Origin of the sequence: Kitasatospora sp. NPDC059577 (assembly GCF_042735475.1) — a bacterium.
In the GTDB taxonomy this organism is placed as follows: Bacteria; Actinomycetota; Actinomycetes; order Streptomycetales; family Streptomycetaceae; genus Kitasatospora.
This window is the reverse complement of record NZ_JBHWBZ010000003.1, coordinates 77,730-135,400: the sequence shown is the minus strand read 5'-3', so window position 1 is coordinate 135,400 and position 57,671 is coordinate 77,730. Positions and strand designations below refer to the sequence as shown.

Genomic DNA, 57,671 nt, shown 5'->3' with positions numbered 1-57,671 from the left:
CGGGTCCGGGCACGACCTGGTGCCGCTGCCGGTACGGCGGGAAGTCGTTCCGTGGCGGCCGGACGGCCAAACCCCGCGTCACCCGGGTGGGCGTGCCACCCGACCGAAAAGGTAAAGGTTTAACCAAGTGCGCAAGTATGGGTCGCCGGCGGGGATAGGCTCTGACGAGTTGGGGTGAACCGGTGGTCGCATCGCGCGGACCGGTGAACTCCTTGCCGCGTCGATGACTCGCACCACGGGGTGCGCCGGCCGGGAGGAGGCGAGAGACATGGAATGCAGTAGTCCGGGCCACAGTTGCCCCTACCCCCGCTTGCCCTCGCACACCTCCGGCACGCGGTAACGACCTTCCCTGCACGTCGCTCTGACGACGCGTCGATCCGGCACGCGGCTACGCCATGCCTGTTCGCGCCATGAGGCGCGCTCATGGTCGAGCTCATGAGACTTGCTCATGGGTTGGCCCATGAGACGCGCTCATGTCCGAACTCCCCCTCGCTCATGAGACCTCCTCATGAGCGGCGGACCGCCGCGCGCCGATGCGTCATGCCCACCTGCAGGGAGGTACCGCCGCGTGCCTCCGACCCGCCCCGTCCGCACGGGGCCCACGGGAGGAACTCATGACCACGCACGCCACCCTCGACCCCAAGGCGCCGACGACGCCCCGCCCGGCGGTCCTCGACGACGCCCACATCGGCGACATCAAGGGCGCGTTCGGCACCGTCCGCCTCGATGACACCGCACCGCGGCAGGGACTGTCGGCCCGGCTGAAGACCCTGCTCGCGATCGTCGGGCCCGGATTGATCGTGATGGTCGGCGACAACGACGCCGGCGCCTTCTCGACGTACGGGCAGGCCGGGCAGAACTACGGCACCCAACTACTGTGGACGCTGCTGATGCTGGTCCCGGTGCTGTACGTCAACCAGGAGATGGTGCTGCGCCTGGGCGCGGTCACCGGGGTCGGGCACGCCCGGCTGATCCTGGAGCGGTTCGGCAGGTTCTGGGGCGCGTTCAGCGTCGTCGACCTGTTCCTGCTGAACGCGCTGACGCTCGTGACGGAGTTCATCGGGGTGACGCTCGCGGCGGGCTACCTGGGACTGCCGAAGGCGGCCTCGGTGGTGCTGGCGGCGGCGATCATCATCGCCTCCGCGTTCACCGGCTCGTTCCGGCGCTTCGAGCGGGTCGCGGTGACGCTGTGCGTCGGCTCGCTGCTGCTGGTGCCGATCTACTTCCTGGTGCACCCGAGGACCTCGCAGATGGCGCACGACTTCGTGACGCCCACCGTGCCCGGCGGCTCGGGGCAGCTCGCCGCCGTGATGCTGGTGATCATCTCGATCGTCGGCACCACCGTCGCCCCCTGGCAGCTGTTCTTCCAGCAGTCGTACGTCATCGACAAGCGGATCACCCCGCGCTTCATGACCTACGAGAAGGCCGACCTGTGGATCGGCATCGTGATCGTGATCGTCGGCGCGGCCGCCATGATGGGCTTCACCGCCGCCGCGTTCGCCGGCACCGACGGGTTCGGACAGTTCTCCGACGCGGGCGCCGTCGCCCGGGGCATCGAGGCCAAGGCGGGCCACCTCGCCGGGGTGCTGTTCGCGATCGCGCTGCTGGACGCCTCCATCATCGGCGCGTTCGCCGTCTCGCTCTCCACCGCGTACGCGATCGGCGACGTGTTCGGCATCAAGCACTCGCTGCACCGCGGCGTGAAGGGCGCCAAGGGCTTCTACGGGATCTACGCGGGCCTGGTGGTAGCGGCAGCGGCGATCACCCTGCTGTCCACCGACTACACGCAGGGCCTGATGACGCAGTTCGTGCAGGTGCTGGCCGGGGTACTGCTGCCCTCCGCGACCGTCTTCCTGCTGCTGCTCTGCAACGACAGGGCGGTGCTCGGCCCCTGGGTGAACGGGCCCAGGACCAACGCCTTCACCTCCGCCGTGGTCGGCGTCCTGGTGACGCTCTCGATGATCCTCACCGCGGCCGTGGTCTGGCCGGACATCAGCTCCGGCGCGATCCTGTGGATCATGGCCGGCTGCGGCGTCGCCGGCGTCCTGGTCGCCGGGTACTCGTTCACCTTCGGCCGGACGGCCACCAAGGAGGACCCCGTCGACCGCACCGGCCGCGAGGACTGGCGGATGCCCCCGTTGGAGACCCTCGACAAGCCGGTGATGTCCACCGCCCGCAAGGTCGGCATGGGCGCCCTGCGGGCCTACCTGCTCGTGGCGATGGTGATGGTCATCGTCAAGATCGTCCAGACCGCGCTGAGCCACTGAGCCCGAGCCGTCGGACCCCCGACCCCGTCCACCGCTCGGCACTCACGGCACAAGGCTCACGGCTGACGGCTGACGGCTGACGGCCGACGGCTGACGGCTGACGGCTGACGGCTGACGGCTGACCGCCGACCGACCACCGACCCGTCACGGAGGTGACCTGCCATGACCATCGTCGCCGCTTTCCGACCCGCCCGTCCGTCCACCGACCGGGGCCGGACCCGCGCCGCCCTCGCCGCCCTCGCCGCCGTCGGCCGACGGCTGGCAGCGAGCCCGCTGGACCACGCCGTCCTGCAGGCCGCCGCCGCGTCGGCCGTCGTCCCGGCCGCCACACCGGCGGGCGACCGCACGAGCGGGATGCGCGCCCGTTGGCGGACCGCCACCGCCCCGGACGGCACCACCCGGCTGGAGGCCACCTGGCACCTCGCCCGCTGACCGACCCTCCTGTCCCCTACCCTCCGAGGGAGCATCCGCCATGGTCGTGCGCCGCCCCAGGCTCGACGCCGTCTTCTCCGATCACGCCCCCGCCCCGCCCCGACGCGCCGCAGCCGGCTCCGGACCCGGCTCCACCGCCGCCGGCCTCGTGGTGGACACCGAGCAGCGGACCGTCACCGTCGACGGCCACCGGCTCACCCCGCTGCCCTACCTGGAGTTCGAGCTGCTCGCGCACCTGGTCGGCAACCCGCTGCGGGTCCACTCCCGCCGCCAGCTGATGGAGGCGGTCTGGGGCCGCCCGGACACCGGCGAGAGCCGCACCGTCGCCACCCACATCGCCAGGATCCGCCGCAAGCTCGGCCCCGGGCACCGGGAGGCGATCGCCACCGTCCGCCAGATCGGCTACAAGTACGACCCCCGGCTGGCCCGCGTCGCCTGAGCACACCCACTCCCGGCACCGCCGAAGGAGGACCCGCCATGACCCGCACCGCTCTGTTCCACCGCTCCGCCTCGTTCCCCCGGAGCTCCCCGTTCACCCGGAACGGTCCATTCACCCGGAACGGTCCGTCCTCCCGGAACGGCAGGTCTCCCCGGAGCCGCGGAGCGACCGCGTTGTCCGGCGTCCTGCTCGTGCTCGCCCTCCAGGGCCTCGCCGTCGGCCTCGCGCCGGGCCCGCTGCGCCTCTTCCTGTCCGGTGTGCTCATCGGCGCCTCGGTCGCGGGCCTGCTGCTCGCCCTGCTGCTGGCCACCGGCCGGCGGCGGGCGGGCACGGCCCGGACGGCGGACCCGCAGAACCCGGCGGACCTGGCGGACCTGGCGGACCTGGCGCGCCGACGGAGCGCACGGAGCGCGCAGGCCGGGACGAACGCACCGGGCGACGACGACACCCAGTGGTTCACGGCCCGCTCCCTGGAGGGCTTTCCGATGGAGCAGGTCCGGCCGCTCCTACTCGCCCCCGGCACTCCCGGCCTGAACCGGCTCTACACCGCCTGGATGTTCGCCACCCACGGCCAGGACCCGCAGTGGATCGCCCACCACCTGGACCTTCCCACCCCGACCGCCCGCCTCCTGGTCACTGCCGCCCGGAACCGTCCCTCCCCCAAGACCCCACCCGGAACCTCCCCCCGAACCTCCCCCGAGACCCCATCCGGAACCTGATCCGGGACGCAATCCACGAGGTGACCCGCGGCCTGGCCCGGGACGCACCCCGGAAACACTCCGGGGTGCACCCCATGCGCAAAGGTCCATTTGCACACAGACGTACGAACGGAGCAGACTGCCGGGGTTTGCGCCGGAGGTACCGCCATGACCCTGCCGAAGCCCGCCCCGGGCACGAGTCCGGCCACGAATCCGGCCACGGACCCGGGCACGACCCCGGGTACGACCCCGGTCCGGCCTGCGGGCAGGTCCCCGGACACGGCCCCGGTCCTGTCCCGGATCCTGTCCCGGGGGCCGCTGCCCACCCCCCGCACGACCGGCCGCCTCGGCCGGGGCGTGTGGGTGGACCTGGTCGTCGCGGCCGCCGTCCTGGTCCTGCTGTACACCGGGCTGCGGCTCGGCGGGGACACCACCGTCCGGTTCGCCACCGCCCGGGACGCCGTCGTCGACACCGACCCGGCCCGGCTGCCGTACGACGCGGCCCGCACACTGCTGCGGATGTTCGCCGCACTCGCCGTCTCGGTCGTCTTCACCTTCGGCTACGCCTACGCCGCCGCCCGCAGCCGCCGCCTGGAACGCGTGCTGATCCCCGCCCTGGACATCCTCCAGTCGGTGCCGGTGCTCGCCTTCCTGACCGTCGCGGTGACCGGCTTCCTCGCCCTGTTCCCCGGCTCGATGGTGGGCCTCGAATGCGCCGCCGTGTTCGCCATCTTCACGTCCCAGGCGTGGAACATGACCTTCGCCTTCTACCACTCGCTGGTCTCCCTGCCGCGTGAACTCGACGAGCTGTCGCGCTCGTTCGGGTTCAGCCGGTGGATGCGGTTCTGGCGGGTCGAGCTGCCCTCGGGCATGATCGGCCTGGTCTGGAACGGCATGCTGAGCTTCGGCGGCGGCTGGTTCTTCCTGGTCGCATCGGAGGCGATCAGCGTCGACGACCAGCGGTACGCGCTGCCCGGGGTCGGCTCGTACGCGGGCGCGGCGATCGCCGCCGGGGACCTCGGCCGGGTCGGCTGGGCGATCGCCACCATGGTCGTGCTGGTGGTGGGCGTCAACTTCCTCTTCTGGCGGCCGCTGACCGCCTGGGCCGAACGGTTCCGCAACGAGCAGTCCGAAGCCTCCTCGGTCCAGCGCTCCGTCGTCCTCGACCTGCTGCGCCGATCGCACCTGCCCGCCCTGCTCGGCCGGGTGCTGCGCCCGGTCGGGCGGGCGCTCGGCCGGGCCGGCCGGCTGTCCGGCACCGGCCGCGGGCCGCGGTCGGGCCGACCCGCACACCCCGCCCGCCCCGGCGTTCCCGGCCACAACGGCCACCCAGGCCACCCAGGCCACCGCCCCCGTCACCTCCCCCACCCCGCGCGACAGCGGGCCGGCGACGTGGTCTTCGCCGTCGTCGCGGGCGGCATCGTGCTCTGGGGCCTGGTCGACCTCGGCCGCTACCTCGCCGACCGCACCGGCCTCGGCGTGTTCGGCGAACCGCTGCTGCTCGGTCTGGCCACCCTGGCCCGGGTCGTCGTCCTGGTCGCGGTGGCCACCGTCGTCTGGGTGCCGGTCGGAGTGCGGATCGGCTTCTCGCCACGGCTGACCAGGATCGCCCAGCCCGTCGTCCAGGTGCTGGCGAGCTTCCCGGCCAACCTCCTCTTCCCGCTGGCGGTCTGGCTGCTGCTGCGCACCGGTCTGTCGATCGACGTCGGCGGCATCCTGCTGATGGCGCTCGGCGCCCAGTGGTACGTCCTGTTCAACGCCATCGCCGGTGCCATGGCCATCCCCACCGACCTGCGCGAGGCCATGGACGACCTCGGCGTGCACGGCTGGCAGCGCTGGCGTCGGCTGATCATCCCCGGTGTCTTCCCGGCATACGTCACCGGCGGCATCACCGCCTCCGGCGGCGCCTGGAACGCCTCCATCGTCTCCGAGGTGGTCACCTTCGGCGGCACCACGCTCACCGCCACCGGCCTCGGCGCGTACATCGCCCGGGCCACCGAACGCGGCGACCACCCGCACCTGCTCGCCGGCGTAGCGGTGATGAGCCTCTACGTCGTCGCCCTCAACCGCCTGTTCTGGCGCCGGCTGTACCGGCTGGCCGAGCGCCGCTACTCGCTCTAGTCCCGGAGACCCCGCCGATGCGCCTCCCCTTCTTCCGCGCCGCCGCCTCGACGGCCCGCCGGGCCGTTCCCGCCCCGCCCCCCGGGCGGGACGAGGTCCTGCTGGAGACCGTCGGGCTGACCAAGGCCTACGCCGGGGCCGACGGTGAGTTGCCCGTGCTCTCCGGCATCGACCTCACCGTCCGGTCCGGCGAGATCGTCGCGCTGCTCGGCCGCTCCGGCTCCGGGAAGTCCACTCTGCTGCGCTGCCTGGCCGGGCTCCTCCCGCCCGGCACCGGCACCGTCCGTTACCGCGGCACCCCGCTCACCGGGGCCAACCCCGGCACCGCGCTGGTTTTCCAGACCTTCGCCCTGCTGCCCTGGCTGACCGTCCGGCAGAACGTCGAGCTCGGCCTGGAGGCGCGCGGGGTGGCACCCCGCGAACGCGCCCGGGCCGCCGCCCAGGCCATCGACCTGATCGGCCTGACCGGCTTCGAGTCCGCCTACCCCCGCGAGCTCTCCGGCGGCATGCGCCAACGGGTGGGCTTCGCCCGGGCGCTGGTCGTCGAACCCGACGTGCTGCTGATGGACGAGCCGTTCTCCGCGCTCGACGTCCTCACCGCCGAGCACCTGCGCGGCGAGCTGCTGGAACTGTGGGACTCCGGCCAGTTCCCGACCCGGGCCGTCGTCCTGGTCACCCACGACATCGAGGAGGCGGTGCTGATGGCCGACCGCGTCGTCGTCCTCGGCACCCGCCCGCACGGCACCATCCGGGAGACCGTCGAGGTCGGTCTGGAACGGCCGCGCGACCGCGACTGCGCCGCCTTCGACGACCTGGTCGACCGGGTCTACCGGATCATGACCGGCCGCCCCAAGGACCCCCGTCCGAACGGCCGTTCCGGGCCCGTCGGGTGGAACGACGGCGCACCGGAGGGGGCCCGGCCCGACGACGGCGCACCGGACGGAGCCCGACCCGACGACGGCGCACCGGACGGAGCCCGACCCGACGACAACGTCCTCCGCCCTGAGCGCCCGACGGTCGCCACCACCCCGCTTCCCACGGCCACGGTCGACGGTCTCTCCGGACTCGCCGCGACGATCGCCCACCGGGGCGGGCGCTGCGACCTCGTCGACCTCGCCGACGAACTCGGCCTCGACATCGACGACCTGCTCCCCCAGGTCGACGCCCTCGACCTGCTCGGCCTGGCCGCCCTCCACGGCGACGACCTGGTCCTCACCCCGGACGGTGCCGCGTTCGCCGGCGCCGACGCCCAGGACGCCCGCGCGGTCTTCGCCGGCGCCGCCCTCGGCGTCCCGTTGATCAGACTGATCGTCAACAGCCTCGGCGACCGGCCCGGCGCGACCGTCCGCGCGGGCTTCCTCCGCGACCTGCTCGCCCGCCACTACACCGGTGACCGGACCGACCGGCAGCTGGAGACCGCGACCGACTGGGGACGCTACGCCGGACTCTTCACGTACGACTCGGACCGGCAGGAGTACCGGTCGGAGCACCGGCAGGAGTACAGGTCGGAGCACCGGTCGGACCCGCCGCCCCCGGCCCGCTGAGGGCTCACCCGGCCTGGCCGGTCGCCGGGCGGCGACGCACCGCCCGGACGGCGCGGGCGAAGGGCTGCGGGGCGGTCGCCCCGGCCGGGGCCGCGCCGCCGTCGCCGCCGTCGCGGCGGGAGGGCAGGTCGTTGGCGATCAGGGCGGCCTCGGTGAGCAGGCCGCGCACCTCGGTGGCGCGGTAGAAGATCCGCGTCCCCTCCCGGCGCGCCACCACCAGCCCGGCCGCCCGCAGCTTCGCCAGGTGCTGCGAGGTCGCCGCCACGTGCGCGCCCAGCAGTTCGGCCAGCTCGCTCACCGGCGCCTCCCGCCGGCTCAACGCCCACAACAGCCGGTACCGGGACGGATCGGCGACCGCCTTCAGCACCGCCACCGCCCGCTCCGTCGCCTCGGAGTCCCAGGCTTCTTCGTCCGCACCACCCATACACCGATCGTACCGACGCCACCCCGTCCTCATCCCGGCCCCCGTCGTACGCGGGCCGTCGGCCCCGCCGGCTTCCGGCTTCCGGCGCGCACACCGCCCGCGCACACCCCGCACTCGCCCGCACACGGCCCGTTCCGCACGCCCCGTCACCCCCACCGGACGCCCGTTCCCCCGCGCTGCGCGCCCCGTCGCCCCCACGTCCCACCCCTGGTCGAGCCCCACCGCGCCGTCCCGGCGGCACAGGATCGACAGTAGGCGGGCGGGGACGCCCGGATAGTCCACCTGAACCCCCGGCCGGGGCGGGTCTGAACCACCCCGGCCGGGGGGTGCGGGCTGCACGGCGGTCACTCCCGGACGCGCTCCCTCCGGGCCCCCTACCGCCGGCCGGGTGCCTCGGTCTCCCCCGCGCCCGCTCAGCGCACGTCGACCGTGAAGCGCCGCTCGTCCTGGTCGGAACTCCCGGGGCGGCCGACGTGGTTGGGGTTGTGCAGGGTGATGGTGGTGCGGCCCGGATCGGGGCCGGCGCGGAAGACGAAGTAGTAGCGGCCGCCGGAGCCCGCCGAGCCGGTGGCGCCGACCAGGTCCCCGAGACCGACGTTCTTGACGTACTCGTCGCCCACGGCCCGCACGGAGGCACCTCCCGTCGACGCACCGGCGGACGAGCCGGCGGACGAACCGGCCGACGCACCGACCGACGCACCGACCGACGCACCGACCGACGCACCGACGGACGAGCCGGCCGACGGGTCCGGTTCGGCCACGGTCCAGACCTGCCCGGTCACCCGGTGGGCGCTGACCTCGACGGAGAACAACTCGCCCGGCCTGACGCTCAGTTCACCGGAGGTCTGGGCGAAGACCGTGCCGTGGTCGAGCGTGCCGGTGGTCATCCGGTGCACCACCACCGCGCCCGCCACGCCCGCGACGGCCAGCACGGCGACCGACGCGATCAGGATCCGGCGCCACGGCACGCGCTCGCCTCCCGGTGGGTGACCCGCAGCGCCAGGACGGCGGCGACCGCGTCCAGCCATCGGGCGACCAGCAGGTCCCCGGTCACGTCCCCGGCGACCATCGAGGCCGCCTCCAGCCAGCCGCGCGCCACGGCGGCCGCCGGGCCGGGCAGCGGTTCGGGGAGCGCGGCGGCATGGCGGGTGCCGCCGGAGCGGACCACCTCACCGAGGAAGACCAGGGCGCGCGGCAGGGCGCCGAGCCGGTCGACGTCGTCGGCGGAGGCCTTGACGACCTCGGCCGCCTTCTCCCCGACCTGTCCGGCCCAGGCGTCCGGCAGGTGCTCGGCGCCGACCCGCGCCACCTTCATCTGGATGATGTCCAGCTGACTGTTCGCCGTGTTGTACGCGGCGGCGAACTCGCCGAGCTTGCCCGGGTCCCCCTTGGGCGCTGGCAGCTGCAGGGCGTCGTGGACGGCGTACTTGAGGTCTCCGGCGCCCCACATGCCGTGGGACTCGTCGATGGTCTTCTTGAGCCGCTCGGCCTGCTCCCGCTGGTTGCCCAGGTCGATGCCGAACGGGCCGAGCGGGTTCGGGCTGTGGTCGGGCACCGTCACGCCCCCTGCTGCCGGCACTGCTCACCGACGACGTGGTCGGTGCCGGTGTAGTTGGCCGCGGTGGTGTGCACCCGGCCGCCGAGGTCCTTCAGCGCGTCGACGTTCACGCCCAACTCGTCCTGCCAGGCCTGCCAGAACGCCTTCGCCGCGTCCCCCGCGCCGTACTCGCCGAAGGTGTCCTCGCCGGACATGCCCAGCGTGCCGAGCGTGTCCTTGACCGATCCCACGTCGGTGCTCGCCGTCACCAGCTGGTCGCCCGCGTCCCCGAGCTTGTCCGGATGGGCGCTGAACCCCGCCCCGGCACCGCTGCCGCCACTTCCACTGCCGTTGCCACTGCCGTTGCCGCTCATGCGTCTCCCCCGATTCCCGGTCGTCGCCCGGTCGTTGGTCGGTCGTCCGTCTCCGGCCGCCCGGTCGCCGGTCGGCCCCCGGCCGTTCCTCCGTGGAGCGGCGGTCAGCCCAGCGGCAGTTCTGCCGCCCGCCCCGGCCTGAACACCCGCTTGGAAGGGTGGTCGCACAACCCGCCCGATCCACCCGGAACGATCACAGGATCGAGGGGATCCCTTGGGGAACCGCCGCGTCCTCCGTCGGCCGCTCGGCACGGCACGGCGGCGTCCACCCCGTCCATCTCCAGCGTCAGGCGCTCCTCGGCCGCCGCGCCGTCCCGCCGGACCGCCACCCGGTACTCGTCCTGGAGGCTCCGCGGTACGGCGACCGTGCGGACGGTGCGGGGCACGCCCTCGACCTCGATCGCGCACCCCTTCACGACCGGGAAGTCCCGCCCCTGCCAGGAGAGGTGATCCACCCGCCACCGCTACGGGGGGAACCTCCGTGTCCGTTCGCCGTGCCCGGTTCGTCCCGGCCGCCTCGCCCCCGCCCTCGCCCTCGGCGTCGCCCTCGGCGTCACCCTCGGTGTTCACGCTCGGCGTCACGCTCACCGCGACCGGAACGGGCCCGGGCGCAGCCCCAGGGGACCCCCACGTCCCGTATCCCGTCCGGCTGATGGCCGTTAGCATGACGGGCGAGGCGTCGGCAACCGGCGCCCGATCGGGCAGATTCCGCTTCGGTGCTGAGGAGTTGACGATGCGTCCCGCATTCCCGCTGGTCCGGACGACCACCCCCGTACCGGAGGCGGAGCGACGCGCCGTCCTCGCCGAGCCGGGCTTCGGCAAGCACTTCACCGACCACATGGCCACCGCCGCCTGGACGACGGGCGAGGGCTGGCACGACCGCCGGGTCGGGCCGCTGGCGCCGTTCTCGCTGCACCCGAGCGCGTCGGTGCTGCACTACGCGCAGGAGATCTTCGAGGGCCTGAAGGCCTACCGGCACGCCGACGGCGGCGTCCGGCTGTTCCGGCCCGAGTTCAACGCCCGCCGCTTCGCCCGCTCCGCGGAGCGGCTCGCGCTGCCCGTGCTGCCGGAGGAGGACTTCCTCGCGAGCGTCGAGGAACTGGTCCGCGCGGACGAGGCGTGGGTGCCGGGCGCCGGGGGCGAGGCGAGCCTCTACCTGCGGCCGTACATGTTCGCCTCGGAGGCCTTCCTCGGGGTGCGGCCCGCCGAGGAGGTCGTCTACTCGGTCATCGCGAGCCCGGCCGGGCCGTACTTCCCCGGCGGGGTCACCGGCATCACGCTGTGGGTCAGCAGCCGGTACACCCGCGCCGGGCGGGGCGGCACGGGCGCGGCCAAGTGCGGCGGCAACTACGCCTCCAGCCTGGCCGCGCAGATCGAGGCGCGGGAGCACGGCTGCGACCAGGTGCTGTTCCTGGACGACACCGGCGGCGAGGGCGACCTGGAGGAGTCCGGCACGATGAACCTGTGCCTGGTCACCTCGGGCGGCGAGCTGGTCACCCCCGGGCTCGGCACCATCCTCGACGGCGTCACCCGGGACTCGATCCTGGCCCTCGCCGCCGAGTTCGGCCTGACACCGGTCGAACGCGCCGTCACCTTCGCCGAGTTGCGCGCAGGCGCCGCCGACGGCAGCGTCACCGAGGTGTTCGCGGCCGGCACCGCGGCGGTGATCACCCCGATCGTCGCGCTGGAGGGCGAGGGCTTCGAGTTCACCGTCGGCGGCGGTGCGCCCGGCAAGTACACCCTCGACATCCGCGGGCACCTGCTGGACATCCAGTACGGACGCGCCGAGGACCGGTACGGCTGGCTGCGGCGGGTGGTCTGACCGAGTCCCGGCCCGCCGCACTCCGCACCCCACCCCACGCCGCCCCGGACCACTTCGTCCCGCCTCGCCCCTTCTCTCCGTCAACGCCGTTGACATAGCCTGCGGGCATGACCGACCGCGTGATCCCCGAACCGCAGCGGAGGCGCCGGCGCCCCACCAAACAGGGCGTCGTCCTCTCCGCCGAGCTGATCGTCGACACCGCGATCCGGCTGATCGGACAGCACGGCGCCGACGCGCTCACCGTACGGCGCCTCGGCGCCGCGCTCGGCGCCGACCCGAGCGCGGTCTACCGCTACTTCCACAGCACCGACGACCTGCTGCTCGCCGTCGCCGACGACCTCATCGGCCAGGCCCAGCACGGCTGGCAGCCCACCGGTGACTGGCGCGCCGACCTGCGCGCCATCGGCCTGCGCATCCACGCCGCCTACCAGGCCCACCCGCAGGCCGCCCTGCTCGCCGCCCACCGCACCACCGGCCGCGCCCACGAGATCGCCGCCGTCGAGACCATCCTCGGCATCCTGCGCACCGCCGGCTTCCCGGACCCGGAGGCCGTCCGCGTCTACCACGCCTTCGTCGACCAGAGCCTGGGCTTCGCCGCCCTGGACGCCGCCGCGCTCGCCCTCCCGGCACCCGCCGCGGCCGCCGACCTCCGGGTCTGGCAGGCCTCCTACGCCCGGCTCGACGCCACCACCCACCCGCACATCGCCGCGACCGCCGAACTGCTCACCGGCGACATGCGCCGCAGCGGCTACCCGTACGCCCTGGACCTGCTCCTCGACGCGGCCGAGGCCCGTCTCCGGGCGGCCTCGCACGACGCGGCGGGAAGGAGCCACGCGGCGGGCGGGGGCGACTCGGCGGGCGACGTTGACGACGGCTGACCGCCGGCCCTCGGACACGGCACCGCCGGTGGTGCGCCCCCGTGCGCTCACCACCGGCGGCCGGCCCGCCCCGGGCCTCCTGCCCGCACCCCGGGGGCTCGGACCGGCACCCCCGGGCCTCGGAGCCGCGGCCCGGCCCCGGATCCCCGGCCGGGCTCACTCCGCCGCGTGCACCAGCTCCCCGCCCACGTAGGTCCGCAGCACCCGGGCCTGCGCGATCTCCCCGGCCGGCCCGGTGAGGACGTCCCGGTCGAGCACGACCAGGTCCGCGAGCCGGCCGGCCGCCAGCACACCCGCGTCGTCGTGCCCGTTCACGTACGCGGACCCGGCCGTGTACGCGGCGATGGCGGAGCCCAGGTCGAGCCGCTGCTCGGGCAGGAAGACCCGGCCGTCGGTGGCCTCCGGCTCCATCCGGTTGACCGCCACGTGCAGGCCCGCGAGCGGGTCCGGGCTGCTCACCGGCCAGTCGCTGCCCGCCGCCAGGGTGGCGCCCGCGCGCTGGAGGTCGCCGAACGGGTACTGCCAGGCGGCGCGTTCCGGGCCGAGGAAGGGGATGGTCAGCTCGTCCATCTGCGGTTCGTGGGCGGCCCAGAGCGGCTGGATGTTGGCGATCGCGCCGAGCCGGGCGAAGCGGGCCAGGTCGTCCGGGTGGACCACCTGGAGGTGGGCGAGGTGGTGCCGGGCGCCGCGCCACCCGTTGGCGGTCCGGGCGGCCTCGACGGCGTCCAGCGCCTCACGGACGGCCCGGTCGCCGAGCGCGTGGAAGTGCACCTGGAAGCCGAGCGCGTCCAGTTCGGTGACGTACCCGCGCAGCGCGTCCGGATCGACGAAGCTGAGGCCGGAGTTGGGGGTGGCGCAGCCGCAGCCGTCCAGGTACGGGCTGGTCATCGCGGCGGTGAAGTTCTCCGCGATGCCGTCCTGCATGATCTTCACCGAGCCGGCCCGGAACCTCCCGTGGCTCAACTCCTCTCGCCGTCGCACCAGTTCGGCGATCTGCTCGGCACCCCGGTCACGCTGCCACCAGAGCGCGCCGGTCACCCGGGCGGTCAGCGCGCCGGAGCGCGCCGCGGCCAGGTAGGCGTCGGACGGGTCCGGCTGGCCGTTGAACTCGCCGAGCAGCGCGTCCTGCCAGCCGGTGATGCCGAGCGAGTGCAGCAGCCGCTGGGCGCGCAGCAGCCCGTCCAGCCGGTCGGCGGCGGTGGAGGGCGGCACCAGCCGGGCGACCAGCGCGGTGGCGCCCTCCTGCAGCGTGCCGCCGGGGGTGCCGTCGGCCTCGCGCTCGATCCGCCCGTCGGCCGGGTCGGGGGTGTCCCGGGTGAGGCCGGCGAGTTCCAGCGCCCGGGTGTTGGCCCAGGCGCCGTGGTGGTCCCGGTTGGTCAGGTACACCGGCCGGTCGGGGACGACGGAGTCCAGCAGCCGGCGGGTCGGCAGGCCGCCGTCGAAGCTCTCCATCGACCACCCGCTTCCGGTGATCCACTCCTGCCCGGGATGGGCCTGCGCGTACGCCCGGATCCGCTCCAGGTAGTCGGCGACGCCGACCGTCCCGGTGAGGTCGCAGGCCGCCAACTCCGTTCCGCCGTACACCGCGTGGATGTGCGCGTCCTGGAAGCCGGGCAGCAGCAGCTTGCCGGTGAGGTCCACGACCTCGGTCTTCGGCCCGATCAGCTCGCGGACCTCGTCGTGCCCGACGGCGGCGATCCGCTCGCCGACGACGGCCAGGCTGCTCGCCCTCGTCCGGGCGGCGTCACCGGTGTGGACGGGGCCGCGGGTGAAGACCAGATCGGCCTGGGTCATGGGTGGTGCTCCGTTCTCGTGCAACTCGTGTCTGCCGGATCCCTCGGACCCCTCGGATCTCTCGGATCCCTCGCGCGTGGCGCGACGTGCTTCGCCGTGCGGCCTTTCGTCGTCCTCTCCGTCGCCGTGCGCCCTACGACTCCTGAACGGCCGGGGAGTTGCCCGGATCCCCCGCGCCGTCCAGGAAGTACGGCGAGCGCCGCCGCCAGCGGGCCCAGGCCGCCGCCGGCAGCCCGGTGACGACCATCAGCGTCACCACCGTCAGCTCGAACCACCCGTTGTCGGCGGACAGTTCGAAGTGGTCGGTGGAGTCGTAGAAGGTCCAGGCGAGGTAGCCGCCGACCGCGAGCAGTGCCGCCGCGCCCAGCAGGGGGCCGACCACCGCGCGCAGCGCCTCCACCGGGTCGGTGCGCAGCAGCCCGCGGAACCGGACGGCCGCGGCGACGGCGGTCAGCGCGTAGTAGAGCGCGACGATGACGCCGATCGCGTTGACGGCGGCCGAGATCAGGTCGTTGACGGTCGGGATGGCGATCGAGGCCAGGGCCAGGGCGACGGCGACGCCGGTGATCAGCAGCGTGCCGACGGCGGGCGTGGCGTGCCGGGGGTGCAGCCGGGTCCAGACCGGGCCGAGCACCCGGTCGCGTCCCATCGCGTACATCCCGCGGGCGGTCGGGATCACCGAGGACTGCAGCGAGGCCACCGCGGAGAACATCAGCGCGATCAACGGCAGTGCGGCAAGCGGCTGGTGGGCGAGCCTGGTGCCGAAGTAGGTCAGTCCGTGCGCGCCGTTGTCCGCCAACTCGTCGATCGGCAGGACCCGTTGGAACGCGGTGCCGGCCAGCAGGAAGAGCAGCAGCATCACCACCAGGGCGAGTATGCCGCCCCGGGAGGCGTCGCGCGGGTCGCGCACCTCCTCGCCGACGCTGAACACCGACTCGAAGCCCCAGTAGCAGAACACGGCCAGCACCATGCCCTGCGCGACGGCGTCGAAGGAGGGGATGTCGAAGGGGTTGAACCACTGCACGGAGAACGGCTGGTCACCCGCGAACAGCCCGTACCCGCAGAAGCCGAGCAGCACCGCGTACTCGAACACCAGCAGCGCCTTCTGCAGCCGGGCGGCCGTCTCCAGCCCGCGCACCGCGACCAGCGCGGCGCCGACCAGGACGACCAGGCCGAGCAGGGTGCACTGGACGGTGGAGTCCGCGTCCAGCCGCAGGCCCGCGACGCTGCGCAGGTGCGCCTCGTCGAGCAGTTGGATGATCGACGAGCCGGTGACGGTCGTGGTGTACGCCATGAACACCACCGTGCCGACGGTGTTCACCCAGCCGGTGAGGAACCCCAGCCAGGGGTTGAGGATCCGCCCGACCCAGCGGTAGCTGCTGCCGGCGTCCGGCTCCACCGCGTTCAGCCGCCCGTAGCCGCCCGCGATCGCGAGCACGGGCAGGAAGGCCAGCAGCATGATCGCCGGCAGGTGCAGGCCGACCACGCCGGCCATCAGGCCCAGGCCGATCCCGATACTGCTGGTGGCGGCCGTGCTGGACGCGGCGATCGTCGCGCCGTCCAACAGGCCGAGCGACTTTCGCATCACGACGCTGGAGCCGCTCGCGTCCGTTCTCGGGCCGCCGCCCGTGTCCTTCACCGTCGATGCCAACGGATCACCGCCTTGGTCGTGGGGGTGCACGTGTGTGGTCGTGGGGTGCACGTGTGTGTGGGGGAACGCGCGCACCTCGGGGGCGGTGCGCGCGGGAAGTGCGAGCCATGAAACAGGTGGCCCGCGCAACACGTCAATGCCGTTGTCATAAGGGCGGGGGGCCGTCGCGTCCCGCCCCGACCCCCCGCCCTTCACCACGGGTTCACCCGTGCCCGGAACCCGCGTTCACCCGCGCCGCCTACGGTCTTCGCGCCGAGGTCACCGAGACCGCGTCCACGGACGCACACGCCGACGAGAGGGATCCACAGATGCTCCAGCGCAACCGCCGGTCCGCCACCCTCGCCCTGAGCACGATGGCACTGGCAGGCGCCCTGTCGCTCACCGCCTGCGGGAGCGACGACAACAAGACCGGGACGGCCACCGCGAACGGCTCCGCGCCCGCGGTCGCCTGCGGCAAGGGCGGCACCCTCCTCGGCGCCGGCTCCACGGCGCAGGGCAACGCGATGGACCTGTGGAAGACCACCTACGCCACCTCCTGCTCCGGCACCACCGTCAACTACAGCGGCGGCGGCTCCGGTGCGGGCGTCCAGCAGTTCACCCAGGGCAAGGTCGCCTTCGCCGGCACGGACTACGTCCTCAAGCCCGCCGACGTCGACGCCTCCAAGGCCGTCTGCACCGGCGGCAAGGCCATCGGCCTGCCGATGGTCGGCGGCCTCGTCTCGCTGGTCTTCAACGTCGACGGCGTCGACGACCTCGTCCTGGACGGCCCGACCGCCGCCAAGATCTTCGACTCGCAGATCACCAAGTGGAACGACCCGGCCATCGCCGCCCTCAACCCGGGCGCCAAGCTGCCGGACGCCGACATCCAGTCCGTCCACCGCTCCGACGACTCCGGCACCACCTTCAACCTCACCTCCTACTTCGCCAAGACCTCCGGCGGAGCCTGGAGCGCGGCCCCGGACAAGGCGTGGAAGGGCAAGGGCGGCCAGTCCGCGAACGGCAGCGCCGGCGTCTCCGCCCAGATCAAGCAGGTCAAGAACTCCATCGGCTACGCCGAGCTGTCCTACGCCCAGATCAACAACCTCAAGAGCGCCCGGATCTCGACCGGCGCCACCAAGCCCGTCGAGGCCACCGCCGCCAACGCGGCCGCCACCTTCGCCACCTCCACCGTCGTCGGCGCCGACGGCGACCTCGCCCTCTCCCTCGACTACGGCACCAAGGCCGACAACGCCTACCCGATCGTCCTCGTCACCTACGAGGTCGTCTGCGACAAGGGCAACAAGGCCGAGTCCCTCGACACCCTCAAGTCCTTCCTCGCCTACACCATCGGCGACGCCTCCCAGAAGGCCATCGCCGAGAAGGGCTACGTCCCCCTCCCCGCCGCCATCGGCGACAAGGTGAAGACCGCCGTCACCACCCTGGCCTGACCCACCCCCGGCCCGGCCCCTCGACGGGGGCCGGGTCCGGCAGGGCCCCTGTCGGACCCCGGCGCCAGAATGGGGTCATGCCCTCCTTGGAGACCACTCCGAAGATCCGCGCCCGGATGAGCAAGCAGCGCAGTCACGACACGGGAATCGAGGTCACCCTCCGCCGCGCCCTGTTCGCGGCCGGGTTCCGTTACCGCGTCCACCGCAAGCCGCTCAAGGGCATGCGCCGCGAGGCCGACATCCTGTTCGGCCCGGCCCGCGTCGCGGTCTTCGTCGACGGCTGCTTCTGGCACGGCTGCCCGGAACACGCGACGTGGCCCAAGAACAACGCCGAATTCTGGCGGGAGAAGATCGAGAAGAACCGGGCCCGGGACCGGGACACCGACGCCCGCCTCGCCGACGCCGGTTGGCTGTCGGTCCGCGTCTGGGAGCACGAGAGTGCCGCCGAAGCCGCCGAGCGGATCGCCGCCCTCGTCGACGGGCGACGGCCGGGGCGTGGGCGTGGGCGGAACGCCGGGGAAGCAGCGACCGAGTACGTCGCACCCCCTGTCGCCGGCTCCGCCTCCACCTCCACCTCGCCGACCGTCGTGTCGGTCCGCCGGACGGTGTCGACCGAGTTGGTCAGACCGGCGCCCATGACGCCGAGGGCGGGCATGACGCCGACGACCCGTGCCGCGCACGGGCGGAGGACGGCCCCGGCCTCCGCCATGCGGTCAACCGTCCCGTCCTGCTGCGACCTTCCGTAACCACCGGCGCGCAAGCCCGCTCCCGACCCCTCTCAGGGGGCGCAGCCGGAGCGTGTGCGCCGGGCGCAGGAGCGGATACAGCGCACGTAGCCGGAATTCGCGCGCGGGGGCGCACTCCGGCGCATCGAATGTGTACACCACACTGTTGCCAAGAGATATCCGAATCGTGTCCGAAAAATCCCCGAGTTCGCCACAGAACCCCTTCTGACCTGCGGAATCACCACCCGGAGTGCGGCCCGGCGGGTATATGTGAAGACGCCCCACAGGTCACATCCGACTCTCTGGCACCACAACGCCTCCATTGTGAGAAATTCGGCCAAAATCCGGCCCCGGCGGGTCTACGATCTCCCAACGTCAGACCGGACCAGGGCCGTCGGTGATCACCAGGGGGTGGCATGGGCCTGCTCGGCGGCGACCTGCCGTTCGCCCGAACACTCACGGCCCACGACCTCGAAGCCCTCACCTCACTCGGAGCCCCGCGGACCTTCGCACCGGAGCAGCACCTGCTCTCCGAAGGGGACCGCTCGACGCACGTCCTGCTGGTCCTGACCGGCTGGTCGATGGTCTTCACGGCCATCGACCGGGGCGCCACCCGGCTCGTCCTCGGACTCCGCGGGCCGGGCGAACTGATCGGCGAACTGGCCGCGCTGGACCAGCGTCCGCGCAGTGCGACGGTCCAGGCGCTGGGCCCGGTCGAGGCCCTGGTGATCCCCGGCGACGGGTTCCGCCGGTTCCTGGCCGAAAGTCCCCGGGTCGGCAGTCAGGTGATGACCCAACTCGCCTCCCGGCTAAGGGACTCGGACCGGGAGCGGTCGGCCCTGGCCTCGCTCACCGTGGTGCAGCGGCTCGCCCGCCGCCTGGTCGAGTTCTCCCACGCCGACGCCACCTCCCGGCCGGGCCGGGACGACGTCGCCGCGGTGGTCCACCTGGCCCAGGACGAACTCGCCGCCACCGTCGGCGCCACCCGCGAGGCGGTGGCCAAGGCGCTCCGGCTCCTGCGCGACCAGGGGCTGGTGCGCACCGGCACCCGGAAGGTGGAGATCCTCGCCCCCGCGCCGCTGCTGCTGCTCGCCCGGGGGCCGTACGACCAGCGCCCGGAAGCTCGACGGCGCGCGGGAGGCGCGCCCGGACCGAACGCCCGGCGCGTGTAAACCGCCACAGACAACCCGGCGTGCGGCGCCGGATCCTGACGGCGTGTCGAAGACAACCATGGGGGAGAACGTGGACGACCAGGCAGTCGACGCGGTGTACGAGCTGGTGGTGGGCGTGGACGTCCGGAGGTCCGGCGCCTACGACGATCCGGGCAAGACCCGGATGCGCCGGCAGCTCTACGCCGTCCTGGACCGGGCCTTCGCCCGGGCCGGGGTGCCGGCCCGGGTCGTCCACCGGGAGGACCGCGGCGACGGCGTCCTGGCGACCATCGCCTCGACCGTCCCGCCGGCGCGGATCATCGGCGTCTGGGTGACCGAGGTGCACGAGCAGCTGCGCCAGGAGAACCGCGACCTGCGCACGCCGCTCGGGCTGCGGATCGGCCTGCACGTCGGGCCGGTCACCCACGACTCCCAGGGGGTCAGCGGCCACGCCGTGGACCTCGCCTGCCGCCTCACCGACGCGGACACCGCACGCCGGTTGCTCGAACGCGACCGTGCCGACCTGGTGGTGGTCGTCTCCGATTCGCTGTACCGGGAGGTGGTCCGCCACGGCGGCCGCTTCGTCGACCCCGAGCACTACGCGCCCGCCCGGCTGCGGCTCAAGGACGGCGAGGTGCCCGCCTGGATCAGGCTTCCGGGCCGGCCGCGGCCCGCCCCGGTGCCCGACCACGACGAACCGCCCGCCGACGGGCCGACCACAGGGGAGCCGGCCAACGGCGGGACGTCCGACGATCGCGGCACCGACGGCGGGGCGCCCGGCGACGCACCACCGCACCGCGCCGACGCGAACGCCGGCGCAACGGACACCAGCCTCACCGGCTCGGTCAACGTCGGCGGGGACTTCTCCGTGCACCGCGACAACACCTACCGCGCGCCGGTCCACATCGGCCGCACCACCGGGGGAGACCGCCGTGGCTGAACTGCACGGGGCACCCGACGCCGCCCCGGAACGCCGTACCGAGGAACCCCGCCGCCGGGACGACCGTGCCCGGGACGACCGTCGCCGGGACGACCGCGGACGCGGCGACAGGCCCGGGCGGGAGGACCGTGCGCGGGACGAGCGTGACCGTGCCGACCGCGGCCACCCCGAGCGTGACCGCGACCGCCCCGGCCGTGAACGGGACAGCGACCGTGCCGACCGCGACCGCGACCCGAAGCGGCCGGGCGGCGAGGAGCCGGGGCGCCCCGAGGACGGGCCGAACCGCCCCGACCGCGACGAACCGGCCCGCCCCGAGCACGACCGTGAGGAGCAGGAGCGCTCCGAACACGAGCGCGCCGCCGGCCGCTTCCGCGAGCGCAGCCGCGACCGGCTGCTGGACGAGCAGGAGGAGGAGGGCGGCGCCGCCACCGGCATGGCCGCCACCTCCCGCGCCCACCGTTCGGCCCGCTCCTCCTACCAGGTCGGCGGCGACCACACCCTCTTCGACCGCTCGGTGTTCCACAGCGCCCACATCGGCGACGTGCACCTGCGCCTGGACAGCCGGCAGGCGGTCGGCGCGGTCAGCGGCCCGGTGCCGGAGTCGGAACTGCGACGGGTCCGCCGGATCTACCGCGAACCGGACGGGTACGTCGGCCTCCAGCGGGCCCTGCGCCACCAGCACGTCCTGGTGCTCGCCGCCGCCCCCGGCACCGGCCGGACCTGCACCACGCTGGCCCTGCTCGACGAACTGACCGACGTCGAGCCGGCCGAGGACGACGCGGCGGGCACGGCGGACACCGCGGACACGCCCCCCTCGGACGGCGGCCAGGAGCCGCCCGCCCGGGTCTCCCGGGTCGCGCCGGACACCCCGGTGAGCCGGCTGACCGCCGTGGTGCGCGAACAGGAGCACCGGCACCGCGGCTACCTGCTGGAACTCCCGTCCGGCGGCGGCCGCCCGGTCCTGCCGCCCGAGGAGCTCGAACTCGACGCGCTCGCCGCCGCCCTGGCCGCCCGGGACTCCTTCGCGGTGCTGGTGGTCGCCGCCGGCCCCACCGCGGCGCCGCTGCTCTCCGGGCGGTACGGACTGATCTGCCCGCCCGCGCCCACCGAGGAACTGCTGCGCGCCCGGCTGGCCGAACGGCTCGCGGAGGAGGCCGACCGGGCCTTCGAGGACGACCCGGGCGCCGACCGCCGGGAGACGTTCGGGCGGGGCCCGGGCGCCCGGACGTCCGCACGCGCCGAGGAACTCGCCGACGACCCCGAACTGCGTGCCGCCGTCGGCCTGGAGGATCTCCGGCCCGCCGAGGCCGAACTGCTCGCCGACCTGATCGCGGCCCACGTGCTGGGCCGGCTCGGCCGCGCGGACCTGCTGGACGGCTGCGCCAGCCTGGCCCCGCAGCAGGCCCAGGAGTGGTTCGCCGGCGCCGACCGGGAGATCGCCGACACCACGGACACCAGCGAACGCTCGGCCGCCACGGTGCTGCACCCGACCGCGTCGCGGATCGCCCTCGCCGTCCTCAACGGTTCGGCACACAGCACCGTCGCGGAGGCCGCGCACCTGCTCACCTGGGAGCTCGCGATCGCCCGCGACCCGGCCAACGCGCCCGCCCGGCCGCTGTTCTGCGACGACCCGACCTCCGATCTGGCCTTCCTGCGGGCCGAGTTGACCACCGGCGAGGTGGAGACCGCAGGCATCGGCGCCCCGGCCCGGATCGTCCGCTACCGGGGCGCGGCGCTGCCCGCCGCAGTACTCGCCGAGGTCTGGGACCGCCACCACCCGGCCCGCGAACCGGTGGTCCGCTGGATGCGGCTGCTCGCCGACGACCCGCGGCCCGAGGTCTGGGTGCGGGCAGCACTGGCCTCCGGCGAGCTGTGCGCCCGGGACTTCGCCACCGGCTACGAGAAGCTGGTCCGCCCGATGGCCACCGCGCCCGCCACCCAGCGGCGCGCGTTCGCCGCCACCGTCCTCGACCAGACCGCCCGGCACGAGAGCCACCGGCCCACCGTCCGGGCCCTGGTCCGCGACTGGGCCGGCTCCGACTCGGCCCGGCTGCGCTGGACCGCCGCCATGGCGCTCGGCTTCGGCCGCATCGCCCCGGTCGAGGAGGCGCTGGACCGGCTCGCCCGGATCGGCGCCGACGAGGACGAGGACCAGGCACCGCTCGCCTCGTACAGCGCCGTCCGGCTGCTGTCCGGCCCCGACGACCGGGCGGTGCTGCGCCGGATCGCCGAGTGGACGGCCGACCGCCGGGTGCCCTACCAGGACCTCGGCCTGCTCACCACCGTGCGGCTGGCGCTGACCACGGTCGGCGAGGTGTGGGACGGCGAGGACTCGCCCGACCTCGCGGAACTCCTCGACTGGCCACTGCCGTTGGCCATCGCGGCGACCCGCCCTGACCGGTCCGGGGCCCTGGCCGACCTGATGTGGACGGCGTTGCGCACCCCGCGCTCGCACGAGGCCGCCGTCGACTGCCTGGAGTACTGGCTGCGCGGGGCCGTCCCCGAGGAGGACGGCGGGCCGGAGGACGGGCCGGACACCCGGCGCGGCTTGGCCGCGCTGCTGCCCCACCTGATCGCCGAGGACCGCGAACGACAGCTCCTGGACTGGCTGTTGCGCCGGATGATGAACGACCCCGACGACCCGCTGGACAAGACCGCGGCCCGCCGGCTCTGGCACCTCGCCACCAGCGGCCGACCCGCCCCCGACGACCGCCGGGGGGAGCTCGTCGCCCGGCCCCGCCCGGAACGCGGCCACCGGGACGACCGGCGCCGGGACGACCGACGCCAAGACGACCCCGACCGCGACCGCGACCGCGACCGCAGCCGCGACGACCGACGCCAGGACGACCGCGGCCGGGACAACGGCCGCCACAACGACAGCCGGCCGGAGCGGAACAGGTCCGCCCGCGACCACCGCGATCACCGCCACCAGGACCCGGAGGAGGACGAACGATGACGGACACCCCCAAGCCCACCCCGACGCCCGCCCGGAAGTCCCCCGGCGGGGCCGGGCCGGCGACGACGCACCCCGCCGGTCCGCTGCTGAAGGAGTACCCGCGCCCGGAGACCGGCATCCGCCGGCCCGGACCGGGTGTCGCACTGGTGGTCTTCTACCGCAACGGCGGCCACAGCGTCGTCACCGCGAGGGGCAACGAGCACGTCGACCGCCCCTTCCTGGCCCGCCCGGTGACGGTCTGCGAAGTGGCGCGCGGCACGCACGTCACCCGGATGTCGCTCCAGGTGCCGGCGGCCGGTGGCACCACCTTCTTCGAGGTCGAGGTGGACGTCCAGTGGACGGCCACCGACTACCTCAAGGTGGTGGACGAGCAGGTGACCAACGTGGCCGTCCGGCTGCGGGCCCCGCTCACCGAGCGTCTGCGGGGCATCTGCGCCGGCTACCCCGTGTCGGCCGCCGCCGAGGCCGACCGTTCCGTCAAGGCCGCCTGTCGCAACGGCCAGTGGGACGACCTGGGGTACGACCTCGGGCTGAGCGCGGAGCTGTTCGTCCGCTTCGCCGTCGACCGCAAGACCATCACGCACGCCGAGGAGGTCCGGGACGACGACCACCGGGGGACGATGGCCGAGCGCGAGCACGTGCACTCCCTGACGGGCGAACACCGCTCGGGCGAACTGCTGCAGCTGAGGATGCAGAAGTTCCGGGTGATGCTCGACGGCGGGGAGTGGAGCCAGATCTGCTTCATGCTCGCCGACAACCCGGGCGAGGCCCGCGCCTTCATGGAGCTGCTGCGCCAGGAGGCCCGCGCGGACAAGCGCGAACTGCTCGAACACACCCTGGACCTGGTCGAGAAGGGGGTGATCCAGTCCGCCGAGTTGGAGAGCCAGGTCCGCGAGCTGCTCGGCACCGGGGTGTACCGGGTCGAGGGCAGCTTCGGCCGGCCGCCGGTGCGGTCCGCACCCCGGCGCGGGGAACTCCCGGCCGGCGGGCACCACGACGATCCGGACGACCGCCCTGACCACCGGACCGAGGACCACCGCGAGGACCGCCGGGGCGAACGGTCCGAGCGCTACGACCGGACCGAGCGGACCGACCGGACCGACCGCGGGACCGACCGGACCGACCGCGGGACCGACCGCCACACCGAACGGAAAGCCCCTCGGCACGACGACCCCGACAGCGGGCCCGACCACGACGGCCCGGCCGACCGCACCCGGCGCACCGGGTGGGACGACGGCGACCGCCGGGACGCCCCCCGCTCCGCCCCCCGGACGGACCGCGCCGCCGGCGCCCCCGACCTCGTCCAACGCCCCTACACGCCATCCTGGTTGGACACCGAGCCGGAGCCGCCCCGGCGCGCCGCGGCCGACACCCGGCCGCGCCGGCGCCCGAGCGAGGCGTTCGACGACTGGGAGCCCGGCGCGGCCCGGGACGACCGCGCGCAGTGGTCCGACCGCGACGACGACCGCGCCCCCGAACCGGACCGCGCCCAGGACCGCAACCTGGACCGCGGCCGCGACCGCGCCCAGGACCGCGCCCAGGACCGCGACGACCGGTACGCGGGCGGGACACGGAACGACCGGGTCGGCGACGCTCACGACGACCGCGACGACGACGGTCACGACGACCGGGACGACCGGGACGACCGGGACGACCGCCCCTGGTCCCCGGTCCGGGGGTGGTGACGCCATGACCGAGACCCCTGCCGCCCCCGCGCCACCGACCCCGCGGCCCGTCTCCGCCGCCGGGTCCACCACCCCGCCCGGGTCCACCACCCCGCCCGGGGCCGCCCCCACCGCCCCCGTCCCACCGACCGCCCCCAAGCCCCCGGACGCCCCCGACGAGACCCGTTTCGTCGCGGACCGCCTGCTGGCCGCCGTCCGCGAGGACATAGGCCGGGCCGACACCAAGGCCTCGATCCTGCTCACCGCCGCCCTCGGCCTCCCGGCCCTGCTGCTCGGCCGCAGCTGGCCGGACGGCCGCCCGGCCGGGCTCGCCGCCGTCCTGCTCGTCCTCGGCGGCGTGTTCTGGGCGGCCGGAGCCGTGGCGCTGGTGCGGGCGATACTGCCGCGCACCGGCACCCAGCGCGATCACGAGGGCGTCACCTACTTCGGCGACCTGCTGCCCGCCGGGGGCCGGACGGCACTGGCCGACCGGGTCTCGGCCGCCGGTCGCGACCCGGTCGGCTGGCTGCTCGTCCAGGCCGTCGACGTCAGCACCATCCTGGCCGCCAAGTACCGCTGGATCCGCTGGGGCGTCGGTTGCCTGGCGCCCGGCGCCGTCCTCACCACCGCCGGAGTGCTGCTCGCCTGAGCCCACCCGGTCCGCCCCCACCCGCCGATTTCCCGGCCGGCCCCGCCGGTCGGCCGGGAACACGCACCCTGATCCGGAGGAGATGACGGTGCTCCACCTGTCCCTGGCGCCCCACCGCGGGCGCGCCGCGACGGCCGCGACCCGGCCCCGATCCCGGCCCCGCCGGCCACGGCGCGGCTTCGGACGCGCCGCGGCCGTCGTCACGGCGGCCCTGTTGACCACCGGCCTGCCCGCCGCTCCGGCCGGCGCCGACACCCCGCCGCCCACCCCCACGTCGGCGTCCCCGTCCGGGGCACCGGCCGGCGCGCCCGGAACGCCCTCGGCGACGATCGGCCCGGTCGACTACGCCGTCGCCGTCGACGAGTCCGGCAGCCTCAAGCCCGAGGACCTCGAACGCGAGCGCGCGGCCGCCGTCCGGATCGCCCTCGGCGAGGTCCACCACGCCTCGACGGTCGGCATCTTCGGCTTCGCGAGCGCCGACCAGCCGGGCCAGCACCCGGTGGACGAGGTCTGTCCGCCGACCGCCCTGGACGCCGCCGGCCGCGACCGGATCGGCGTCTGCGTCGCCGGGCTGCACAGCCGCACCCCCGCCGAGGGCCAGGGCACCGACTTCCCGAGCGCCGTCCTGCAGGGCATCAGCCGGCTCACCTCCGGTACCGACCCCGCCGTCCCCCGGGTGCTGTTCGTCCTCACCGACGGCAAGCTGGACGTCAAGGACAGCCCCGCGTACGGCGATCCGGGCCACCGGGCGGCCGCCGGCGAGGAGGCCCTGACCGCGGCGCTGGCCGCCGCCAAGGCCGCCGGCATCCAGGTCTGGCCGCTCGGCTTCGGCGCGGAGCCCGACCAGGCCGCACTGGACCGGATGGCCGCCGGCGGCTTCCAGGAGGGCTGCGTCGGCCTCCCGGGTGCCAAGCCCCGCGCCTCGGTGGTGAAGGACTCGGGCCAGGTCGGCGCCGCCCTGGAGGCCGCCTTCGCCGCCGCCCACTGCCTGCGGAGCGAGGGGGTGCAGACCGGCCGCCCGCCGGCCGACCTGCCGGTGCGGATCTCCCCGCTCGCCACCGTCGGCAGCATCGTGGTCGACAAGGGCGACCCGGCGGTGACCGCGACCTACTTCGACCCGAGCGGACGCCCGATCACCGGCGCCGGGTCCGACCCGGACTCGACGTTCGAGTTCTCCGGGCGGGACAAGGCCATCGAGTCGCTGCGCATCACCGACCCCATGCCGGGCCAGTGGCGGGTCCACCTGGACGCTCCCGAGGGCCACCGGTCCCAGCTGGCCAGCGTCAGCGTGCTCTGGCGCGGCGCCCTGAACAGCTCGATCAGCCTGACCCCGCCGTCGCCGCGGGCCGGCGAGAAGGCCACGGTGACGGTCAAGCTGCAGACCCGCAAGGGCCTGGCGATCACCGACCAGCAGGACCTCAAGGACCTCGCCGTCACCTCCGTCCTGGAGGGCGAGGGCTTCCCCGCCGTCCGGGTCGACCTGGCCGACGACGGTGCGGCCCCGGACGCCAAGGCCGGTGACGCCACGTTCACCGGCGCCGTCACCGTCCCCGCCGGTGCCACCGGCCGGATCACGGCGTCCAGCACCCTGACCGCCTCCGGCCTCGCCGCCGACCAGAACCGCCCGTTCAGCTCGGTGGTCTCCCCCGCGGTGCCGCTGGTCACCGCGGCCTTCTCGCTGGACGGCGACCACCGCGTCCACCCCGGGGACACCCTCAAGGGCACCCTGAACCTGCGCAACGACGACACGGCGCCGCACATCCTGCACCCGGCCGTGACCGACGTCGCGCCCGGCCTGCTGACGCTGTCCCCGGACTCGATCACGCTGGCGCCCAAGGAGTCCCGCAGCGTCGGCATCACGCTGACCGCCGGCGACGCCAAGGCGTTCGGCCGGCTGCTCGGCCACGACGGCGTCACCGTCGGCGGCAAGGTCTCCGTCGTCGACACCTCCGACCGCGACCGGGTGGTCGCCGACAGCCCGCTGTCCGTCACCGTCACGCCACCGCCCAGCTTCCTGGACGAGTGGTGGTGGGCCCTCCTGCTGCTCGGCATCCTCGTGGTGGTCGCCGTGCTGGCGCTGCTGGTCGTGCTCCGGGCCAGGAAGACCGGGACGTCCCCGGCCGGGCTGGAGCTGGTCCTGCTGGACGGCCGCGGCCGGGAACTCGGGAAGCTCACCGCCGACGGCGGGTCCGGCGGCTGGTACGGGTTCGAGGTCAGCGGCGTCGGCGGCCCGCACCCGCGCCTCGTCCGCCGGCCCGGCGGGACGTACCGGGTCCAGCGCAGCCAGGACGGCGGCGCGGTACTGGAGGTCCGCCGCCGCACCCGCCACCGGCTGGGCGCGGGCACCCCGGTGGAGCTCGCCGACGGCCTGAGCCTGACGCTCGGCGCGAGCCGCCGCCCCGGCCCGGGCACGCCGCCACCGGCGTCCGGCAGCCGGCCGGGCCGGACCGAGCGGACCACCCCGCTGAACGACCTCCTGTGACCCGAACCGCTGCTCCTCACCGCGACCCACGCCCACCTCGTCCCACCCGACACCCGAGCCGGCCGCACCGCGCGGCCGGATGGAGGCGGAACCCATGAAGATCTTCCAGCCGATGCTGTTCGTCGGTCTGGGCGGCACCGGCGGCCTGGTCGGCGCGGAACTCGACCGGCGGCTGCGCGCCGAGCTCTGCGGACCGGACGGCACGGCGCTGACCGGCCTCGGCGCCATGGCCCCCTACCAGCTGCCGGACTGCCTGCAGTTCGTCTACGCCGACTTCAGCGAGACCGACCTGGCCAGGCTGCCGCACGCCACCGCCGCCCCGGCGCTGCGCCCCGCGTTCAGCCGCACCTCGCGCTCCACCCACGACCTGCTGCCGAACTTCGACAGCTCGCCGGACGTCACCAAGATGCTCCGGGCCAGCCTGCCCGAGGAGACCGCCGTCTGGCTGCCGCCGCGGCAGAACGAGCCCAGGGTCACCCCGCTGAAGAACGGCGCCGGCCAGCTGCCGACCGTCGGCCGGGCCGGGCTGTTCGGCACCCTGCGCGGCGGCCTGGACCCGGTCCTGGAACCACTGATGCAGGCCATCGACGCGCTCGCCCGCTCGGGCGGGACGCTCAGCCAGCTCGGCGGCGGCCCGGTCAACGGCTGCGACGTCTTCGTGGCGTTCTCGGTCGCGGGCGGCACCGGCGCCGGCATCTTCCTGGACTACCTGTACCTGATCAACCACGCCTTCCGGGAGAAGGGCTTCGACGGCGTCAAGATCTACCCGCTGGTCGTGATGCCCTCGGCGTTCCCGGCGGCGAGCGGCGGCGGCCGGGAGGCGGAGCTGAACTCGGCCCGTGCCCTGGTCGACCTCTTCCGCCTGGTCGACGAGCAGAACGCGCCTGTCGAAGGGGCCGAACTCGGCGACCTCGACGAGGACCTGACCCTGCGCATCCGCTACCCGCACACCGCCCCGATCCGGCTGCGCACCGGGATCCTGCCGACCGCCTTCCTGTTCAACCGCACCGCCGGCATCCGCCCCGACGACCTGCGCCGCTCCATGGTGTCGCTGGTGATGTCGCTCATCGGCACCGAACTCGGGGACGGCCGGGCCGCCCGCACCCGGGCCGACGACGACTACCAGACCTTCGCCGCGAGCTTCATCAACCGCGGTGTGCAACGGGCCGCCAACTCACCGTCCGGGATCGGCCGGCGCGGGGTCTCCACCAGCCTGGTCGCCTCGATGACCGCGCCGGTCGACGAACTGGCCTCGCTGGTCTCCGGCCGCATCCTGCGCGCCTCCGTCGACCAGCTCGACGACCGCACGCACCGCCCGATCCGCGCCGCCGAGGAGCTGGTGAAGCAGATGTTCACCGACTCCGGGCTGGAGGAGCTGCTGCTGCGGCCCGTCCTGGAGGTCCAGCCGCCGGTCCCCGAGCCGCGCGGCAGCTCGGCGATCGAGGCCGGGCTGGCCGCCCGACTCGTCGACATGCAGTCCGAACTGGCCAACCTGGCACGGCAGGTGGCGGTCCGGACGGCCGAGATGGCCAAGGACTTCGCGCCCCGCCGCGCGGTCGACAAACTGCTCGCGACCGTCGACCCGTTCACCGTCCAGCGGATCGTGCGGGGCGAGCCGCAGGACGCCGACGACCTCGTGCGCCTGGGCTTCCTCGGCATGCTCGACCAGCGCACCCACACCCCGCCGCTGCCGCCCGGCACCCACGAGCAGCCGCCGCCGGTCCCCCGGATCCGGCGCCGGATGGGCGGCCTGGCCCAGCCGCGCTGGGGCGACGACGACGTCCAGGCCGTGCTGCACGCCCAGGACGCCTGGTACCGCTGGCGCAGCCGGCAGCTGTGGCACGAGGGCTGGAAGAGCCAGCAGCAGCGGTGGGAACCGACGGCCCGCGCGCTGGACACCGAGGTCGCCCGGCTCGCCTCGGCCTTCCGCAACCACGCCAAGGACGAGCCGCGGGCGTTCGCCGAACAGTCCCAGACGCTCTACGAGGACCGCACCGGCGTCTCGTACCTGCTGCCGCCGCAGCGCGACCTGAAGCACTTCTACGACGACCTGGTCGCCCGGCTCACCGCCCGCGAGGGCTTGCCCGACACCGAGGACGAGGCGGCCCTGCTGATGCGGCTGGTGGGCGGCGACGAGTGGCGCTCCGCCAACACGCTCAGCCGGCGCAACCCCGGCAGTGCCGTCGGCGAGGTCAAGGCGGCCGTCGAGGCGGGGGTCAAGCGGCTGTTCGCGGAGAGCGGGGAGCAGTTGGAGGAGCGTCCGCTGCTGCCCGCGATGGGAGTGCTGCTGGCTGCGGCGGCCGGCAGCGCGGAGGACGCCGAGCAGGTCAGCAAGGAGGCGCTGGAGCAGTTCGGCCGCAAGCTGGCGGGGCTGCTGCCGGCCGGGTTCGTGCCGGAGGGCACCGGGCCGCTGAAGGCCCTGGTGACGTACCCGCGGGTGAAGTCCGCGGACGAGGTGGAGGACTTCCTGCGGAAGGCGCTGCGGCTGCCGAAGGAGGCCCGGGCGGAGTTCCGGGGGGTCGAGACCCAGTCGATCACGGTCGTGCTGTTCCGCAGCGAGATGAGCCTCACCCAGGTGCCCGAGGCCCGCAAGATGCTGCGCCAGTGGGCGAAGGCGAAGGACCACGAGCAGTCCGAGGACGTGTTGCGCTGGCGCCAGCGCCTCGGTCACCGCGACGACTGGCTGGTCTCCACCGAGGCGGACCGCCGGCTCATCCTGCACCGGCTGCTGGCCCTCCTCTGGAACGGGCAGGTGGACGTGTTGGAGGGCCCCGACCACTCCCCCCGCGTGATCCGGCTGCGGTTGTTCCGGGAGCGCGGGGTGGACGTGCCGGGCGTGCGGCTGCGCCTGGGCGAGCAGCAGAACGGCGTCTCCAGCTGGGCCGAGCTGCTGCGCGCCTACGAGCGGTGGACGGTGCTGGACGACGAACGGACGGTGGAGGACTACTGCAGCCGGCTGATGGGGGCGCGCCCGGCGGGCCTGACCCGCTCCGCGAGCCGGCCGGACCCGCTGTTCGTCAAGCTGGTCGAGGAGATCGCGCCCCAGCAGCTGCGGATGCTCAAGTCCCGCCGGGAGTCCGGCGGGGAACGGGTCGACGGCTGGTTCCGCCCGCTGTGGCAGTTCTGGGCGGACACCCTGCCGGCCGCGCTGCGGCTGGAGTTCAACGACCAGCGGGCCGTCCAGCCGACGCTGGAGGCGCTGCTGGACGTCATCCTGCGCGGCGAACTGTCCCCGCGCGCCGCCGCGGACCTCGACGACGACGCCTACGGCGGGTCCGGCACCCGCCCCCCGGTGCGCGAGGAGGACGACTTCGGCACCACGCGCCCGGCCGACCGGCCCGACGGACGGGGGCCGGACCCGCGGGGACCCGGCGGCTGGGACCCGACGGCCGAGCCGCCGCGCGACGACCGCACCGACCGCGACACCCGCACCGACCGTGATGCGGGACGCCGTCCCGGGCGCGGACGCGGGTACGACGAAGCGGACCGGCGGGGCCGGGGCGCCGCCGGGTACGACGACGGCGCGTACGGCACGGACCGCGGCCACCACGAGGGCGGGTACCGGGACGTCGACGGCCGCGTCGGCCACGCGGACGACCACGACGACCGGTACCGCACCGGCACCGCCGACCGCTCCGACGACCGGGCCGCCGACCGGGCCGACGACCGGACCGCCGACCGGGCCGACGACCGGACCGGCGCACCGCGCCACGACGACCGGAGGACGGGCTCCGGCCGTTTCACCGACCGGGCCGACCGGCGGTCCGTCGACCGCACCGACGACCCGGCCACCGACCGGGCCGACAGCCGCCCCGCCGACCGGAGGGACGACCGGGCCTCGGAGTGGGACTGGGACCGCCCGCCCGCCCCGGCCGCGGAGCCGGGCCCCACCCGGCACACCGACCGCGACACCGAGTGGGAGGCGCCCCGGAGCGAACCACCGCGCCGGGACCCGTCGGACGAGCCGCGCGGGCGGTCCTTCTGGGAGAAGCCGGACCACCCGGGCTCGGAGCGACGGGACGGTGAGCCCGCGTGAGCGCCCCCCTGCCGCTGTCCCCACCGGTCGTCCACCTCGACCTGCGCACCGACGAACTCGCCGGCGACGACCCGGCCGTGCTGCGCAGCGCCGTCGCGACCCGGCTCGCGGCCCAGGGCCTGGCCCAGCCGCACGACCAGCGCTTCCTGGTGGTCGACACCCCCGCCGGGCTGCGCGAGCACCGCACCCGGTTCGAGCAGATCATGGGCTACCGCACGCCCGGCCGGGTGCGGGTGGTCTGCCTGCTGGTGGGCGGGCTGCCCGCGTACCCCGCCGAGGGCTACCCGGCGGAGCGCCGGCTGGTGCGGCCCGCGACCCTGCGCACGCCGGAGGCCGGCCTGGTCTGGGCCGGCGACCTCCAGGCCGGGCACGGCGCCGACGACCCGGCCGGGCCCGCCGACCCGCAGGCCCTGGCGGTGCTGGTCGACCTCCTCTCCGTTACCGAACTGTTCGACGAGACACTGGAGTTGCTCGGCTCGCTGCCCGACGGCGTGGCGGCTCCGGCGCTGCGCGTGATGGAGCACGGCCTCTCCCCGGAGGTCCGCGGCCAGGCCTGGAGCGAGGCACTGCTCCGCTTCGCCGGCTCGCACGGCACCGCCTCGGGCAGCCCGACCGGCGGTCACCCCACCGTCCTCGCCGGGCTGGTCGAGGGCTCCACCACCGGCACCCCCGGGCGGCGGGTCGACGGCGGGCCGGCGTCCCGGGCGTACTACGAGGTGGTCACCGAGCTGGCCGCCGCGGAGGGCGAACTGGTCAGGCTCGGCGGCCCGGCCGGGCTGTTCACCGGCGCCGCCCGGCGCGCCCTGGAGGCCGCGCTCGGCCGGGGCCGGCAGGCGCTCGACCGGTACGGCAGCGTGGTCGGCGAGGTGCTGCGCAGTGACGGCGGCATCGCCGGCACCCAGCCGGCCGCCGAGTCCGCGACCCGGCTGGCCCGGCTGGGCATCGCCGTGGATCCGCCCACCACCACCGGCGAGCGGATCGGCGAGAGCCTGCGCGGCCTCGCCGTCGGGCTGCTCCGCGACGGACTGCCGCTGCGCTCGGTGGCCCAGCGGTTCGCGCTGCTCGCCGAACAGGTGCAGCCGCTGTCCAACGCCCCGCTCCTGGCCGAGCTGGACGGGCTGCGGGCGTCCGGCCCGTCCGACCGTCCGCTGCCGCCCGATCCGCCCGGCCCCGGGGTGCTGGCCGCGGCCGCGCTCGCCGGTGCGTCCGGCGGGCTCTGGACCTGGCCGGCGCTGCCGGCCGCGCTCGCCGTCCCGGCGCTGCTCGTCCTGAGCGTCCTGGCCACCGTGATCCGGCTGCCGGGCGGCTCCGGACGGATCTCCGACGCCGGCCGGTTCGGCCTGGCCGCCGTCCTCGGGGCCGCCGCCGCGGCCACCGCGGCCGCCCGGACCGGGCTGCCGGTCTGGGCCGGTACGGTCGGCCTGCTCGCCGGTCTCGGTCTCGCCGCCTGGCTGGTGCTGCGCAGCTGGCACGACCACGCGCAGCGGTGGGGCCTGGAGCGCGGCATCACGCCCCTGCAGGACGAACTGAACGACCTCGACGAACTGCTCGCCCGCGCCCTGCGGGAGTTCTGGGCGGTCGAGGAGCGCCGCTACTGCGCCGACGCGGCGCTGTCCGTCGTCGGCGTGCTGCGGGCCACCGCGGCCGCCGCCGAGGAGGAGGCCACCCGCGACCTCGCCGCCGAGCGGCCCGGGGCCGCCGCCGAGAGCGAGGACGACTGGCTCGGTCGCACCGCCGAGGAGGAGTCCGAGGACCCCTACCGGGGGTACGGCCGGGACGACCGGGACGACCGGGACGGATACGACGCCCCGGACGACGACTGGACGAGTGTCCCCGCCGAAGCCGACGAGGAATGGTGGGACCGCGCCCCGACACCCGACCCGCGCGGCTCCGGCGACGCCCACGGTCCCCGCGCGGCCGCGCCCACGATCACCCCGGGCGCCGGCGGACCCGGCCCGCGCTGGCTGGAGCGCGGGGAGGCCAAGGGCGGCCCGGACCTGGTGCCGACCCTGGCCGGTGACCTGGCGGACGCCGCCCTGACCGCCCTGGAGCCGTACTGGGGGGCGGTCGAACGCGGCCACGCCGGCGACGCCGCCCAGGAGCGGATCGCCGAACGGGTGCGCGAGCTGCTCGGCGTGGCGCGCGCCCACCTGCGCCGCAACGACGTCCTGACCGCCCCTCCGTTCGCGGACCCGCACCGGGCGCGCAGCGGCCCGTCCGGGCTGCTGGGCATCGACATCCGCCGGGCCGCCGACCCGATCGGCCCCGAGCAGGACGGCCAAGGCCTCCTGCAACTGAACTCGGCCGAGCAGCTGGACCTGCTCAGCCGCAACCCCGACGCGGTCGCCCTGATCCGCTTCGCCCCCGAGGCCGCCCGCGAGGGCACCGCCGGGAGCGCGGCGGGCGGCCATCCGGCCGAGGACGGCCGGGAGGTGCGGACCGCCGCCGGGCGCTACGCCGGCCGGCTGCGGCTGACCGCGCTGCGCGCCGGGGTGGTCGAGACGGTCCGGCAACGGCACGTCTCGCCGTACGACGAGGAGGAGGAGCAGTGGTGAGCACCACCGGGTCCGGCACGCACCCGCCGAGCCCCGACGACCCCGGTCGCCGCAAGGGCGTCGACCTGCCGTACCTGACCCCCGCCGGGCGGCGGCGGGTCGCGGCCGCCCGGTTCGGCCCCGACCCGTCCGGCCCCGACCGCGGCGTCCCCCGGATGCGCAACGCGATGCTCGACGGCACCCTCCGGTGCGTCCAGGTCCGGGCCGCCGTCTCCGACGGGGCCGGCGTCACCGAGGCCGTCCGGGACGCGCTGGACAGCGAGGCGGCGACCGCCCTGCGCCTGCACCGCACCTTCGGCGGCACCGAGGCCGCCCGGCTCTTCCCCGTGGTGATCGGCTACGACCTGGACGTGACCGAGCCGTTCGTCCTCTACGAGCCGCCGCGCGGCAACCGGGCCGACCGGCTGCACAGCCTCGCCGGCACCCAACTGCGCACCATCGAGCGGGACCTCGTCGACGCCGCCGCCCTGCTCGCCGAACTCGGCCTCGTCCACCAGGGCCTCACCCCCTCGACGGTCCGCTGGGACGGCCGCTCCGTCCAGCTGTGGGGCCTGGACGCGGTCGCCCACACCGGCCGGCCGCGCACCCCGCGCGGCCCCGCGCCGTACGCCTCCCCCGAACTGCGCGAAGGCACCGGGCACAGCGACCCCCGCGACGCCCTGTGGAGCACCGCCCAGGTGATGTACCGCCTGGTCACCGGGCGGCCCGGCGAATCCGACCGGACACCGGCCGACCTGGGCGACCACCGCTCGCTCGCCCACACCATGCGGAGCTCGTTCGCCGCCCGCGCCGTCGACCGCCCCACCCCGGCCGCGCTCCTCGGTCTGCTCTCCCCCGACCGGCACGCCACCGGCCGCACCGTCGGCGGCGACGGCCTCGCCGCGCACCGCACGGCGTTCGACCACGCCGTCTCCCTGAAGCGCGCCGCCGGCGGCGACCCGCCCGGCGGCCCCGGCGCGGACGGCACACCGCACGGCCCCGGCGTCCCGGACGACGGCACCGCCGCGCCCGCGGGCCCGTACGGGACGCCGGGCACGGCGGGGGCCGACGACTCCGGCGACGTGCTCTGCCCCTATTGCCTGGAGTACATCCGCTTCGACCCGAACGCGCTCCACGTCCCCGACGCCGTCCAGGAACTCCAGCCGTACGCGTTCTCCGAGCGCCAGAGCGACCGGCTGCTCGCCGACGAACTGCGCGGCGCCTTCCAGCTCTGCCAGGGCAACCAGACGACGCCGCCGCACCACATCCCGGTGCCCTACCTGAGGAACGGGCGTCCGCTGACCGTCGCCATGATCGGCCAGTCGAACACCGGGAAGAGCCACCTGCTGACCCAGATGATCGCCGAGATCGCCGACGACCGACTGAAGCCGTACGGCGTCAGCTGGCAGTCCGTCAACCCGGAGCAGCACGCCAGCTTCCTCAACGACCGCGTGGTGCCGCTGCGCGACGGCAACGTGATCGCCCACACCGCCGGACTGGGCGACAGCGAGTCCGCCCGCTTCGTCGAGTCCCTGCTGATCACCGACGCCCGCGGCCGGGTCCGCCCGCTGGCCTTCTTCGACCTCGCCGGCGAGGACCTGCTGCGCACCGACGCGCTGCTGCGCTTCCTGCTCGGCATCGACGCCCTGGTCTTCGTCGTCGACCCCACCCTGGCCATGCCCCTGCCCCAGCTCGACGAGATCCGCACCGCGCTCGACCTGCACGTCAGCCGGGACGGCGACCCCGCGTTCGCCACCGCCCTGGACCGCATCCCGCGGACCGGCCCGTACCTGACCGTCCCGTCGGCGGTCGTGGTCGCCAAGGCCGACCTGCTGCGCTCCGAGCCCCCGGTGGACCGCTGGCTGACCGAGCCCGGCACCGTCCCCCTGAGCCGCCGACGGCTCTACGAGGAGAGCCGCGACGTGTACGCGCTGCTGCACCGCCACGCCGGAAAGGCCTGGCTGCGCCCCTTCGACACCGCCCTGCACTGCACCATGCACATCGCCTCCGCCACCGGCGGCCGGCAGGAGGACAGCCGCTACCCGCGCGGCGTCCGGGCGCAGCGGGTGCTGGAACCGCTGATCTCGCTGCTCGCGATGCACGGCATCATCGAGCTGGCCGCCGGCCCGGAGGTGGCCCGATGAGCGCCGGCGGCCCGGAGGAGTCGGTCGACCAGGTCGTGTTCCGCTGGAAGGGCAACCAGGGGCGCCGCAGCTCCGGCATGGCCGCCACTGCCTGGTCCTGCTCCCCGGAGCGCGCCGACGACCTCTCCCGCGAACTCGCCCCGCTGCTCCGGGTGGACGGCGCGGCGCGGCCCAGCCTGGTCCGCACCCTCACCAAACGCGGCGAGGCCGCCGTCATCCGGCGCTGGCCGACCACGGACGCGGGCGGGCGGCCCAACACCGCCTGCCACCTGCTGCTCGGTGACCAGGACCTGCTCGGCCCCCGGCTCGCCCTGGCCCTGTACGGCTGGCCGTTCGGCTCCCAGGAGTTCGCCGAGACGACCACCGGCCGGTGCGGCCGGGTCGAGTACGCCCTGCTGGCGGACACCGCCAAGGAGGCCTGGCCCGACACCCCGAGCCGGATCGGCGAGGTCACCGACGCGCTCACGGTCGCGGTCGCGGCCCTGCTGCGCCGCCCGGGAGCCCGGCTGTCGCTGCGCGCCGACTCCCTGCCCGGCTGGCCCGACCGCAACCGCTCCGCCGCGGTGATCAGGGGCCTGTACGAGATCTTCGGCCGCGACTGGCTCGGCCAGCCCTGGACCTTCGCGACCTACGACGTGACGGACCGCCACGACCTGGCGGTCACCTGGGTCACGGACTGGACGACCGACGCGGGCCACCAGGGCGCACGGTCGCGGGTCGACCCGCGGCGGTCCGAGAGCGACTTCGCCCACACCCTGGCCGCCCGGATGGTCGAGCTCGTGCTGGAACGCCCCGTACGGGCCCCGGGGCTGTCCGAACTCCACGCGAACGACCTCCGGGACGCCGCGACCCTGTCGACCGCCGAACGCCTGCGCCGGCTCTCCCACGTCCTCGGCGTCGACCGCGGCAGCCGCCCGCGGCCCGGCCGCACGGAACCACCCCGGCCGGAGGACACCCGGCCCGGCCGCCGCGACGACGACCGCCGGCCCACCGCCGACCACCGGCCCGCCGAACACCACCCGCTCGACCACGGCCCACTCGACCACGATCCCGAGCCGCCGTCCCCGGCCCCCGACGGCAATGCCGACCGCCACGACGACTCCGACGACTCCGACGACCGAGGCGTCTACACCGACCCGCCCGCCGACCACCGCCCGCCACCGTCCCTCCGGACGCTGCGCCGGGAGCTCGACGACCCCGCCCCCACCAAAGACATCCTCCCCCGCCTGGTCGGCCTGTCCACCGGCATCGGTGACGGGCCCCTGCTGGACCTGCTGCGCGAGGAGGACCTCTCCGGCACCGCCACCAAGCGCCTGCTGTTCGTCCTCTGCATCCTCACCGGCTCGCGCCCCCCGGAGGACTGCCACCTGCTCTGCGCCGAGGTCCTGCGACAGCAGCTCTACCTCTACCGGTCCGACCGGGCGCCCCAAGGCGAGCACGACGCCCCCGACGACCAGCTCGTCGAACGCGCCGCCTGGCTGTTCGGCTGGGCCGTGGCCCCGTACACCCGGGAGCCCCGGCACGAGCAGGCCCTCATCACCCTGTTCGACCAGCTCCAGCGCGACAGCTCCGCCGTCGAACAGGACCTGCTCCGCCGACTCGTCCCCCCACCCGAGTCGAACGACCCGTCGCCCGACCTCCCGACCCGGGTCTGGCAACGACTGGTCTACCCGCCCCCCACCACCCCACCCCGCGCCCAGCCCCAACCCCAGCCACAACCAAAGCCACAGCCACACCCCGAACCGGAAACCCCTCCCCTCTCTCCCACCCCACAGCCACCCACCAGCCCCCCGCCCGCACCCACCGAACCCGACCCCCCGCCGATCACTCCACCCCCCGGCCCCCGCCACGCCACCCCACCGAGGTCCCCCCACCCCACGACCCCACCGGACCCCCAGACCCGCAACGTCCGCCTCGTCCTCGGCATCTCGGCCGCCCTGATCGCCATCCTCGTCATCGCCCTCGCCCTGGCCTGACCGCCCGACACCCACGACCCAGCCGACCCGACGCACAGCGGCGCGGCCCCAGGAGCCCGCGCCGCCACCGGCCCCGAGCCCCAACCGCCCTACGCACCAGGGCTCCTGGGCCCACCCCCTCGACGCGCCCTCGGCCGGCGGGCGCCGTCGGCAGCGATGCCGCAGCGGCTTCCGCACCTGCGGGTCCGGCCACGAGGCACTGGAGCGCGCCGTCGAACGCGAGCGCACCGGATCGGATCGGATCCCGACGACGACCTGACGGAGGCCGGATACCCGACCGGTCGGCCACCGACGAGGAGGACGTGCTCAGTTGCGGGAGCTGGTCAGCGGCACGTCCCGCGAGCAGCGACTTGCTCGCGAACCGGACGTGCCCAGGAGTGCACCGCGGACTTCGGATGAACGCCCACTGCGAGCGCGTCATCGGCAGCATCCGCCGCGAAGGCCTCGGCCGCGTCCTCGTCGAGCGGCACAGGTCTGCGCTAACTGCTCTGCCCGAGGACCTTTTCCAGCGACGCCAGGGCCGACTCCAGTTCCTCGCGCGTGATCGTCAGGGGTGGGGCGAGGCGGATCGTGGCACCGTGGGTGTCCTTGACCAGGACGCCCTCGTGCATGAGCCGTTCGCTGATCTCACGGCCCGTCGCGATGGCCGGATCGATGTCCACGCCCGCCCAGAGCCCGCGCGCCCGGAAGCCCGTGATCCCCCGCCCGGCCAGGGCGGCCAGGCCGGTGTGCAGTACGGTGCCCAGCTCGGCCGCACGGCGCTGGAACTCCCCGGTGGCCAGCAGGTCGACGACGGCCGAACCGACCGCCGCGGCCAGGGGGTTGCCGCCGAAGGTGGAGCCGTGCTCGCCCGGGCGCAGCACGCCGAGGACGTCGCGGCGGGCGAGGACTGCGGAGACCGGGACGATGCCGCCGCCGAGGGCCTTGCCGAGGAGCAGGACGTCCGGCACGACGGATTCGTGGTCGACGGCCAGGGTGCGGCCGGTGCGGCCGAGGCCGGACTGGATCTCGTCGGCGATGAACAGGCAGCCCGCACGCCGGGTCAGGTCGCGGACGCCGGTGAGGTATCCGTCGTCCGGGATGACCACGCCCGCCTCGCCCTGGATGGGTTCGATCAGCACGGCCGCCGTCGTCTCGTCGACGGCTGCTTCGAGCGCGGCGAGGTCGTTGAAGGGAACGACGCGGAAGCCCGGGGTGAAGGGGCCGAATCCGGCCCGGGCCGTGTCGTCGCTGGAGAATCCCACGATCGTGGTCGTGCGGCCGTGGAAGTTCTCGGCGGCCACGACGATCGTCGCCCGGTCCCTGGCGACGCCCTTGACCTCGTACGCCCACTTGCGAGCGACCTTGATGGCGCTCTCCACCGCCTCGGCGCCGGTGTTCATCGGCAGCACCATGTCGAGGCCGGTCAGTCGGGCCAGCCCCTCGGCGAAGCCGGCGAGGCGGTCGTGGTGGAAGGCCCGCGAGGTGAGGGTGAGCCGGTCGAGTTGGTCGTGCGCGGCCGCGGTCAGCGCCGGATGACGGTGGCCGAAGTTGAGGGCCGAGTAGCCGGCCAGCAGGTCGAGGTAGCGGCGGCCTTCGACGTCCTCGACCCAGACGCCCTCGGCCCGGGCGACGACCACGGGCAGGGGGTGGTAGTTGTGCGCGAGGACCGGCGCCTCCGCCCTGATCAGCTCGGCCGACGAGTGCGGTGCGGGGGTGGTCCGGTGGGTTCCGGTGGGGGTGGTCATGCGTGGATCTCCTGGGTGCAGCACTTGATGCCTCCGCCGGCCTTGTGGAATTCCGACAGGTCGACGGGGACGGGAACGTAGCCGTGGTCGGCGAGCCGGCCGATGAGGCCTTCGGCTTGTGGGGCGACGAAGACGTGGCGTCCGTCCGAGACGGAGTTGAGGCCGAACGCCAGGGCGTCTTCGAGGGTGGCGATCACCGCGTCCGGGTAGAGGCGCTCCAGTGCCGCGCGGCTTTCGGGGGAGAACGCGTCGGGGAAGTAGGCGATGTTCCGGTCGTCCAGGACGAACAGCGCGGTGTCCAGGTGGTAGAAGCGGGGATCCACCAGGTGCAGGCTGATCGTCGGCAGGCCGAAGAACTCCTGCACCTCGTGATGGGCCGCCGTGGTCGTCCGGAAACCGGTGCCCGCCAGGATGAAGGGGCCTGCCGGTACGAGGTCGCCCTCGCCCTCGCACACCGCTTCCGCCTCGGTGACGTCGAAGCCCGCCGCCTTGAACCAGTTCCCGTACGCGACGGACTCGGGCCGGCGCTGGGGAGCGTGGAACCGGGAGCCGAAGACCCGACCGCCCAGGACCAGGGCCGCGTTGGCCGCGAACACCATGTCGGGCAGTCCCTCCGTCGGGTCCACCGTCTCCACGGTGTGGCCGTGCTCGCGGTAGGCGCGGATCAGCGTTTCCCACTGGGCGCGGGCGAGGGCGCGGTCGACCCGGGTGTCTTCACGCATCCACGGATTGATGGCGTACCGCACGTCGAAGTGGGTGGGTTCGCAGGTCAGGTAGCGCCGGGGGCGCACACCGTTCGTGGACGCAGAGGGGCTCGTGGGCACAGAGAGGCTCGTGGGCACAGAGAGGCTCGTGGGCACAGAGGGGTCCTCCGCTTCCGATGAGTGACGATCAGGGGATGCCCCAACGGTAGGAACCCACCGCGCCGCACGACAAGGCGCAACAGCTGCTCGAATGCGCCGGAACGCTGCGTGATGTCGGCGATCAGCGCACGTTCGTTGCGCCCCGGGGTGCCGGCTGGCCGATCCCGGCTTCCGGGCTCTCCGGCAGCAGGTGGGTCAGCACCAGGCAGCTGATCGTCTTGCGGACGAACGGCTCGCTCCTGATCCGTTCCAGCACCTCCTCGAAGTGCTCGACGTCGGTGGCCCGGACGTGCAGCAGTGCGTCGGCGGCGCCGGTCACGGTCATGGCAGCCGTGATCTCGGGGTGGTCGCGCACGACTTCCGCGAGGCGCCTGGGCGGCGCGGCGCTGTCGCAGTACACCTCCACGTAGGCCTCCGTGCGCCAGCCGAGGGCAGCGGGTCTGACGGTGGCGCTGAAGCCGGTGATCACGCCGTCCTTCCGCATCCTGTCGACCCGGCGCTTGACCGCGCTGGCCGACAGGCCGACCGCCGCGCCGATCTCGGCGAAGCTGGCCCGGGCGTTGTCGATCAGGGCGGTGACGATCTTGCGGTCCAGGTCGTCGAACGGTGCTGCCTGGCTGGTCATCGCGGGTCGTTCCCTCTCCTCGGCGGGCGTTCGGCCCCGAAGATAGCCGGAACACGATGCCGGCACGGCTGCCGAGCGGGAGGCCACGGACGCGTGCCGGGCCGCTTGCCCCGACCGGCAGATCGTGCCGATCGACGCCACTTCGATCATCAAGACCGCCGGCGCGATCCACGGCACCACCACGACGATCGCAAAGCCCTGAGCCCCTCCCGGCTCACTGCGGCTCCGTCCGGCCGCAGTGAGCCGGTACTCGCCGTTCCCGTGGCTGGAGAGATATCCGCCAGTCGGCACAAAAGCACAGGTCAGACGGCTTGTGCCGGGGAGTCGTCGGGTGCTGCGGGGGTAGCCGATGTCGAGGCCGACCGCCCCGGCCGTGTCCCCGCCTGCCATCCGACCGACTGCCCAGACGTGCCTGGCTGGCGGATGTTTCCCTCTTTCCCGCCATGCAAACCTCGATCGTCGGCACGACCGGCACAACTCCCTGATCGACGCGCGAGGACCTTCATGAGAACGCTCACCCACAGCAGACCCACACGGGTGAACGGCTCCCCGGCCGTCCGGGCCCGGATGTCCGAGGTCGCGTTCCGCCGGTTGAGCGCCATGCACCGCCCCGCGGTCCTCTCCTACCTCGCCAAGCGCACCTTCGGGGATCCGCAGCTGGCCGAGGACCTCACGCAGGAGACCTTCCTCCGTGCGTTGCACCATCCCGAGGTGCTGTCGTCCGACCACCGGAGCGCGCTGCCGTGGCTCTACCGGGTGGCCGGGAACCTGCTCATCGATCACCTGCGCTCGCGCCGGTACCGGCCCGTCGAGGTCGGCTTCGACGCCCCCGACACGCTCGTCGACGAAAGCGCGGCCACGAACGAGATCGACCTGCTCCTGACGGCCTGGTCGGTTCGCTCGGCGCTGGCGTCCCTGAGCGATCAGCACCGCGCCGTGGTCACGCAGGTCTACTTCGAGGACCGCTCCATCAAGGCCGCCGCCGAGATCCTCGGCGTGCCCCCGGGCACCGTCAAGTCCCGCTGCCACTACGCGCTCCGCTCGCTTCGGACGACCCTGCGAGAGCACCGGTCGGTCGCATAGCCGACCCGGCGCGATGCGTACGGCCCACCGGTGGGCATCGGGAACGCACGCCGCCGTGCCGAGAACCACACCTGCCCACACCCGCTTTCGGCTGCCCCCACGGAGGCCCCGCATGACGACGACCGACCACCCGCACGCGCCGCACCACGACCCGGTGCACCACCCTCCCCGCCCGGCGGAGGGCAGGCGTGAGCGCCTTCATCCCGAACGGAGCGGACCGCCGGGTCTCCTGGGCCGGCTCGGTCTCCGGGCTGCCGGCCGCCTGCGGCTGGTCGCCGTGCTCTGGCTCGTCGTGGTCGCCGGGCTCGGCGCCTTCGCCCCGCAGGTGACGTCCGCGCTGGCCGGCGCGGGCTGGCAGGCCAACGGCTCGGAGTCGGTGCGCGTCCGTGAGCTCGCCGAGCAGCACTTCGACGGCAACGCCTCCTCGGCTCTCCAGGTCGTCATCGCCGCCGACCGACCGGTGACCGACCCCGCTGTTCGGCAGGTCGTCGACCGGGCGATGGCGCTGCTGCGGGCCGACCCGCGCATCAGCGAGGTGGTGCCACCCCAACCCGGCACCACGATCAGCCCCGACGGGCGCACCGCGGTCGTGCTGGCCGGCGCGAAGGCCGACACCAACGCCATGGTCCGTGCGGCGGACGACCTCAAGGGTCCGCTCGGGGCGCTGTCCGGAGATGGTGTCCGGGTGAGCGCCACGGGCGCCTCCGTCCTGTGGAGCGACTTCAACGCCGCCAACCACGACGCGATGATGCGCTCGGAGATGCTGTCGTGGCCGGTGACCCTCGCGATCCTGGTGCTGGCCTTCGGGTCGCTGGTCGCCGCCGGGCTCCCACTGCTGCTGACGATGGCGGGACTGGCGGCCTCCGCGGGTGCCCTGGTGCTGCTCAACCACCTGACACCGACGTCCATCTGGGCGATGAACTTCGCGATGATGTTCGCCCTCGCCCTGGGCATCGACTACGCCCTGTTCATCGTCGTGCGCTTCCGTGGGGCGCTCGCCCGGCACGGCGCCGCCCGGCTCGCCGTCGGCGAGACCATGGACACCGCCGGCAAGGCCGTCGCGCTGTCCGGCGCCACCGTCCTGGTCAGCCTTTCCGCGGTGCTGCTCGTCCCGTCACCCGCGTTCCGGTCCATGGCGCTGGGCATCATGATCGCGGTCGCGTTCGTCCTGGCCGCGACCCTGACGCTGTTGCCGGCGGTCCTCGGAAGCCTCGGCCTCCGGGTCAACGCGGCGCCCCTGCCGTTCACCCGTCCCACGGACCCCGCCGGTTCGCCCCGCTTCGCCGGCTGGGCCGAACGACTGTGGGCGCACCCCCTCCGGTACGGCGTCCCCGCTCTCGTCGCCCTGCTGGCACTCGCCGTGCCCGTGATCGGGCTCCGGACCGCCATGCCGTCCGTCACCGTCATCCCCGCGGACTCCTCCGCGCGGACGGGTTACCTGGCCGTTCAGGAGGCGTTCGGTGCCGGCGCTCCCGGGGCCCTCCAGATCGTGACGCCGATCTCCCAGGCCGAGGCCGCCGCCGCGGTCCTCAGGAGCAACCCCGGGATCGCGGCCGTGATGCCGGCGACGAACGCGGCCGACGGTACCGACCTCGCGCTCGTCCAGGCCGTCCCGGCCGCCGACCCCGCGGACCCCGCCCTGCGGGCGACCGTCGCCGAACTGCGCGGGCACCTGCCCCGGCAGACGCTGGTCGGCGGTGCCGCCGTCGAGAACCTCGACCTCCAGGACGTCCTGAACGCCAAGACCCCCCTGGTCGTCGGAGTCATCCTGGCGCTCGGATTCGTCCTGCTCCTGCTCGCCCTGCAAGCGCCACTGGTCGCGCTGATCGGCACCGTCACCAACCTGCTCGCCACCACGGCCGCCTTCGGCGCCGCCCGTCTCGTCTTCCAGGACGGGCACGGGGCGGGACTGCTCGGTTTCACCCCGCAGGGCTTCCTCGACGGGTGGGCGCCGGTCTTCTTCTTCGCCATGATCTTCGCGATCGCGATGGACTACACCGTCTTCCTCCTCGCCTCGGCCAAGGAACACTACGAGCGCAGCGGCGACCCCCGCACGGCCATGGTCGCGTCGCTGACCCACTCGGGCCGGGTCGTCTTCGCGGCCGCCGCCGTCATGGTCGCCGTGTTCTTCACCTTCGCCCTCTCCGGCCCGCTGCCCCCGAAGGAGATGGGCATCGTCCTGGGCCTGGCCGTCCTGCTCGACGCCGCCCTCGTCCGGCTGGTCCTGCTGCCCGTCCTGCTCCGGCTGACCGGCCGGGCCGCCTGGTGGACCCCGGCCTGGCTCGGCAGGATCCTGCCGAACCTCCGGTTCTCGCACGACTGACGCGGATCAGGGCCGACGCGGATCAGGGCCGACGCGGATCAGGACCGCAGCCGGGACCCGGCAGGGCGGGCGGACGATCCCCCGGGCCTCGCGCGGCGCAACGCCGATCCGTCCCCCGACGGGGACGGACCGGCGCCCGGCCCGCTGCTCAGCGAGGCTGTCGCAACGTCGCCGCCACCGCGAGCCCCACCCGCGAGGACTCGCCGAGCTTCGCCATGATGCGTGACACGTGCACCTGCACCGTCCGGCGGGACATGTACAGGCGCTCGGAGATCTGCGGGTTGGAACAGCCCTCCGCGATCATGGTCAGCACGGTGCGCTCGGTCGCGCTCAGGGCCTCCCAGCCCGTCTCGCTCCTGGCAGCCGTCCGCCGGTTCCTGACGGTGATCCCTTCCTCCCGCAGGCGCTGCCGGGTGCGGCGGGCGTCCCACGAGGCGCCGAGTGCGAGGTAGCCGTCGACGGCTTCGGCCGAGGCGGCGGCGGCCCGGTCCGACAGGCCGGCGCGGGCCGACAGCACCGCTTCGTTCTCGCGGGCGAACGCCGCGAACAGCGGGCGCCCCGCCGCCTCGTACGCCGTGGCGGATTCAGCGAGCAACGAGCCGTCCGCGTCGGCCAGCCCCCGACAGAGCGCGGCGGTGCCGCGCCTGTTCGGGGACGGCTGGAAGTCGGCCATCTCCTGGGCATACGCGGCGATCGCGGCCAGGCGGTCCGAGCGGCCCAGGCAGAAGGCCATCCGGGCGGCGTCCGGGAAGAGGTGGTCGAGGTTCACCACCGTGCGCAGTCCTCCTGAGGCCCACAGGTAGGACTCGAGGAGGTCGAAGGCTCGCGCGCAGTCGCCTTCGGCGTCCAGCACCAGGGCCCGGGCCCACCAGTGCAGGAACTCCGTGTGGGAGCGCACGGGCCGGACTTCGGCCGCGTTGACGACCGCGTCGGTGTGGTCGGACCGCTGGTCTCGGCGCACCTCGATCAGCGCCGCGACCGCGTGCAGATCGGGGCCGATGCCCAGGGGGTCGATGGAGTCCAGGCCGCTCTGGACGGCGACCAGGGCGTCGTCCCAGTTTCCGCGCAGGAACTCGACCTTGGCGATGGCGGACTGGTACCCGGTCAGCAGCGCCACTCCGGCCCGCTCGCTCTCGCGCGCGCCCGTGCGCAGGTGCTCGTGGGCCTCCGTCAGGCGGTCCAGGTCGGCCAGGCAGTAGGCCCGGGCCAGGTGCGGGGAGAGCTGGAAGTCGGAGGAGATCCCCGTCGCCCCGAGATTGTCGAGGGCCTCAGTGGTGAGAACGAGGGCCTCCTCGACCCGTCTGGTGACCACCAGGACCGCGGCCTGGGTCGTGAGACCGTACGCCGTCGCGAAGCCGTCGCCGCTCTCCTGCCCGTTCCGCACCGCCAGGAGCGCGGCGGCCTCCGACTCCTCCATGCGGCTCATGAAGTGGAGCGCCTGCGCCTGAACGGCGTGGAACCGGGCCACCTGGTTCTGCGGGAGGCCCTCCAGGGCGAGCGCCGAACGGACCTCCGCCACCGTGTCGTCCAGCCGCCCCTGCTCCATGAGGGCCTGCGCGAGCCACCCGCGCACGGTACCCGCACGATCGATCGGGAGGGACCGTACGAGTGCGGCTCGGGCGGCGTGTTCGGCCTCGGCCGGCAGACCGGCCCAGAGCAGTGCCCGGGCGAGTTCGACGTCCAGGTCCCGGACGTCGTCGCCCGCGGTGGCGGTGGCACGGCGCAACAGCTCGACCGCGAGCGCCGGTGCCCGGACCAGGAGCGGATCCAGCGACGCGCGCAGCCACGCCACGTCCCTTCGGCCCATCGGCCCGGCCTCCAGCACGTGCTCCGCGACCCGCTCGACGGGCGCGCCCGCCTCGGCCAGGCAGACCCCGATCTGTTCGTGCAGAGCCGTCCGGACCGCCTGGGAGTGGCTCTGCACCACGGCCCGTCGGATCAGGTCGTGCCGGAACGCCAGCCCGCTCCCACGCTCCTCCAGCACTCCCGCCGCGAGCGCCTCCACCACCGGCTCCACCAGGTCGGTGGCCGGGAGCCGGAGGACGGCGGTCATCTCGGCCGCACTGAAGGCGCGGCCGAGCAGTGCCACCACGCGGAGCATCTCGCGGGTCGGCGCGCTCAGGGTTTCCAGCCGGTGGAGGACCGTGGCACTCAGCGAATCCGGTACCAGGGGTGTCTGCGCGCTGATCTCGGCCGTCGACCCCCGGAGCTCGATGCGGCCCGTGCCCGACAGGTCCCTGACCAGCTCCGTCACGTAGAGCGGATTGCCGGCCGCGCCCGCGACCAGGGACCGCAGCCGGTCACCCGGAAGGCCGCCGGCGAGGTCCGCGACCAGGGCGGCGACCCCGGCGTCGGCAAGGGGAGCGAGATCGGTCGTCGGGACGCCGGACTCCTCCAAGTCGCGCAGCAGTCCGGTGATGGCGGCACCGTCCGGTGCGGGACGGCACGTGACCAGTACGAGGAGGGGCAGCTGGTCCAACGCGCGTGCCAGGCGACGGACGACGGCCACGCTGGCCAGGTCCGCCCAGTGCAGGTCGTCCAGCAGCAGGGCCAGCGGCTCGGCCGAGCACCAGTCGTCCAGCGTCGAGAGGATGGCCTCGGCGATCAGGAACTCCTGGCCGACGGCCCCCGCCGGTGCACCGACCCGCTCGTCGCCCCGGAGCAAGCTGCGGATCCGGGCGACCCCGGGGTGTTCCGCGGCACCCACGTCGAGGCACTCGCTCAGCACGGCGAACGGCACCGACCGGTCGATCTCACCGGCCTCACCGCGCAGGACCGTGATCCCGGCGGACCGGCACAGGGCCTCGGCGAGGTCGAGCACGGCCGACTTCCCGATGCCCGGCTCACCACGGAACACCATCGCCTGGCCCGTGCCCGCCGCCAGTTGTCGAACCATGAGCTCAAGGCGCGTCCGCTCGGCTTCACGGCCCTGAACCGTCACTGCCATCCAGCTTCACTTTCCCCGTCGCCCGGCCGTCACAGCTGCTCAGCGCCTCGGGCCGGCGCTCGCCGGGCCATCCCGGTGCCGGACAAAGTATCCCAGACCGCCGGCGGACACCCGGACTCCGGGAACGGAGGCTCGGGACCGGCCGACATCTCGCCGGTGCGGCGTCGACGATCACCGATGCGATAATCCCGCGCATGAGAACCACCCGGGCGGGAGCGGTGCCGATCGGCCGGAGGACCGAGTCGTCGCAGCTCGACGAGGTACTGTCCGGAGCCGCAGCCGGCCGGGGCCGCGCCGTCCTGATCCGCGGTGAAGCCGGGAGCGGAAAGTCCACCCTGCTGGGAGCCTGCGCCGACCGCGCCACGGAATCGGGCTTCGCCGTGCTCCGGGGCGCAGCGAACGAGTCGGAGCGGTACTTCCCGTTGGGGACGTTCCTGGACCTCCTGGAACGGGACCGGCCGTACTCCGGGCAACTGCGGGCGGAGTACCGGGCCGCGGTGGCGGCCCCGGCACGGCGCACGGCCGCCGGCATGACGGATCCGGTGTCGGCTGCGGCCGGGCGGCTGTTCCAGGTGGTGGAACGGCAGTGCGCGACGAGCCCGGTCCTCGTCGTGGTGGACGATCTCCAGTGGGCGGACGAGACCTCGGCGGCGCTCTGGACGCGCCTGGCCCACCATGCCGAACGGTTTCCGCTCATGGTGGCGGCAGCCGTCACGCCCGGCTCCGGAGGGGAAGCCGAGGCCGCCGCGGCGAGGGCACTACGACACTGCGGCGGTCTCGTCGTGGATCTGGAGCCGCTGGTCCCGGACGAAGTAGCGGCCCTCGCGGTCCGTCGACTGGGCGGCCCGGTGGGGCCGGCCCTGCTGGAAGCACTCGGCGGGGCCGGTGGCAATCCGCTCCACCTCACCGAGATGCTGGCCCTGCTGCACCGCCAGGGCGCTTTGACGAGGGGGCCGCACGGGTTCGAGGTCGCACCCGACCACGGCGACCTCTCGCTCGGGACGGCGATCACCGACCGGATCCAGCGGCTGTCCGCCGAGCTGCGCGCGGTCCTGCGGATCGCCGCCGTACTGGGCGCCGAGTTCCGGCCGGCCGATCTCGCCGCGGTGTCGCGCCGTCCGCTCGTCTCCCTCGTTCCGGTGCTTGAGGAAGCCCTCGCCGGGGCGGTGCTGGACCCGGTCGGAGAGCGGCTCAGGTTCCGTCACCAGCTGGTCCGGCAGGCGCTCGTGACGAGCACCCCGACGGCTCTGCGCGGGGCGCTGCACCGCCAGGTGGCGGAGGCGCTCGACCTGACCGGTGCACCACTCGACCAGGTGGCCGGCCACGTGGCCCAGGCCACCTCCGCGGCCACGGACCCCTGGCTGCACGGATGGGTGGCACGCCACGCCCGCGAGCTGGTCACCCGCTCGCCGGCCACCGCCCTGGAGATCCTGACCCGAGCCGACGCCGGGGCCGGTCGGGAAGCCGACCGGACCGGCCTGCGGCTGTGCACGGCCGAGGCACTCAACGCACTGGGCCGACCCCACGAGGCCGAGGTGATCGCGCGCCGGCTCCTGGCCGCACCCTCCGTCGGACCCGAGGCCGCGGCCGAGGCCTCCTGGCTGCTCGGCGAGGCGCTGTACGCCCGGTCGCCGACCGGCGCCGGAGCCCGGGAGGCCGCGGAGCTGGTGGCCTCCGCCACCGGGATCGACGGCATCAGCGAGCGCTCCAGGGCACGGCTGCAGGCCGAGGGCTCCTTCTACTTGTTCCGGTCGGACCGGCTCGACGAGGCCGCCGGGGCGGCGGTCGGCGCGGCGGCCGCGGGTGGCCGCTCGGGGGAAGCCTTCGCCGTCGCCTACGCCACCTGGATGCGGACGGTGATCGCCCGGGCCCGGGACGGCGACCTCGACGGCGCCGTGGACCTGAGCGAGCGTGGCCTGGCCCTGTCCGTGGACGGCGCGCATCCCCGGGTCGAACGGCTGCTCCGGACCCAACGACTCGTGATCGCCGGCCTCCGGGACCGGATCCCCGAGGCCGAGACGGAGATCACCGAACTTCGCCGCCTCGGCGAAACCCCCCGGTCGCACGGTCAGCACTCGGCGGTCGCGATCGCCGCCCAGCTCTTCCGCACCGGACAGTGGGACGAGGCACTCGCCGAGATCGAGCATCTGGCCGCGTCCGAGCACCTCGCCGGGGAGGAACTCCCGCCCGCCGCCGTCCACGTACACGGCCTGGCCGCGTTGGTGGCCGGCCTCCGGGACGACACGTCCGCGTCCGAAGCACGGCTGCGGCTCCTGCGGAACCACCCGTTGCACACTCCCGCCGACCCAGGCGCAGCACAGTGGCTCGCGATGGCGCGTTCGATCGCCGCGGAACGTGCCGGACGGCCGGACCAGGCACTGACGGCCCTGCTGCCCGTCCTCGACCGGCAGATCGCGACGGAACCGGAGGACCGGTTCGCCTGGCTGCCGGCCGTCGTCCGGCTGGCGTTGGCGGTCGGTGACCGAGCGACCGCGGAGACCGCCGCGGCCGCGGCCACCGGCACGGTTTCGTCCCGAGCGCCTCGCGTCGCCTACTGGGAGCACACCGCCGAACACGCCGCCGGACTGCTCGATGCCGATCCGGCGCCGCTGCTGGCCGCCGCCGACTACTACGCGGCGTCCTCCCGTCCGCTGCGACGGGCGAACGCCCTGGAGGACGCGGCCGAGCTGCTGGCCCGGCAGGGGCGTGCGGCGGACGCCAGGCGCCGACTGGACGAGGCCGCGGCCGTCTACACCGGACTCGGCGCCACCTGGGGGCTCCGGCACGCACAGGCCCGGCTGCGCGCGGCCGGGCTGCGCCTCGGCGCGCGCGGCCCCCGGCCGCGGGCCGCCTCCGGCTGGCAGAGCCTGACACCGACGGAGCTGCGCGTCGCCCGGGGGATCGCCGACGGCGGCTCCAATCCGGAGATCGCCGCCGAGTTGATGCTCTCGACCCGGACGGTCCAGACGCACGTCTCCCACATCCTCGCCAAGCTCTCCTTCCGGTCGCGGGTCGAGATCGCCGCCGAGGCCGCCCGGCAGAGCCGTGTCGGTCAGGAGGCCTGACGAGCGCGGGGAAACACGCCGTGCGCGGCGCCCGTGACCGGCATCACGTTGAACCTACGGCCGAACACCGTCGTAAGGCTTCGCGTGGAAAAGAGCACTGTCATCACGGCCCTCAGGAAACCGTTCGGGCTGATCGGCCGGTCCCGCCGGAACAAGCCGGGCATGCATCAGGACGCCTCGGGCGGGAGCAAGACGACCGGACGCACGGCTGCCGACCGGTCCGACGCAGAGGCACCGTCGGGCGCTGCCATGGCGCGCCTGACCCGGATCCGGCGCGGCCTCATCGGTGACGGCGACGTGCTGCCGGGCCCCTACGGGCCGCGGCGCATCACCTACGCCGACTACACGGCCTCCGGGCGTTCGCTGGACTTCATCGAGGACTGGCTCCGTGCGGCAGTCCTCCCCCGGTACGCCAACACCCACACGGAGAGCTCCGCCACCGGTCTGCAGACATCCAGCCTGCGCGAGGAGGCCCGCGAGCTCATCCACCGCGCGGTCGGCGGCGCCGACGACCACGTCGTGCTCTTCTGCGGTTCGGGGACCACGGCCGCGGTGAACAAACTCGTCGGCCTTCTGGAGCTGCAGAGCCCGGTCGGGCCGGCCGAACAGCACAGCCAGGCGCACGCCATGGCAGCGGAGCAGCGGCCGGTCGTCTTCGTCGGCCCCTACGAACATCACTCGAACGAACTGCCCTGGCGGGAATCGATCGCCGATGTCGTGGTCATCACGATGGATTCGAACGGCCGGATCGACGAGGACGATCTGTGTACCCAACTCGGCCGCTACGCGGACCGGCCACTACGCATCGGCAGCTTCTCGGCAGCCTCCAACGTGACCGGCATCCTCACCGACACCGACCGCATCGCCTCCCTGTTGCACGCTCACGGAGCCCTGTCCTTCTGGGACTTCGCGACGGCGGGGCCATACGTGCCGATCCGTGTCACCGAGTCGGCACCGGGCCGCATCGATCACAAGGACGCCGTCTTCCTGTCACCCCACAAGTTCGTCGGAGGCCCGCAGTCCCCGGGAGTGCTCATCGTCCGGCGGAGCCTGGTCCGCAATCGGGTACCCACCATGCCGGGCGGCGGCACCGTGGCCTTCGTGGATCCCCGGCATCAGTACTACCTCGACGACGTGGTCGCCCGGGAAGAAGGCGGCACGCCGGCCATCGTCGAGTCGATCCGCGCCGGCCTCGCCTTCGGGGTCAAGGAGATGGTCGGCACCGAGCTGATCCACGCCAGGGAGGAGCGATCCTGGAACGCGGTCCTGGCCCGCTGGCAGAACAACCCGAACATCGTCATCCTCGGTGCCACCCACGTGCCGCGCCTGCCGATCGTCTCGTTCCTGATCCGACACGGCGACCGCTACCTCCACCACAACTTCGTGGTCGCGCTCCTCAACGATCTGTTCGGCATCCAGGCCCGCGGCGGCTGCTCCTGCGCCGGCCCGTACGGGCACCGTCTGCTGGGGATCGACGACGACCATTCGGCGGCACTGCGCGACGAGATCGTCACACAAGGCCACGAAGGCATCAAGCCCGGCTGGACGCGAGTCAGCTTTCCGTACTTCATGTCCGACACCGTCCGGGACTTCATCGTCGACGCGGTCGACTTCATAGCCACGGACGGTCATCGCCTGCTCGCCGACTACCGCTTCACTCCGGACGCCGGCCTCTGGCGCCACGAGGGCGGCCCGGCGGAAGCCCCGCTGAGCCTGGCCGACTTCCGCTTCCACACCCTGGACGGCCCCGACCGGAACCGCGCCGACAGACCGGCCCGCCACGGCGAGAAGTCCCTGGCGGGCTACCTCGCCCACGCACGCCGCCTCGTCGCCGACCGCCCCGGAGGCATGGCCGAAGGCCACCTCGACCTTCCCGAAGGCTTCGAGGCCCTCCGTCACTTCCCCATCGCCGAGGCCTGCTTGCAGCCACACCCCGACGCCACGGCAGCCCGCTGAACCAGCGGGTGGGCCCGTTCGCGCACCGGACATCGCCGAGGGCCGGAGGAGGCGACCGCGCAAGGCCGGGCCGAACCGATCGACGCTGCCCGCCCTGGACCAACCTTCGGTGATCGCATCCCAAAACGCTCCGGAATCGCCGGAGCAACCGGGGCGCAATTCAGGGCCCATCTCGTCCGCTCCGTACAACGCCCGATGCCGCCTCGTGGCACTCAATCCGTGAGAGCCTCGTGAGAGGTGCGCGAGCCGCTGTGAGTTGTCCCGCCGCGGCTCCGTTGTGAGCGGATGCCGACGACCCGACCATCGCCGACCCGACCCGACCGGTCCTCGACAGCCTGCGGAGCAGTCTCCACCACCTGCGCCGCTTACTTCACCACCGCTGGACGCCGGCACAACCCACCCTCCGCCGAACCATGGCGCACGGCCCCGCCCCGCAAAAAGGCCGTTCCCCGCATCGCTGCGGGGAACGGCCTTCCGGTCTGCATGAACATAACGCCGACCGGGGCAACAGGATCTGAATCCACGCCCCCCCTGACCCCGATTCACCCTGTGATCTCGCCCGCCGAAGAGGCGGACATTGTTTCGACCACGAGTCGCAGAGCCAGGAATCCTGCCTCAGTGATCCGCATATTCGCCTCCTCGCGATCGTCCTACCGGTAACTTCTCCCGGTAATTTCCAGGATACTCCTCAATACGGGAATTCGAGCCCGCCGTGCACATGAGTTGATATGTGAAAATTCCCTCGCGTGACGTTTGAGCAGCAAATCCACCCGAGAGATTTCCTGCGCCTCACCTCACAGTCGCAGGATCCATCCTGGCCGAGGTGCCGCAAGAGGGTGAGGGCCGGTGTCGTGCCGGGACAGGGAAGTGTCGGTGAGTCGCACGCCGATCCACGTGGAGGCCAGGCGAGGAAGCCGGCCGACGGAGAGGACCGCTGCGGGCAAACCGGGGTGCCCGTGGCGGAGTTCGAGACGAAGGTCGACCAACAGCAACCCGCCGACCGCCCCTGCTCACCCCGAAAACCGGGGCTGCGGCCGGAGTACGGTGGAAGAGTGCATCGTCCACGGTCTGCGGCCTACTGCCGTGCCCTGGCGGCAGCTCGAGGCCGTCCGCAAACGAGCCCAAGGCAGGCGAGGCCTCCGCCGCCGAGTGACTGGTGACAGCGGCCTACTTCCCGGCCGACACGCGCACCGGCACCGACCGCCTGACGGCCGCGGGCACGCCGACCGCAGACCCGCGGGCAGGCGGACGACGCCGTTCACCGAAGGACACACCACCGACGATCGCCGGCCCCGACCCTGGCCGGCCCCCGCCGCCCGCGGCCGGTCCGGCTACTCGCGTGACCACTCGGTCTCGGCCTGGGGCTCGCCGATCGTGTGCCGTCCCTCCCGGACCCGGACCCTGATCGCCCGCGGCCAGGAGCGGGCCTGGAGAGCGTACGGACGAACGCGTCCCGCAGGTCGATGCCCGGGTCGGCCCGAGCTGTCTGCAGGTCGCCCGGCCCAGGAGCCGGGTCAAGAAGGCGCCGGCGATCGGCACCGACGGCGTACTGCCGGCCGAGGACGAGGCGGCGATCTTCGCCCACTACGAGCCGGACTACGCGCCGGGCGCGGGCGGTGAACGCCGCCTGACCCGCCGATAGGACCCTCGCAAACCGAAGGAGACCGAAGATGGCACTGGTGCTGTTCCTGATCATCCTGGCGATCGTGCTCGGCATCGTCGGCGTGGCCACCCACGGCCTGATCTATCTGCTGTTCATCGGCATCGCCGTACTGATCATCGCCATGGTCATTTCCGCCGTCCGGCTCCGGCGCGGCGGCCGCTCCTCCAACCGCTGAGACCCGCCGGAAGTCTGCCGATCAGTACGGGGAACCGCTTCGCAGCAGGTGCCTGCGACGCGCCGAGTCGGGGCCGCCGGTCCTGGACCCGGCCCGGACCTCGCCCGGACCTACCTGTCCTGGACCGCCCTGGACCGGGTACCGGCGAACTGCCCTGCACGAAGGCACCAGGCCGGCCGGCACCCGTGTCCGGACAGGGCGAGGGACGCACGACCCTCCGCTCCGAGCACGAGGCAGCCCGGCGTGCGCCTTGATCCGACGGGGGACGCCATGCGTAACACTGTGTGCCGTGTCGGATACGAGTAGGGGTGGCAAGGACGGCGCGCAGGGGGGCGGCGCGTCGAGCCCCGACGCCCTGCTGTCGGCGCTCGACGCGGAGCAGCTCGGGGTGTTGCGCCGGGTGGGGCTCGAGTGGGGTCGGGTCGCCGGGGATCCGCGGGCATGGCGGCGTGCGCTGCCGGTGGATCCGGATCTCGGTCGTTATCCCGCTCCTTCGGAGATCCTGCCGGTCCGCCTCGGCCGTTTCGTACGGGTCGCCGCGGTTGGCGGACGACCGCCGGCGGTCGAGGCGACCAGCGAGGACACGCGGACTTCTCGGCTCGGCCGGGTCGGTTCCAGGGTCCGACACGTGGTGCTCGGGGCGCCGCTGAGGAGCACCGCGATCGCGCACGAGCGGATGCGCAAGCTGGTGGCGTTGCCGGTGCTCTCCGCCGACGCGCTCTCCTCGGTCGCGTACGGGCCCGAGGCGATGCTGGCCGTCCTCGTCCTCGCTGGTGCCGCCGGGTTGCGGTACTCGGTGCCGATCGCCGTGACGATCGTGTTCCTGATGCTCGCGGTCGGGGTGTCGTACCGTCAGACGATCCGCGCCTATCCGCACGGCGGTGGTTCGTACATCGTCGCCACCGCCAACCTGGGCCGCCTTCCCGGGCTGACGGCCGCTGCCGGTCTGGTGACCGACTACATCCTCACGGTCGCGGTCTCGATCGCCTCCGGGATGGCGGCGGTCACGTCCGCGGTCCCCTCGCTCGAACCCGACATCGTGCCGATCGGCGTCGTCGTGATCGCCGTGCTGCTCGCCGGCAACCTGCGCGGTGTGCGGCAGGCGGGTGCGCTGTTCGCCGCACCGACGTACGCCTTCGTCCTCGCGGTCCTCGTACTCGTCGCCGTGGGTCTGTCCGATGCGGCCGGCCACGGTTTCCACCCGACGGCGACACCACAACCGACCGCGACCGAGGGCATCAGCCTGCTCCTGGTCCTGCGTGCCTTCGCCTCCGGCTCGACGGCGATGACGGGCATCGAGGCGATCTCCAACGCGGTGCCCGCCTTCCAGCCGACCGAGTGGCGCAACGCCCGCACGACACTGACCTGGATGATCGGCCTGCTCGTCACACTGTTCGCGGGCACGATCGCACTCGTCCACCTCGACGGCGTCGTGCCCCGTGCGAACGAGACGGTGCTGTCACAGCTCGCCCATCGCACCTTCGGCTCGGGTTTCCTCTACGTCTTCACCCAGGCCGCCACCGCCGCGGTCCTGCTCCTCGCCGCCAACACCGCCTACAACGACTTCCCCCGCGTCCTGTACCTGCTGGCGCGCGACCACCAGGCACCGAGGATCTTCCTGAGGCTGGGCGACCGCCTGGCCTTCAGCAACGGGATCATCCTGCTCTCCGTCGCGGCGGCGGCGATCTACACGGCGTTCGGCGGCAAAACCGGCCCCCTGATCCCGCTCTATGCCGTCGGTGTCTTCCTCGCCTTCACACTGTCGCAGGCCGGCATGGTCGTGCACTGGTGGCGCCTGCGCGACCGCCACTGGCGCAAGAGCCTGGCCTTCAACGCCACCGGCGCCCTGCTCTCTGCGATCGTCTTCGTCACCGCCGGCATCACGAAGTTCACCGAGGGCGCCTGGTTCGCCGTGCTCACGGTGGGACTGTTCATCCTGGTGACGACACGGATCCGGCACCACTACGACACGGTCGGCGCGGCGATCGCCCTGCATCCCCATGCCGTCGAAGTCCCCAGCCGCACCATCACACCGCCGAGTTCGGGGGACGGCGCAACACGAGCCACCGCACGGACACCGGGCACCGCCCCCGGGGCGCCGCCCGGGACCACGGCCGATGCGGAGAGCGAGGAGACTCCCGAGGAGATCCACCCCCTGTCGATCGTGCCGATCGCCTCACTGAACCTGGCCGGCATGCGAGCGCTGGCCTACGCCGCCTCGCTCCAGCAGCCCGTCCTCGCGCTCCACATCAGCCCCAGCGCGGACGAGGCCCAACGCTTCCGCGAGTACTGGAACCTGTGGGGCGACCACCTGCCGTTGAAGATCGTCCTCTCCCCCTATCGCGCGATCGTCGCACCGCTGGTGAACTACATCGAGTCGCTGCACCACCAGCGCCCGGACCTCACCCTGACCGTCATCCTCCCGGAGATCGTCGTCCGGCACTGGCGCCACCGCCTCCTGCACAACCGGCTCGCGGCCAGGCTGAGGAGAGCGCTGCGCCCCCTGCCGAAGGTCGTCGTCACGACCGTCCCGTTCCACGTGTAGGACAGCGGCGGCACCGAGCAACCCGACGTGTCCG

General features: G+C 74.0%; 37 protein-coding genes and 1 pseudogene. 27 read left to right on the top strand and 11 right to left on the bottom strand.

What is annotated here, in order from left to right:
* Positions 1 to 614 precede the first annotated feature (614 nt).
* The 6 genes from ACFV0O_RS04550 to ACFV0O_RS04525 all read left to right on the top strand — a co-directional run bounded on the left by ACFV0O_RS04550 (position 615) and on the right by ACFV0O_RS04525 (position 7,501).
* Entirely contained in the window at positions 615 to 2,267 is a 1,653-nt protein-coding gene (locus ACFV0O_RS04550; protein WP_380336269.1) for an NRAMP family divalent metal transporter, read from the top strand.
* Between the two features lie 162 nt (positions 2,268 to 2,429).
* Positions 2,430 to 2,699, top strand: a complete 270-nt coding sequence (locus ACFV0O_RS04545; protein ID WP_380336266.1) for a hypothetical protein — start codon at positions 2,430 to 2,432, stop codon at positions 2,697 to 2,699.
* Positions 2,700 to 2,739: 40 nt separating this feature from the next.
* The gene (locus ACFV0O_RS04540; RefSeq protein WP_380336264.1) at positions 2,740 to 3,138 is read left to right on the top strand and encodes a winged helix-turn-helix domain-containing protein; all 399 of its coding nucleotides are present in this window, start codon (positions 2,740 to 2,742) and stop codon (positions 3,136 to 3,138) included.
* Between the two features lie 173 nt (positions 3,139 to 3,311).
* On the top strand, positions 3,312 to 3,857 hold the full coding sequence (locus ACFV0O_RS04535; protein ID WP_380336262.1) for a hypothetical protein: 546 nt from the start codon (positions 3,312 to 3,314) through the stop codon (positions 3,855 to 3,857).
* A gap of 147 nt (positions 3,858 to 4,004) precedes the next feature.
* Positions 4,005 to 5,957, top strand: coding sequence for an ABC transporter permease (locus ACFV0O_RS04530; protein WP_380336259.1), 1,953 nt, complete (start codon positions 4,005 to 4,007; stop codon positions 5,955 to 5,957).
* 17 nt (positions 5,958 to 5,974) lie between these two features.
* Positions 5,975 to 7,501 (top strand): ATP-binding cassette domain-containing protein, encoded by a 1,527-nt coding sequence (locus ACFV0O_RS04525; RefSeq protein ID WP_380336256.1) that lies wholly within the window; start codon positions 5,975 to 5,977, stop codon positions 7,499 to 7,501.
* Between the two features lie 4 nt (positions 7,502 to 7,505).
* On the opposite strand, the gene ACFV0O_RS04520 is transcribed toward ACFV0O_RS04525, so the two are convergent.
* The 5 genes from ACFV0O_RS04520 to ACFV0O_RS04500 all read right to left on the bottom strand — a co-directional run bounded on the left by ACFV0O_RS04520 (position 7,506) and on the right by ACFV0O_RS04500 (position 10,291).
* Positions 7,506 to 7,925 (bottom strand): ArsR/SmtB family transcription factor, encoded by a 420-nt coding sequence (locus tag ACFV0O_RS04520; RefSeq protein WP_380336254.1) that lies wholly within the window; start codon positions 7,923 to 7,925, stop codon positions 7,506 to 7,508.
* Between the two features lie 413 nt (positions 7,926 to 8,338).
* Entirely contained in the window at positions 8,339 to 8,893 is a 555-nt protein-coding gene (locus tag ACFV0O_RS04515) for a hypothetical protein (protein WP_380336251.1), read from the bottom strand.
* The gene (locus tag ACFV0O_RS04510) at positions 8,872 to 9,486 is read right to left on the bottom strand and encodes a hypothetical protein (RefSeq protein WP_380336248.1); all 615 of its coding nucleotides are present in this window, start codon (positions 9,484 to 9,486) and stop codon (positions 8,872 to 8,874) included. The genes ACFV0O_RS04515 and ACFV0O_RS04510 overlap by 22 nt, the downstream gene beginning before the upstream one ends.
* Positions 9,483 to 9,836, bottom strand: a complete 354-nt coding sequence (locus ACFV0O_RS04505; RefSeq protein ID WP_380336245.1) for a hypothetical protein — start codon at positions 9,834 to 9,836, stop codon at positions 9,483 to 9,485. The genes ACFV0O_RS04510 and ACFV0O_RS04505 overlap by 4 nt, the downstream gene beginning before the upstream one ends.
* 104 nt (positions 9,837 to 9,940) lie before the next feature.
* Positions 9,941 to 10,291 (bottom strand): hypothetical protein, encoded by a 351-nt coding sequence (locus tag ACFV0O_RS04500; protein ID WP_380336243.1) that lies wholly within the window; start codon positions 10,289 to 10,291, stop codon positions 9,941 to 9,943.
* Between the two features lie 278 nt (positions 10,292 to 10,569).
* Here ACFV0O_RS04500 and ACFV0O_RS04495 point away from each other — a divergent pair, with 278 nt between their 5' ends.
* Both ACFV0O_RS04495 and ACFV0O_RS04490 read left to right on the top strand, forming a co-directional pair.
* Positions 10,570 to 11,658: a branched-chain amino acid aminotransferase gene (locus ACFV0O_RS04495; RefSeq protein ID WP_380336240.1), complete on the top strand. Its 1,089-nt coding sequence runs from the start codon at positions 10,570 to 10,572 to the stop codon at positions 11,656 to 11,658.
* Between the two features lie 107 nt (positions 11,659 to 11,765).
* Positions 11,766 to 12,536, top strand: a complete 771-nt coding sequence (locus tag ACFV0O_RS04490; protein ID WP_380336238.1) for a TetR/AcrR family transcriptional regulator — start codon at positions 11,766 to 11,768, stop codon at positions 12,534 to 12,536.
* Positions 12,537 to 12,692: 156 nt separating this feature from the next.
* On the opposite strand, the gene ACFV0O_RS04485 is transcribed toward ACFV0O_RS04490, so the two are convergent.
* Both ACFV0O_RS04485 and ACFV0O_RS04480 read right to left on the bottom strand, forming a co-directional pair.
* Positions 12,693 to 14,330: an amidohydrolase gene (locus ACFV0O_RS04485; protein ID WP_380336236.1), complete on the bottom strand. Its 1,638-nt coding sequence runs from the start codon at positions 14,328 to 14,330 to the stop codon at positions 12,693 to 12,695.
* Positions 14,331 to 14,463: 133 nt separating this feature from the next.
* Complete coding sequence (locus tag ACFV0O_RS04480) at positions 14,464 to 15,915, bottom strand: APC family permease (protein ID WP_380336676.1); 1,452 nt, start codon at positions 15,913 to 15,915, stop codon at positions 14,464 to 14,466.
* Positions 15,916 to 16,289: 374 nt separating this feature from the next.
* Between ACFV0O_RS04480 and pstS the strand changes: the two genes are divergently transcribed.
* From pstS to ACFV0O_RS04420, 12 genes are all read left to right on the top strand, one after another.
* Positions 16,290 to 17,408 carry a phosphate ABC transporter substrate-binding protein PstS gene (pstS, locus tag ACFV0O_RS04475; RefSeq protein ID WP_380336233.1) on the top strand — a complete coding sequence of 373 codons (1,119 nt, stop codon included), beginning with the start codon at positions 16,290 to 16,292 and terminating at the stop codon, positions 17,406 to 17,408.
* Between the two features lie 77 nt (positions 17,409 to 17,485).
* Complete coding sequence (locus tag ACFV0O_RS04470; RefSeq protein WP_380336230.1) at positions 17,486 to 18,154, top strand: very short patch repair endonuclease; 669 nt, start codon at positions 17,486 to 17,488, stop codon at positions 18,152 to 18,154.
* Positions 18,155 to 18,549: 395 nt separating this feature from the next.
* Entirely contained in the window at positions 18,550 to 19,305 is a 756-nt protein-coding gene (locus ACFV0O_RS04465; protein WP_380336227.1) for a Crp/Fnr family transcriptional regulator, read from the top strand.
* Positions 19,306 to 19,348: 43 nt separating this feature from the next.
* The gene (locus ACFV0O_RS04460) at positions 19,349 to 20,224 is read left to right on the top strand and encodes a hypothetical protein (protein ID WP_380336225.1); all 876 of its coding nucleotides are present in this window, start codon (positions 19,349 to 19,351) and stop codon (positions 20,222 to 20,224) included.
* Entirely contained in the window at positions 20,217 to 23,180 is a 2,964-nt protein-coding gene (locus ACFV0O_RS04455; protein ID WP_380336223.1) for a hypothetical protein, read from the top strand. The genes ACFV0O_RS04460 and ACFV0O_RS04455 overlap by 8 nt, the downstream gene beginning before the upstream one ends.
* Positions 23,177 to 24,865 (top strand): hypothetical protein, encoded by a 1,689-nt coding sequence (locus ACFV0O_RS04450; RefSeq protein ID WP_380336221.1) that lies wholly within the window; start codon positions 23,177 to 23,179, stop codon positions 24,863 to 24,865. The genes ACFV0O_RS04455 and ACFV0O_RS04450 overlap by 4 nt, the downstream gene beginning before the upstream one ends.
* 4 nt (positions 24,866 to 24,869) lie before the next feature.
* On the top strand, positions 24,870 to 25,493 hold the full coding sequence (locus tag ACFV0O_RS04445) for a Pycsar system effector family protein (RefSeq protein ID WP_380336218.1): 624 nt from the start codon (positions 24,870 to 24,872) through the stop codon (positions 25,491 to 25,493).
* Positions 25,494 to 25,581: 88 nt separating this feature from the next.
* A complete protein-coding gene (locus ACFV0O_RS04440; RefSeq protein ID WP_380336215.1) occupies positions 25,582 to 27,975 on the top strand; it encodes a VWA domain-containing protein in 2,394 nt (797 codons plus the stop codon).
* Between the two features lie 94 nt (positions 27,976 to 28,069).
* A complete protein-coding gene (locus ACFV0O_RS04435) occupies positions 28,070 to 32,011 on the top strand; it encodes a tubulin-like doman-containing protein (RefSeq protein WP_380336212.1) in 3,942 nt (1,313 codons plus the stop codon).
* Entirely contained in the window at positions 32,008 to 34,566 is a 2,559-nt protein-coding gene (locus ACFV0O_RS04430; RefSeq protein ID WP_380336209.1) for a hypothetical protein, read from the top strand. The genes ACFV0O_RS04435 and ACFV0O_RS04430 overlap by 4 nt, the downstream gene beginning before the upstream one ends.
* Positions 34,563 to 36,689 (top strand): hypothetical protein, encoded by a 2,127-nt coding sequence (locus ACFV0O_RS04425; protein ID WP_380336206.1) that lies wholly within the window; start codon positions 34,563 to 34,565, stop codon positions 36,687 to 36,689. Before ACFV0O_RS04430 ends, ACFV0O_RS04425 begins: the two co-directional genes overlap by 4 nt.
* Entirely contained in the window at positions 36,686 to 38,665 is a 1,980-nt protein-coding gene (locus ACFV0O_RS04420) for a hypothetical protein (protein WP_380336203.1), read from the top strand. Before ACFV0O_RS04425 ends, ACFV0O_RS04420 begins: the two co-directional genes overlap by 4 nt.
* A gap of 479 nt (positions 38,666 to 39,144) precedes the next feature.
* Here ACFV0O_RS04420 and rocD read toward each other — a convergent pair whose 3' ends face one another.
* From rocD to ACFV0O_RS04405, 3 genes are all read right to left on the bottom strand, one after another.
* Complete coding sequence (rocD, locus tag ACFV0O_RS04415; RefSeq protein ID WP_380336200.1) at positions 39,145 to 40,392, bottom strand: ornithine--oxo-acid transaminase; 1,248 nt, start codon at positions 40,390 to 40,392, stop codon at positions 39,145 to 39,147.
* Complete coding sequence (gene ddaH, locus ACFV0O_RS04410) at positions 40,389 to 41,183, bottom strand: dimethylargininase (protein WP_380336674.1); 795 nt, start codon at positions 41,181 to 41,183, stop codon at positions 40,389 to 40,391. Before ddaH ends, rocD begins: the two co-directional genes overlap by 4 nt.
* Before the next feature lie 193 nt (positions 41,184 to 41,376).
* Positions 41,377 to 41,880: an Lrp/AsnC family transcriptional regulator gene (locus ACFV0O_RS04405; RefSeq protein WP_360265532.1), complete on the bottom strand. Its 504-nt coding sequence runs from the start codon at positions 41,878 to 41,880 to the stop codon at positions 41,377 to 41,379.
* A gap of 79 nt (positions 41,881 to 41,959) precedes the next feature.
* Between ACFV0O_RS04405 and ACFV0O_RS04400 the strand changes: the two are divergent.
* The 3 genes and pseudogenes from ACFV0O_RS04400 to ACFV0O_RS04390 all read left to right on the top strand — a co-directional run.
* A pseudogene (locus ACFV0O_RS04400) lies at positions 41,960 to 42,082 on the top strand (hypothetical protein); the annotation flags it as partial.
* Between the two features lie 302 nt (positions 42,083 to 42,384).
* Complete coding sequence (locus ACFV0O_RS04395; RefSeq protein ID WP_380336196.1) at positions 42,385 to 42,963, top strand: sigma-70 family RNA polymerase sigma factor; 579 nt, start codon at positions 42,385 to 42,387, stop codon at positions 42,961 to 42,963.
* 112 nt (positions 42,964 to 43,075) lie between these two features.
* Entirely contained in the window at positions 43,076 to 45,286 is a 2,211-nt protein-coding gene (locus ACFV0O_RS04390; protein WP_380336193.1) for an MMPL family transporter, read from the top strand.
* Between the two features lie 148 nt (positions 45,287 to 45,434).
* On the opposite strand, the gene ACFV0O_RS04385 is transcribed toward ACFV0O_RS04390, so the two are convergent.
* Complete coding sequence (locus ACFV0O_RS04385) at positions 45,435 to 48,233, bottom strand: AAA family ATPase (protein ID WP_380336190.1); 2,799 nt, start codon at positions 48,231 to 48,233, stop codon at positions 45,435 to 45,437.
* 194 nt (positions 48,234 to 48,427) lie between these two features.
* Here ACFV0O_RS04385 and ACFV0O_RS04380 point away from each other — a divergent pair, with 194 nt between their 5' ends.
* The 4 genes from ACFV0O_RS04380 (at position 48,428) to ACFV0O_RS04365 (ending at position 57,637) form a co-directional block, all read left to right on the top strand.
* Positions 48,428 to 51,298, top strand: coding sequence for an ATP-binding protein (locus ACFV0O_RS04380; RefSeq protein ID WP_380336187.1), 2,871 nt, complete (start codon positions 48,428 to 48,430; stop codon positions 51,296 to 51,298).
* A gap of 33 nt (positions 51,299 to 51,331) precedes the next feature.
* Positions 51,332 to 53,254, top strand: coding sequence for an aminotransferase class V-fold PLP-dependent enzyme (locus ACFV0O_RS04375; RefSeq protein ID WP_380336184.1), 1,923 nt, complete (start codon positions 51,332 to 51,334; stop codon positions 53,252 to 53,254).
* Positions 53,255 to 54,924: 1,670 nt separating this feature from the next.
* The gene (locus ACFV0O_RS04370) at positions 54,925 to 55,092 is read left to right on the top strand and encodes a hypothetical protein (protein ID WP_380336182.1); all 168 of its coding nucleotides are present in this window, start codon (positions 54,925 to 54,927) and stop codon (positions 55,090 to 55,092) included.
* 676 nt (positions 55,093 to 55,768) lie between these two features.
* Complete coding sequence (locus ACFV0O_RS04365) at positions 55,769 to 57,637, top strand: APC family permease (protein WP_380336671.1); 1,869 nt, start codon at positions 55,769 to 55,771, stop codon at positions 57,635 to 57,637.
* Positions 57,638 to 57,671 lie beyond the last annotated feature (34 nt).

What these genes read in the sequence shown, in the direction of transcription:
- ACFV0O_RS04480 (WP_380336676.1), bottom strand. Translation starts at nt 15,915, where the DNA reads ATGCGAAAGTCGCTCGGCCTGTTGGACGGCGCGACGATCGCCGCGTCC.
- ACFV0O_RS04365 (WP_380336671.1), top strand. Translation starts at nt 55,769, where the DNA reads ATGCGCAAGCTGGTGGCGTTGCCGGTGCTCTCCGCCGACGCGCTCTCC.
- ACFV0O_RS04435 (WP_380336212.1), top strand. Translation starts at nt 28,070, where the DNA reads ATGAAGATCTTCCAGCCGATGCTGTTCGTCGGTCTGGGCGGCACCGGC.
- ACFV0O_RS04545 (WP_380336266.1), top strand. Translation starts at nt 2,430, where the DNA reads ATGACCATCGTCGCCGCTTTCCGACCCGCCCGTCCGTCCACCGACCGG.
- ACFV0O_RS04370 (WP_380336182.1), top strand. Translation starts at nt 54,925, where the DNA reads ATGGCACTGGTGCTGTTCCTGATCATCCTGGCGATCGTGCTCGGCATC.
- ACFV0O_RS04385 (WP_380336190.1), bottom strand. Translation starts at nt 48,233, where the DNA reads ATGGCAGTGACGGTTCAGGGCCGTGAAGCCGAGCGGACGCGCCTTGAG.
- ACFV0O_RS04495 (WP_380336240.1), top strand. Translation starts at nt 10,570, where the DNA reads ATGCGTCCCGCATTCCCGCTGGTCCGGACGACCACCCCCGTACCGGAG.
- ACFV0O_RS04405 (WP_360265532.1), bottom strand. Translation starts at nt 41,880, where the DNA reads ATGACCAGCCAGGCAGCACCGTTCGACGACCTGGACCGCAAGATCGTC.
- ACFV0O_RS04505 (WP_380336245.1), bottom strand. Translation starts at nt 9,836, where the DNA reads ATGAGCGGCAACGGCAGTGGCAACGGCAGTGGAAGTGGCGGCAGCGGT.
- ACFV0O_RS04420 (WP_380336203.1), top strand. Translation starts at nt 36,686, where the DNA reads ATGAGCGCCGGCGGCCCGGAGGAGTCGGTCGACCAGGTCGTGTTCCGC.
- ACFV0O_RS04525 (WP_380336256.1), top strand. Translation starts at nt 5,975, where the DNA reads ATGCGCCTCCCCTTCTTCCGCGCCGCCGCCTCGACGGCCCGCCGGGCC.
- ACFV0O_RS04485 (WP_380336236.1), bottom strand. Translation starts at nt 14,330, where the DNA reads ATGACCCAGGCCGATCTGGTCTTCACCCGCGGCCCCGTCCACACCGGT.
- ACFV0O_RS04380 (WP_380336187.1), top strand. Translation starts at nt 48,428, where the DNA reads ATGAGAACCACCCGGGCGGGAGCGGTGCCGATCGGCCGGAGGACCGAG.
- ACFV0O_RS04470 (WP_380336230.1), top strand. Translation starts at nt 17,486, where the DNA reads ATGCCCTCCTTGGAGACCACTCCGAAGATCCGCGCCCGGATGAGCAAG.
- ACFV0O_RS04445 (WP_380336218.1), top strand. Translation starts at nt 24,870, where the DNA reads ATGACCGAGACCCCTGCCGCCCCCGCGCCACCGACCCCGCGGCCCGTC.
- ACFV0O_RS04550 (WP_380336269.1), top strand. Translation starts at nt 615, where the DNA reads ATGACCACGCACGCCACCCTCGACCCCAAGGCGCCGACGACGCCCCGC.
- ACFV0O_RS04390 (WP_380336193.1), top strand. Translation starts at nt 43,076, where the DNA reads ATGACGACGACCGACCACCCGCACGCGCCGCACCACGACCCGGTGCAC.
- ACFV0O_RS04520 (WP_380336254.1), bottom strand. Translation starts at nt 7,925, where the DNA reads ATGGGTGGTGCGGACGAAGAAGCCTGGGACTCCGAGGCGACGGAGCGG.
- rocD (WP_380336200.1), bottom strand. Translation starts at nt 40,392, where the DNA reads ATGACCACCCCCACCGGAACCCACCGGACCACCCCCGCACCGCACTCG.
- ACFV0O_RS04530 (WP_380336259.1), top strand. Translation starts at nt 4,005, where the DNA reads ATGACCCTGCCGAAGCCCGCCCCGGGCACGAGTCCGGCCACGAATCCG.
- ACFV0O_RS04465 (WP_380336227.1), top strand. Translation starts at nt 18,550, where the DNA reads ATGGGCCTGCTCGGCGGCGACCTGCCGTTCGCCCGAACACTCACGGCC.
- ACFV0O_RS04450 (WP_380336221.1), top strand. Translation starts at nt 23,177, where the DNA reads ATGACGGACACCCCCAAGCCCACCCCGACGCCCGCCCGGAAGTCCCCC.
- pstS (WP_380336233.1), top strand. Translation starts at nt 16,290, where the DNA reads ATGCTCCAGCGCAACCGCCGGTCCGCCACCCTCGCCCTGAGCACGATG.
- ACFV0O_RS04395 (WP_380336196.1), top strand. Translation starts at nt 42,385, where the DNA reads ATGAGAACGCTCACCCACAGCAGACCCACACGGGTGAACGGCTCCCCG.
- ACFV0O_RS04540 (WP_380336264.1), top strand. Translation starts at nt 2,740, where the DNA reads ATGGTCGTGCGCCGCCCCAGGCTCGACGCCGTCTTCTCCGATCACGCC.
- ACFV0O_RS04490 (WP_380336238.1), top strand. Translation starts at nt 11,766, where the DNA reads ATGACCGACCGCGTGATCCCCGAACCGCAGCGGAGGCGCCGGCGCCCC.